Annotated in this window: 44 protein-coding genes and 2 pseudogenes; 18 read left to right on the plus strand and 28 right to left on the minus strand. The window is 71.0% G+C overall.

Annotated features, from left to right (window positions below; genetic code table 11):
* Positions 1-63: 63 nt before the first annotated feature.
* Positions 64-471 carry a hypothetical protein gene (locus ACFWGJ_RS06175; protein ID WP_387321387.1) on the minus strand — a complete coding sequence of 136 codons (408 nt, stop codon included), beginning with the start codon at positions 469-471 and terminating at the stop codon, positions 64-66.
* Positions 472-905: 434 nt separating this feature from the next.
* Between ACFWGJ_RS06175 and ACFWGJ_RS06180 the strand changes: the two are divergent.
* Positions 906-1,235: pseudogene (locus ACFWGJ_RS06180) on the plus strand (ArsR/SmtB family transcription factor); the annotation flags it as partial.
* On the opposite strand, the gene ACFWGJ_RS06185 reads toward ACFWGJ_RS06180, so the two are convergent.
* Genes ACFWGJ_RS06185 through ACFWGJ_RS06195 form a run of 3 tightly spaced genes read right to left on the minus strand, consistent with a single transcriptional unit; the run spans position 1,201 to position 3,961 of the window.
* Complete coding sequence (locus tag ACFWGJ_RS06185) at positions 1,201-1,803, minus strand: hypothetical protein (protein WP_387321388.1); 603 nt, start codon at positions 1,801-1,803, stop codon at positions 1,201-1,203. The pseudogene ACFWGJ_RS06180 and the gene ACFWGJ_RS06185 sit on opposite strands and share 35 nt — an antisense overlap.
* Positions 1,800-3,233 carry an ATP-binding protein gene (locus tag ACFWGJ_RS06190; protein ID WP_387321423.1) on the minus strand — a complete coding sequence of 478 codons (1,434 nt, stop codon included), beginning with the start codon at positions 3,231-3,233 and terminating at the stop codon, positions 1,800-1,802. The genes ACFWGJ_RS06185 and ACFWGJ_RS06190 overlap by 4 nt, the downstream gene beginning before the upstream one ends.
* Positions 3,234-3,265: 32 nt before the next feature.
* Positions 3,266-3,961, minus strand: coding sequence for a response regulator (locus ACFWGJ_RS06195; protein WP_387321389.1), 696 nt, complete (start codon positions 3,959-3,961; stop codon positions 3,266-3,268).
* A 98-nt stretch (positions 3,962-4,059) separates the two neighbouring features.
* On the opposite strand from ACFWGJ_RS06195, the gene ACFWGJ_RS06200 reads away from it, so the two are divergent.
* On the plus strand, positions 4,060-4,920 hold the full coding sequence (locus ACFWGJ_RS06200) for a DUF3152 domain-containing protein (protein ID WP_387321390.1): 861 nt from the start codon (positions 4,060-4,062) through the stop codon (positions 4,918-4,920).
* Between the two features lie 30 nt (positions 4,921-4,950).
* The gene (locus ACFWGJ_RS06205; protein ID WP_387321391.1) at positions 4,951-8,397 is read left to right on the plus strand and encodes a S8 family serine peptidase; all 3,447 of its coding nucleotides are present in this window, start codon (positions 4,951-4,953) and stop codon (positions 8,395-8,397) included.
* 222 nt (positions 8,398-8,619) lie between these two features.
* On the opposite strand, the gene ACFWGJ_RS06210 is transcribed toward ACFWGJ_RS06205, so the two are convergent.
* The 7 genes from ACFWGJ_RS06210 to xylB all read right to left on the minus strand — a co-directional run bounded on the left by ACFWGJ_RS06210 (position 8,620) and on the right by xylB (position 16,247).
* Positions 8,620-8,853, minus strand: coding sequence for a bacteriocin immunity protein (locus tag ACFWGJ_RS06210; RefSeq protein ID WP_381834393.1), 234 nt, complete (start codon positions 8,851-8,853; stop codon positions 8,620-8,622).
* A 6-nt stretch (positions 8,854-8,859) separates the two neighbouring features.
* Entirely contained in the window at positions 8,860-8,973 is a 114-nt protein-coding gene (locus tag ACFWGJ_RS06215; protein WP_381834395.1) for a hypothetical protein, read from the minus strand.
* A 508-nt stretch (positions 8,974-9,481) separates the two neighbouring features.
* Positions 9,482-11,005 carry an aldehyde dehydrogenase family protein gene (locus ACFWGJ_RS06220; protein ID WP_387321392.1) on the minus strand — a complete coding sequence of 508 codons (1,524 nt, stop codon included), beginning with the start codon at positions 11,003-11,005 and terminating at the stop codon, positions 9,482-9,484.
* Positions 11,006-11,121: 116 nt separating this feature from the next.
* Positions 11,122-12,390, minus strand: coding sequence for a GAF domain-containing protein (locus ACFWGJ_RS06225; protein WP_387321393.1), 1,269 nt, complete (start codon positions 12,388-12,390; stop codon positions 11,122-11,124).
* A gap of 142 nt (positions 12,391-12,532) precedes the next feature.
* Positions 12,533-13,144 (minus strand): N-acetylmuramoyl-L-alanine amidase, encoded by a 612-nt coding sequence (locus tag ACFWGJ_RS06230; protein ID WP_387321394.1) that lies wholly within the window; start codon positions 13,142-13,144, stop codon positions 12,533-12,535.
* Between the two features lie 335 nt (positions 13,145-13,479).
* Entirely contained in the window at positions 13,480-14,694 is a 1,215-nt protein-coding gene (locus tag ACFWGJ_RS06235) for an ROK family protein (protein ID WP_387321395.1), read from the minus strand.
* Between the two features lie 107 nt (positions 14,695-14,801).
* Positions 14,802-16,247, minus strand: a complete 1,446-nt coding sequence (gene xylB, locus ACFWGJ_RS06240; protein WP_387321396.1) for a xylulokinase — start codon at positions 16,245-16,247, stop codon at positions 14,802-14,804.
* Between the two features lie 189 nt (positions 16,248-16,436).
* Here xylB and xylA point away from each other — a divergent pair, with 189 nt between their 5' ends.
* Both xylA and ACFWGJ_RS06250 read left to right on the plus strand, forming a co-directional pair.
* Positions 16,437-17,603: a xylose isomerase gene (xylA, locus tag ACFWGJ_RS06245; protein WP_387321397.1), complete on the plus strand. Its 1,167-nt coding sequence runs from the start codon at positions 16,437-16,439 to the stop codon at positions 17,601-17,603.
* 397 nt (positions 17,604-18,000) lie between these two features.
* Positions 18,001-18,585 carry a hypothetical protein gene (locus tag ACFWGJ_RS06250; RefSeq protein WP_387321398.1) on the plus strand — a complete coding sequence of 195 codons (585 nt, stop codon included), beginning with the start codon at positions 18,001-18,003 and terminating at the stop codon, positions 18,583-18,585.
* A gap of 77 nt (positions 18,586-18,662) precedes the next feature.
* Here the strand turns inward: ACFWGJ_RS06250 and ACFWGJ_RS06255 are convergent, their stop codons facing one another.
* From ACFWGJ_RS06255 to ACFWGJ_RS06265, 3 genes are all read right to left on the minus strand, one after another.
* A complete protein-coding gene (locus ACFWGJ_RS06255; protein ID WP_387321399.1) occupies positions 18,663-20,003 on the minus strand; it encodes an esterase-like activity of phytase family protein in 1,341 nt (446 codons plus the stop codon).
* Between the two features lie 233 nt (positions 20,004-20,236).
* Positions 20,237-21,520 carry an SWF or SNF family helicase gene (locus tag ACFWGJ_RS06260; RefSeq protein ID WP_387321400.1) on the minus strand — a complete coding sequence of 428 codons (1,284 nt, stop codon included), beginning with the start codon at positions 21,518-21,520 and terminating at the stop codon, positions 20,237-20,239.
* Positions 21,517-24,444, minus strand: a complete 2,928-nt coding sequence (locus ACFWGJ_RS06265) for a DEAD/DEAH box helicase (protein WP_387321401.1) — start codon at positions 24,442-24,444, stop codon at positions 21,517-21,519. The genes ACFWGJ_RS06260 and ACFWGJ_RS06265 overlap by 4 nt, the downstream gene beginning before the upstream one ends.
* Positions 24,445-24,739: 295 nt before the next feature.
* Between ACFWGJ_RS06265 and ACFWGJ_RS06270 the strand changes: the two genes are divergently transcribed.
* Positions 24,740-24,922, plus strand: a complete 183-nt coding sequence (locus ACFWGJ_RS06270) for a hypothetical protein (RefSeq protein ID WP_189774210.1) — start codon at positions 24,740-24,742, stop codon at positions 24,920-24,922.
* Positions 24,923-25,110: 188 nt separating this feature from the next.
* Here the strand turns inward: ACFWGJ_RS06270 and ACFWGJ_RS06275 are convergent, their stop codons facing one another.
* The 3 genes from ACFWGJ_RS06275 to ACFWGJ_RS06285 all read right to left on the minus strand — a co-directional run bounded on the left by ACFWGJ_RS06275 (position 25,111) and on the right by ACFWGJ_RS06285 (position 27,211).
* The gene (locus ACFWGJ_RS06275) at positions 25,111-25,986 is read right to left on the minus strand and encodes a hypothetical protein (protein WP_387321402.1); all 876 of its coding nucleotides are present in this window, start codon (positions 25,984-25,986) and stop codon (positions 25,111-25,113) included.
* Between the two features lie 150 nt (positions 25,987-26,136).
* Entirely contained in the window at positions 26,137-26,442 is a 306-nt protein-coding gene (locus tag ACFWGJ_RS06280) for a hypothetical protein (RefSeq protein ID WP_387321424.1), read from the minus strand.
* A gap of 169 nt (positions 26,443-26,611) precedes the next feature.
* Positions 26,612-27,211, minus strand: a complete 600-nt coding sequence (locus ACFWGJ_RS06285) for a class I SAM-dependent methyltransferase (protein ID WP_387321403.1) — start codon at positions 27,209-27,211, stop codon at positions 26,612-26,614.
* Between the two features lie 179 nt (positions 27,212-27,390).
* On the opposite strand from ACFWGJ_RS06285, the gene ACFWGJ_RS06290 reads away from it, so the two are divergent.
* The 5 genes from ACFWGJ_RS06290 to ACFWGJ_RS06310 all read left to right on the plus strand — a co-directional run bounded on the left by ACFWGJ_RS06290 (position 27,391) and on the right by ACFWGJ_RS06310 (position 32,457).
* Positions 27,391-28,209 carry an MHYT domain-containing protein gene (locus tag ACFWGJ_RS06290; RefSeq protein WP_387321404.1) on the plus strand — a complete coding sequence of 273 codons (819 nt, stop codon included), beginning with the start codon at positions 27,391-27,393 and terminating at the stop codon, positions 28,207-28,209.
* Between the two features lie 61 nt (positions 28,210-28,270).
* On the plus strand, positions 28,271-30,946 hold the full coding sequence (locus ACFWGJ_RS06295) for a nitrate- and nitrite sensing domain-containing protein (protein WP_387321405.1): 2,676 nt from the start codon (positions 28,271-28,273) through the stop codon (positions 30,944-30,946).
* Positions 30,943-31,380 carry a roadblock/LC7 domain-containing protein gene (locus ACFWGJ_RS06300; RefSeq protein WP_387321406.1) on the plus strand — a complete coding sequence of 146 codons (438 nt, stop codon included), beginning with the start codon at positions 30,943-30,945 and terminating at the stop codon, positions 31,378-31,380. The genes ACFWGJ_RS06295 and ACFWGJ_RS06300 overlap by 4 nt, the downstream gene beginning before the upstream one ends.
* A gap of 16 nt (positions 31,381-31,396) precedes the next feature.
* Positions 31,397-31,813: a DUF742 domain-containing protein gene (locus ACFWGJ_RS06305; RefSeq protein ID WP_387321407.1), complete on the plus strand. Its 417-nt coding sequence runs from the start codon at positions 31,397-31,399 to the stop codon at positions 31,811-31,813.
* Between the two features lie 38 nt (positions 31,814-31,851).
* Positions 31,852-32,457 carry an ATP/GTP-binding protein gene (locus tag ACFWGJ_RS06310; RefSeq protein ID WP_387321408.1) on the plus strand — a complete coding sequence of 202 codons (606 nt, stop codon included), beginning with the start codon at positions 31,852-31,854 and terminating at the stop codon, positions 32,455-32,457.
* A 216-nt stretch (positions 32,458-32,673) separates the two neighbouring features.
* Here ACFWGJ_RS06310 and ACFWGJ_RS06315 read toward each other — a convergent pair whose 3' ends face one another.
* The gene (locus ACFWGJ_RS06315) at positions 32,674-33,102 is read right to left on the minus strand and encodes a PPOX class F420-dependent oxidoreductase (RefSeq protein WP_210891104.1); all 429 of its coding nucleotides are present in this window, start codon (positions 33,100-33,102) and stop codon (positions 32,674-32,676) included.
* A gap of 95 nt (positions 33,103-33,197) precedes the next feature.
* Between ACFWGJ_RS06315 and ACFWGJ_RS06320 the strand changes: the two genes are divergently transcribed.
* Entirely contained in the window at positions 33,198-33,611 is a 414-nt protein-coding gene (locus tag ACFWGJ_RS06320; protein WP_210891102.1) for a roadblock/LC7 domain-containing protein, read from the plus strand.
* 252 nt (positions 33,612-33,863) lie between these two features.
* Positions 33,864-35,063 carry a DUF6397 family protein gene (locus tag ACFWGJ_RS06325; protein WP_387321409.1) on the plus strand — a complete coding sequence of 400 codons (1,200 nt, stop codon included), beginning with the start codon at positions 33,864-33,866 and terminating at the stop codon, positions 35,061-35,063.
* A gap of 27 nt (positions 35,064-35,090) precedes the next feature.
* On the opposite strand, the gene ACFWGJ_RS06330 is transcribed toward ACFWGJ_RS06325, so the two are convergent.
* Positions 35,091-35,963: an acyl-CoA thioesterase gene (locus ACFWGJ_RS06330; RefSeq protein ID WP_387321410.1), complete on the minus strand. Its 873-nt coding sequence runs from the start codon at positions 35,961-35,963 to the stop codon at positions 35,091-35,093.
* A gap of 19 nt (positions 35,964-35,982) precedes the next feature.
* Positions 35,983-38,496 (minus strand): DUF3516 domain-containing protein, encoded by a 2,514-nt coding sequence (locus ACFWGJ_RS06335; RefSeq protein ID WP_387321411.1) that lies wholly within the window; start codon positions 38,494-38,496, stop codon positions 35,983-35,985.
* Positions 38,497-38,641: 145 nt separating this feature from the next.
* Between ACFWGJ_RS06335 and ACFWGJ_RS06340 the strand changes: the two genes are divergently transcribed.
* Positions 38,642-39,436, plus strand: coding sequence for a metal-dependent hydrolase (locus ACFWGJ_RS06340; protein ID WP_387321412.1), 795 nt, complete (start codon positions 38,642-38,644; stop codon positions 39,434-39,436).
* 101 nt (positions 39,437-39,537) lie between these two features.
* On the opposite strand, the gene ACFWGJ_RS06345 is transcribed toward ACFWGJ_RS06340, so the two are convergent.
* The 4 genes from ACFWGJ_RS06345 to ACFWGJ_RS06360 form a co-directional block, all read right to left on the minus strand.
* Complete coding sequence (locus ACFWGJ_RS06345) at positions 39,538-39,813, minus strand: type B 50S ribosomal protein L31 (protein WP_387321413.1); 276 nt, start codon at positions 39,811-39,813, stop codon at positions 39,538-39,540.
* Between the two features lie 55 nt (positions 39,814-39,868).
* A complete protein-coding gene (locus ACFWGJ_RS06350) occupies positions 39,869-40,339 on the minus strand; it encodes a DUF5709 domain-containing protein (RefSeq protein WP_387321414.1) in 471 nt (156 codons plus the stop codon).
* A gap of 338 nt (positions 40,340-40,677) precedes the next feature.
* Complete coding sequence (locus ACFWGJ_RS06355; RefSeq protein ID WP_387321415.1) at positions 40,678-42,468, minus strand: ABC transporter ATP-binding protein; 1,791 nt, start codon at positions 42,466-42,468, stop codon at positions 40,678-40,680.
* Complete coding sequence (locus tag ACFWGJ_RS06360) at positions 42,465-44,264, minus strand: ABC transporter transmembrane domain-containing protein (RefSeq protein ID WP_387321416.1); 1,800 nt, start codon at positions 44,262-44,264, stop codon at positions 42,465-42,467. Before ACFWGJ_RS06360 ends, ACFWGJ_RS06355 begins: the two co-directional genes overlap by 4 nt.
* Before the next feature lie 188 nt (positions 44,265-44,452).
* Here ACFWGJ_RS06360 and ACFWGJ_RS06365 point away from each other — a divergent pair, with 188 nt between their 5' ends.
* Positions 44,453-45,190, plus strand: a complete 738-nt coding sequence (locus tag ACFWGJ_RS06365) for a hypothetical protein (protein ID WP_387321417.1) — start codon at positions 44,453-44,455, stop codon at positions 45,188-45,190.
* Positions 45,191-45,262: 72 nt separating this feature from the next.
* Positions 45,263-46,948: pseudogene (locus ACFWGJ_RS06370) on the plus strand (peptide-N4-asparagine amidase); the annotation flags it as partial.
* 7 nt (positions 46,949-46,955) lie between these two features.
* Here the strand turns inward: ACFWGJ_RS06370 and ACFWGJ_RS06375 are convergent.
* Positions 46,956-48,443 carry a Gfo/Idh/MocA family protein gene (locus ACFWGJ_RS06375; RefSeq protein WP_387321418.1) on the minus strand — a complete coding sequence of 496 codons (1,488 nt, stop codon included), beginning with the start codon at positions 48,441-48,443 and terminating at the stop codon, positions 46,956-46,958.
* 145 nt (positions 48,444-48,588) lie between these two features.
* Positions 48,589-49,074, minus strand: a complete 486-nt coding sequence (locus tag ACFWGJ_RS06380; RefSeq protein WP_387321419.1) for a MarR family winged helix-turn-helix transcriptional regulator — start codon at positions 49,072-49,074, stop codon at positions 48,589-48,591.
* 95 nt (positions 49,075-49,169) lie between these two features.
* Between ACFWGJ_RS06380 and ACFWGJ_RS06385 the strand changes: the two genes are divergently transcribed.
* Entirely contained in the window at positions 49,170-50,969 is a 1,800-nt protein-coding gene (locus ACFWGJ_RS06385; RefSeq protein WP_387321420.1) for an ABC transporter ATP-binding protein, read from the plus strand.
* A 43-nt stretch (positions 50,970-51,012) separates the two neighbouring features.
* Positions 51,013-51,858 (plus strand): endolytic transglycosylase MltG, encoded by an 846-nt coding sequence (gene mltG, locus ACFWGJ_RS06390; RefSeq protein ID WP_387321421.1) that lies wholly within the window; start codon positions 51,013-51,015, stop codon positions 51,856-51,858.
* Positions 51,859-51,989: 131 nt separating this feature from the next.
* On the opposite strand, the gene ACFWGJ_RS06395 is transcribed toward mltG, so the two are convergent.
* Together ACFWGJ_RS06395 and ACFWGJ_RS06400 are read right to left on the minus strand one after the other, a co-directional pair.
* Positions 51,990-53,129 (minus strand): NAD(P)-binding domain-containing protein, encoded by a 1,140-nt coding sequence (locus ACFWGJ_RS06395; RefSeq protein ID WP_387321425.1) that lies wholly within the window; start codon positions 53,127-53,129, stop codon positions 51,990-51,992.
* Between the two features lie 129 nt (positions 53,130-53,258).
* A partial coding sequence (locus ACFWGJ_RS06400; protein WP_387321422.1) for an ATP-binding cassette domain-containing protein occupies positions 53,259-53,686 on the minus strand: 428 nt, incomplete at its 5' end.

The raw sequence follows: 53,686 nt of genomic DNA on the forward strand, positions 1-53,686 counted from the left end.
CCGGCATCCACGGGATGCCGGGGCGCGAGGTCCGGTCCGCCGGTCCGGCTATCACCAGTCCGGCTACCACCAGTCCGTGCACTGCACCGCCTGGCCGCCCCCGCCGCCGCAGGCACGGAACCGGTAGTTCGGGCTGTTGTCCGTCACCTTCGCGGCGCTGGTCAGCTGAAAGCCGTCACGGCCGGCCCTGAACGGTCCGCACTGGACGTGGAGGTTACGGCCGTCCAGCGTCCAGTCCATCCACACGTCGTCCCCGGCACGCGGGACCGTGAGCGCGGCGAATCCGTACACCTTGTCGTCGATGCTGACGGCTCGCAGACTGATGCGCCCGACGAGCCCCTGCGGGTCGGAGGGGCGCAACACCTTGTCCCCCGGGCCGGCCGGGACACCGACCAGACTGTCGGAGATGTCCCGGAAGCCGAAGTTGCCACGCTCGCAATCGGCCGCCGTCGCCAGTGCCGTACTCGGCATGGCGACGGTGACTCCACCAGCCAGCAGTACGCCGGCGGCGACAGAACAGGCTGCTTTGACAATTGCACGTCCGGTCATGACGATGCCTTCCCCTCGGGCGACGAACAGCGAATACAGCGCGGATCCGGCACCACACGTGCCGAACCCGACGCCGCTGCAAGGCAACGACGGGAGACAGGGCCACTGTCCTGACACTTGTCAGGGGTGCGTCCCGGTCCCGGGGAGGGACGCTCGCGCGTCTGCCCTAGAAGAAACCGAGCTTCTGCAGGCTGTATGACGCAAGGGTGTTTTTTGTCTGCCGGTGATACAAGCGTCACACCCTTTTGACCAGCAGGTAGATCCATGACCACCGCATGGACTCCGGTCATCCTCGGTCTGACACCGCTCCCGCAGGAGAATCCTCCAGCTCAGGGGCCCGAACCCGAGTTTTCACGCGGCACAGGGTCCTGGAGCTGCTCCAGGACGGGCCGGTGCCCGTCCGTGACCTGCTCGCCGACATCGCCATCGAGCCGTCCAGCCTCTCCCCGCAGCTGGCCGTCCTCAGGCGGTCCGGCATCGTCGTCTCCATCCGGGAGGGTTCCACGGTGAGTTACGCGTTGGCCGGCGGTGACGTCGCCGAGCTCCTGCGCGCCGCCCGCCGTATCCTCACCGAGCTCTTCGCCGGCCAGAACCAGCTTCTGAGCCAGCTCCAGCAGGCGGACACCGCGGCCGCTCCGGCGGGGAGGCTGTTCATCGACTGGGGCAGCGCGCGTCCGGCGTCCTGACCAGGTGTCCGCCGCCGGTCACCGCCGCGGTCAGCGCCGCGGTGCCGGGACGGGTGAGGCGGTACGCGGCGGTCGCCGTGCACACCAGCTGCCGTACCCCGAGATCGCTCAACCCGGCCATGCCCGCGGGCAGTCGGATCGTCATCACGTTCCCCGCGACCGTCACGGTCGGGATGTCTGACACGCTCCCGGCTGCGCCGGACGGGTCCGACGGCGAGGCCTCCGGTACGTCGACGGCGGCCGACGGCGAGCCCTCCGGTACGGCGACGGCGGCCGACGGCGGTGCCATGGCGGTCGGCAGGAGGGGCAACTCGGTGGTGAGAACGTCGGTGCCCCCCTCGTCGGCCAGCGGACCGACCATCAGCAGCCGCAGCGCGTCCGTGGGGTCGCCGGGCCGGCCGGTGTTGCGCGGCACGGCGGCGAGTCGGCCGTTCTCGACGAAGTAGACCGGCGTGAGCGGCAGGGCCCCGCTCGCGGGACCGCCCGCCTCGACCACCCCGGTCGCGGGGATCCCGCAGGAGGTGACGGCGAGCAGCGCCAGCAGCGGGGCGCGGTGCAGAGCCTTCATGGCCGGTACTCCTCGGTCGGCTCCGCCCGCCGCAGCGGGAGTTCCACGGTGAAGACGGCACCGCCCGCCCGGTGGCCGGCGGCGCGCACGGTACCGTCGTGGAGGCGGACGTTCTCGGCGGTGATGGACAGGCCGAGGCCACTGCCCTCGGAGCGGATCCGGGCTGTGTCGGACTTGTAGAACCGCTCGAAGACGTGTGGCAGGACGTGGGACGGGATGCCGGGGCCGCTGTCCCGGACCTCGATCACGGCCACCGTGTCGTCACCGCTCAGGCGCACCATGACCGGACGGGCGCCGTGCTTGAGGGCGTTGCCGACCAGGTTGGCGACGATCACGTCGACGCGGCGCGGGTCGACTCGTGCGCGTACCGCGTGCGGCGGCGGCAGTTCGGTCTCCACCGTGTCCGTCCAGCCGCGGGAGGCGAGGGTGCGACGGATCGACTCGGCGAGGTCGATCTCGTCCAGGTGGAGCACCGCGGCGCCCGCGTCGAATCGGGATATCTCCATCAAGTCATCGACGAGCCGGGCGAGTTTGACGGTCTCCGTGCTGATCAGCCGGACCGCGGTGGCGGTGTCCGGGTCCAGTCGGGCGGCGTCCTCGTCGAGGATGTCGGTGACCGCCGACATCGCGGCGAGCGGGGTGCGCAGTTCGTGCGAGACGTCGGCGGCGAAGCGGCGGGCACGCGCCTCCATCTCGCGCAGTTCGGCGACCGAGGTCTCCAGCGCGGCAGCCGTCTCGTTGAACGTGTGGGACAACTCGGCGAGTTCGTCGGAGCCGTTGACCGCGAGCCGTGTGTCCAGACGGCCCTCGGCGACCCGGCGGGTGGCGAGGCGCAGCTTCCGCACCGGGACCAGCACTCCGCGCGCGGCGAGGAGGGCGAGCACCACGGCGAGGGCCAGGGCGGCCACCATGGCCCGTTCGGCCGCGGTCACCAGGGCGTCGACATAGGCCTGTTCAGTGGTCTGCGGGACCACCAGGAACACCCGGGCCCCGCTGGGCGTCTCGACGCTGTCCGGGATGCGCTGGGTGCTGAAGAGGATCGACATGCCGACGACGAGGGAGGTGCGGCCGTCGTGGCGGACCCGTTGAAAGACGGTGGCCCGGCTGGACGCGACGGCCTCGCGCAGAGCGGGCGTCACCTCGGTGAAGGGGTCGCCGGAGGCAGAGGAGCCGCTGAGGTCTCCATAGGTCACCAAGACCCGCCAGTTGCCCTGGGACTCGGTGGCCGCCATGTCCTGCGCGAACTTCCGCAGCGCCGACCGCTCGGGAGGAAGGGCGAGTTCGGCCGCGTGCTGGTTGAGCTGGGTGCGCAGTTGTCTGATGGTGGCGTCCTGACTCTGCTGGAGCACTCCGGTGCGGGCCTCCCGGAAGGTCAGGGCACCGGTCGTGACCGCGGAGATCGCGGCGACGAGTCCGAAGGCCACCACCATGCGGAACCGGAGCCCGCGCAGCCGGCGCCTCCTCACGGCGCCGCGAACCGGTAGCCGAAGCCGCGCACGGTGTGGATGTACCGGGGTGCGCGCGGAGGTTCGGACATCTTGGTGCGCAGGCGCTTGACGCAGGCGTCCACCAGACGCGCGTCGCCGTGGTAGTCGTGCTCCCAGACCGCCTCCAGAAGCTGCTGACGGCTGAACACCTGGCCCGGCGAGGCGGTCAGGGTCAGCAGGAGCCGCAGCTCGGAGGGGGCGAGGGCGATCGGCTCGCCGTGCAGCGCGACCGTAAGACCGGCCCGGTCGACGGCCAGTTCGCCGTAGGTGTGGATCTTCGGCAGGCCCTCGGCACCGGGCGCGGCCCCGGCCGCCCGGCGCAGGACGGCACGTATGCGCGCGTCGAGCACGCGGGCCAGGACGGGCTTGACGACGTAGTCGTCGGCGCCGGCCTCCAGGCCGACAACGATGTCCACTTCGTCCCCCCGGGCGGTCGCCATGATGATCGGCAGGGTCTGGTCGAGGGTCCGTACGGTGCGGCACACCTCCAGGCCGGTCATGCCGGGGAGCATCAGATCGAGGACGACGATGTCCGGCCGGAAGGACCGCAGCCGGTCAAGGCCCTCCTCGCCGGTCGCGGCGGCGGCGACGTCATGTCCTTGCCGACGCAGGGCCAGAGCGACGCCCTCCCTGACGGCGGGATCGTCTTCGATCAGCAGTACGCGTGACATGCGCACAGTATCCACACCGGTATGACCACGAGGAGGGTTATCGTTTCGTTACCTTCCGGGCCAGGTCCGATCACATGGCGATCACATCGTGAACGACCGTGACAGCGCACAAACGAAAGCCCGGCGGCGGTCGTCGCCGGAAACGCTCCGCGCGGCGCGTGCAGGGCCGACTGACCGGCGGTCTGGCCGCGTTGGCGGTCTTCGTAGCGGTCGGTGGCGCGGTGATGGCGTGGCTGCCGTCCGACGCGAGACGATCGCCCACGGCGACCGTGCCGTCCGGGATTCCTGTGACGGACTCACCCACGCCCTCCGGAACTCCGGCTCAGCCGCGGGCCGGTGAGCCGCCGGTACCGGACCGGAGCAGCGCGGCGGCCGGCCCTACCACCACCCCCCTGCCCGGGAGCGGCCCGGGGACCTTCGTCACCGCCTCCGGCCAGGGCGAGAAGGTCGGCAGGGGCACGCCCCTGCGGTACCGAGTCGAGGTGGAGAAGGGCCTGACGATCTCCCCCGCGGACGTGGCCGAACAGGTGGAGCGGACCCTGGCCGACCCGCGCGGCTGGACCGCCGACGGCCACTCGGCGTTCCAGCGGGTGTCGAGCGGGCCCACCGACTTCAGAGTGCGCCTCGCCACCCCGGGAACTGTCGACGCGATCTGCGCCGGGGGAGGCCTCGACACCGGCGGCAAGGTCAATTGCAGTGTGCACGACGACGTGATGGTCAACCTCAGACGCTGGGTCCTGGCGACCGAGTTCTACACCGAGGACGTCGTCGGGTACCGCTCCCTGATCATCAACCACGAGGTGGGCCACTTCCTCGGCCACGGCCATGTCACCTGCCCCGGCGAGGGCCGGCCGGCCCCGGCGATGATGCAGCAGATCAAGGGCCTGCACGGCTGTGTCCCCAATGTCTGGCCGTACGACCGTGGCGGCCGCCTGCTCACGGGCCCCACCGCCCCGTGAGTCCTGATCCACCGACCAATGGGAGTTCAGATGCAGTTACGCGTACGCCACAGACACGTGGCCCTGGCCGCGGGGGTGGCCTCCGCGGCCCTGGTCCTCGCCGGGCTGCCGGCCGGGGCGGGAGCCGTCGGCACGGGAACGGTCGGCACAGCAATGGTCGGCACGGGAACGGTGGGCGAGGGAGTCGTCGGCGTCGCCTCGGGCAAGAGCACCCGTACGGCCTCCGCCGTGAGGACGGTCACGCTCGTCACCGGCGACCGGGTTCTGGTGGACGGCACCGGACAGGTCTCCGGGGTGCAGCGGGCCCAGGGCCGCGAGGGTATGCCGTTCTCGGTCCGGGTCGTCGACGGGCACACCCGAGTCGTTCCCGGTGATGCCCAACTTCTGCTCGCGCAGGGCACGTTGGATTCCCGGCTGTTCGACGTCACCCAGCTGGTCGAAGACGGCTACGACGACGCGGGCCGTTCCGACCTCCCGCTGATCGTCACCTTCCACGGCAACAGCGCTCCTTCCACGAGCCCGTTCACCGCGGCCGGGGCACGGCTGGGCCGACAGCTGCCGGTCGTCAACGGCAGGGCGATGCGCTCCGCGAAGAAGCGCGGTGCCGGGTTCTGGAAGGCCGTGACCGACAACTCGGCCGCGGGGACGGCGCGGTTCGCCTCCACGGCCGGCGTGGAGAAGCTGTGGCTCGACGGGAAGCGCCGGGCCTCGCTCGACCGGAGCGTCCCGCAGATCGGCGCGCCGACCGCCTGGGCCGCGGGCTTCGACGGCACCGGCACCAAGGTCGCCGTCCTGGACACCGGCATCGACACCGCCCACCCCGACCTCGCGGGCAAGGTGGTCGCGGAGCAGGACTTCAGCGGCACCGGCAGCACGACCGACAGGTACGGACACGGCACACACGTGGCGTCCACCGTGGCGGGCAGCGGAGCGAAGTCCGGCGGGAAGTACAAGGGCATCGCACCCGGCGCCGGGCTCCTCAACGGCAAGGTCCTGGACGACTGGGGCGAGGGCCACGACTCCGAGATCATCGCGGGCATGGAGTGGGCGGTGGCCCAGGGCGCGGACGTCGTCAACCTGAGCCTCGGCGGCCCGGATCTCCCCGGCATCGATCCGATGGAGGAGACGGTCGATCGGCTCTCCGCCGAGTCCGGCACCCTCTTCGTCATCGCGGCCGGCAACGATGGCGACGGCGAACGGACCGTCGGCTCACCGGGCAGCGCGGCGTCCGCCCTGACCGTCGGCGCGGTCGACAAGTCCGACGCGCTGGCCGCCTTCTCCAGCCGCGGTCCGCGCGTCGGCGACGGCGGTGTCAAACCCGACCTGACCGCGCCGGGGGTCGACATCACCGCCGCGGCCGCGGCCGGCAGTGTCCTGGCGGACCTGTATCCCTCGGACGTCCCCGGCTACCTGACGATCGAGGGCACCTCGATGGCCACCCCGCATGTGGCGGGCGCCGCGGCGATCCTCGCCCAGCGGCACCCCGGCTGGCGCGGTGAGCGGATCAAGGCGGTGCTGACCGGTTCCGCGAAGCCGGGCACGTACAGCTCCTTCCAGCAGGGCACCGGACGGGTCGATCTGGTCCGGGCGCTGGACGAGAGCGTGGTCACCGAGCAGGGCCACCTCGACTTCGGAGTCCAGCAGTGGCCGCACGACGACGACACGGCCCGGACCAAGAACCTCACCTACCGCAACCTCGGCACCGATCCGGTCACGCTCGACCTGTCCGTGGACGCGTACGGAGTGGACCGCAAGCTCGCCGCCGAGGGCATGTTCACCGTCTCCCCGCGGCAGATCACGGTCCCCGCGGGCGGCGAGGCGAGCGCGGAGGTCACCGCGGACACCCGCGCCGGAACCGTGGACGGCAGCTTCGGCGGCTCGGTCACGGCCTCCTCCGCCGACGGGCGGATCCAGGTGCGGTCCGCAGTCGGGGTGGACCGCGAGGTCGAGTCGTACGACCTGACGCTCAGGCACACCGACGAGGACGGCAGGGCGACCGGTGACGCCGTGACCTCCGTCGCGGACCTGAACGGCAGCTTCTACGCCGACTACGCCGACGAGCGGGACGGTGAGCTGACGGTCCGGCTGCCCAAGGCCGATTACCTCCTCAACGGGGTGATCCACCCGTCGACCGGCTCTGCCGAGCGCGCCGTCCTGGTCCAGCCGAGGCTCCGCCTGGATCGGGACACGACCGTGGAGGTCGACGCCCGGCAGGCGAAGCCGGTGGACATCACCGTGCCCGACGCGGGGGCCGTGAACGACGACGCCGCGGTCACCGTCGAGTACGGGCGGGGCGAGGGGCTCGACGACGCCCACTTGGAGTTCCTGATGCCCACCTTCGTGGGCTCCCGGTTCGGGCGGCTCGGCCCGGACGGCTCGGTGACGGGGCTGACCTCCCTGTTCTCCGGCCGCTGGACCGGCAAGGGCAAGGACGGCAGACCGGTCAACTACCACCTGAGCTGGTACCGGGAGGGCAGCCTGGACGGCTTCACCGCGAAGATCGGGCGGGAGCAGTTGGCCAAGGTGAACCTGGAGGTGGGCGAGCCGGTCGACGGTCGGCGCGTCCAGGCCGAGGTGACCCCGCACCTGCCCGACGGCCGTCTGGTGCCCGGCGGGAGCGACATGCGCGGCGACCTGCCGTACCGGAGCACCGAGTATGTCCTCGACAACGGCGTGAAGTGGTCGGTGCGCGCCTGGCAGCGCTTCGGCGACGGCCAGGACGCGGTCTTCGAGGGCTTCCTGATGCGCATGCCGAGGCACTGGATGGCCGGCCGCACCTATGCCGAGCGATTCGGCGTCGGCGTCTTCGGGCCGGTCCTGAACGGTCCCGACGACCTCGGGCCGGGCCGTGGCTACCCGGGTGTCGGCCGCGCCGGGAACACGCTCAGGGTCTTCCTGCCGCTGTTCGGCGACGGCTCCGGGCACTGGGGTCTGAGCGAGCCGGTCTCGGTGACGTCCCGGCTGGAGGCGGACGGCAAGGAGATCGCCGACGATTACGGCATCCAGCCGACCACCGGCCCGACGGAGTACACCCTGCCCGCCGGGGACACCGCGTACCGGCTGACCGTGGACAACTCCCGTGATCCGGCCGTGTATCCGGTCAGCACCCGCGTCCACACCGAGTGGACCTTCCGCTCGGCCAGAACCCCCGAAGGCGACTTCGCCCCGGCGCCGCTGTCCACGGTCCGCTTCAGCCCGAAGCTGACCCTGGCGAGCACCGCGAAGGCGGGCCGGCACTTCGAGGTGCCCTTCACTGTCGAGGGGGCGGCGGCCGGACAGAGCCCGGCCGCGCTCGCCTTCCAGGTGTCGTACGACGAGGGCAGGACCTGGCAGCCCGCCAAGTCCGTCGGCGGTACGCGCCTGTCGCTGAAGCACCCGGCGAGGGCGGGTTCCGTGTCGCTGCGCGCGAAACTGACCGACCGGGCGGGCAACACCGTGACCCAGACGATCGAAAGGGCCTACCTGATCACCGAGTGAGCTGGGGACACGCCTGCGCCCGGGACGGCCGTACCACCGTGCCGGGCACAGGTGTTATCCAATCACCGTGAGGGGACGCCGGTTGAGGGCCAATGATTCGCATGGGGTCGCGGGGCGCCGGTGCAGGATCCGCTTTGGGGAGAGCAATTACTGACCTTGTTGGCGTGATGTCGTCGAGGTGAGGCCGGTTTCGGCGAGGCATCCGTCGATGTACTCTCGCCCTCACAAAGCGAAGGGAGTATAGGCCAACGCGTTGTCCACGACCTCTTCTGCCGTCAAACCGTCCGCAAGGCCTTCGTTGGTGGGGTGGTAAATGAGATTGAGTACGCGAGGATGCGGCACGCTCGCTTCGAGAATCTCAACGAGCCTATCTCCTTCCTCCTCCGTCTCATTTGCTGCCATGATTTTGCGGACAAGCTCGACGAGTTGATCACGAGTCAATTCCTGCACGGCCACGACGCCTCACTCATGATAGTCGGGATCCAGCACCTCAGCGTGATGAGGAGGAGTGACAACTCCCAAGTTGTCCAGCTCGTATACACCGCCGCCGTGCTGAATAGGTTTCACATGATGCAGGACGTATTTATTGTTCTATATCAGGCAGATGCCCACCACGGTACTGGTGTTGTACTGGCGGGCGCGTAGGTCGAGGTTGCCGCTGGTGGTCTCGTACCGCGCGCCGATGTGAGAGGGAGTGCTCGCTGGGGCTCCGCTGCTGGTGGTGTTCAGGACGCGAGTGCCGAACGGGGTCGTCGGCCCAGCGCTGAGGGAAGGTGCCAGTGCTACTGGCGGCATCGACCGGTGAGCCCTGAGTGTCGTGGTGATGGTAGAAGAGCGTCCCCGCCCCAGTCTTCCGCATACACGCAACTCGACGGACCGATCCTGCTCGTCTGGGACACCCTCAACGGCCGCCTCGCTTACGGGATGTGGCAGTTCATCGCTCGGCAGGACATGCTGATCGTCCGTCGCCTGCCTTGCCACGCACTCGACTTCCGTTACTCTGCACTTCACCCCGTGACTCAGATGCAGGCCGGGAAGGGCGCCTGACAGGTGAAGCGCTTGGTCAGGCGCCCTTTTTCGGCGTCTAGAAGAAGCCCAGTTTCTGCGGCGAGTACGACACCAGCAGATTCTTCGTCTGCTGGTAGTGCTCCAGCATCATCTGGTGGTTCTCCCGGCCTATGCCCGACTGCTTGTAGCCGCCGAACGCCGCGTGCGCCGGGTACGCGTGGTAGCAGTTCGTCCACACCCGGCCCGCCTGGATCGAACGCCCCGCGCGGTACGCCGTGTTCATGTCCCTTGTCCACACACCGGCGCCGAGCCCGTACAGCGTGTCGTTGGCGAGCTTGATGGCGTCGTCGAAGTCCGCGAACGACGTGACGGACACGACGGGACCGAAGATCTCCTCCTGGAAGATCCGCATCCTGTTGTCGCCCTGGAAGATCGTCGGCTGTACGTAGTACCCGCCCGCCAACTCGCCGTCGTACTCGATACGGTGGCCGCCCGTGAGTACCTTGGCACCCTCCTGCTGGCCGATGTCCAGGTAGGAGAGGATCTTCTCCAGCTGGTCGTTGGAGGCCTGAGCGCCGATCATCGTCTCGGTGTCGAGCGGATGGCCGGGCTTGATCAGCTCGGTACGGGCGACCGCCGCGTCGAGGAACTCGCTGTAGTGGCCCTGCTGGACGAGCGCCCGGGACGGACAGGTGCACACCTCGCCCTGGTTCAGCGCGAACATCGTGAAACCTTCGAGCGCCTTGTCCCGGAAGTCGTCGTCCTTCGCCCAGACGTCGTCGAAGAAGATGTTCGGCGACTTGCCGCCCAGTTCGAGCGTGACCGGCTTGATGTTCTCCGAGGCGTACTGCATGATCAGCCGCCCCGTCGTCGTCTCGCCGGTGAACGCGACCTTCGCCACCCGCGCGCTGGACGCCAGCGGCTTGCCCGCCTCGACACCGAAGCCGTTGACGATGTTCACGACGCCCGGCGGCAGCAGGTCCGAGATCAGGCTCATCAAGTAGTGGATGGACGCCGGAGTCTGCTCGGCGGGCTTGATGACGACGGCGTTGCCCGCCGCGAGCGCCGGCGCCAGCTTCCACACCGCCATCAGGATCGGGAAGTTCCACGGAATGATCTGCGCCACGACACCCAGCGGCTCATGGAAGTGGTACGCCACCGTGTCGTCGTCGATCTCGCTGAGCGAGCCCTCCTGCGCCCGGGCCGCTCCCGCGAAGTAGCGGAAGTGGTCGATGGCGAGGGGGATGTCGGCGGCCAGCGTCTCCCGGACCGGCTTGCCGTTCTCCCAGCTCTCCGCGACCGCGAGCTTCTCCAGGTTCGCCTCCATCCGGTCGGCGACCTTGAGCAGGATGTCGGCCCGCGCGGTCACCGACGTGCGGCCCCAGGCGGGCGCGGCTGCGTGCGCCGCGTCCAGGGCCCGCTCCACGTCCTCGGCCGTGCCCCGCGCGATCTCCGTGAACGGCTGCCCGTTCACCGGACTCGGGTTCTCGAAGTACTGCCCACGGGCGGGCTCCACGTACTCGCCGCCGATGAAGTGGTCGTACCGCGACTGGTAGGAGACGATCGCGCCTTCGGTGCCGGGCGCTGCGTAACGGGTCATGTGCTCTGCCTCCCGAGGAAGGGCCGCCCGCCGTTGGACGGCTCTCGCGGCGAGCGTAGGGACGGGGAGGTTGCAGATACGTTGCGTGCAGTGCGCGGCGGACCCGGTCGCGCCCGTCAGTGCCGTGCCCGCCACGGGTACGCCGACTGCTCCGCCTCCAGCTCTGCCAGCCGCGTCCGTATCGGAGCCGTCGGGCGTACGGCGGCCAGTGCCCGCCACACGTCGAGGTCGTCCTCACCCCACGACGACTGCGCCCAGCGCACCAGCAGGTCGGGGTCACCCCCGGAGACGAGGGCCGCCCGCAGTCCGTCCGCGAGCCGTCGCCGCAGCCGCGCCACCGCCGGGGCCTGGGAACCGGGCAGCAACGGCCCCGCGTACGCGGCCATAGCCGCCGTGATCGCGCCGGCGGCGAGTCGGCGCTCCACGACCGCGACATCGGACTCGACCGCGACCGCGAGCCGATAGGGCCGTGAACCCAGGACCCCGGCGCCGAGCAGCCGTCGCAGGCGGGCCAGTTCCGCGCGCAGCGTCACCGGGGTCACCGACTCGTCCTCGTACAGCGAGCACAGCAGTTCGTCGCCCGTCAGGCCGTCCGGGTGTCTGGACAGCAGCACCAGGAGCTCGCTGTGCCGGCGGCTCAGGCGCAGTTTTCGGCCGCTTGCCACGAGGAGCGCCTCGTCCCGGCCCAGGGCGGTCAGCTGCAGGGCGTCGGTGTCGGCCGGTATCGGGGTGAGCAGCGCCAGCTGGGACTCGGCCGCGCGTGCCACGGCCTGCACGAACCCCAGGCTGTGCGGATGCGCCAGCCCGTCCCCGCCGGTGATGTCGACGGCGCCGAGCAGCCGTCCCGTACGCGGATCGTGCACCGGAGCCGCCGCGCAGGTCCATGGCTGGACGCGCCGGATGAAGTGCTCCGCCGCGAACACCTGCACCGGCCGGTCGAGCGCGACCGCCGTACCCGGGGCGTTCGTGCCCATGGCGGACTCCGCCCACCGCGCGCCCGGCACGAAGTTCATGCCGTCCGCCTTCTGCCGGGTGGCGGGATGGCCCTCCACCCACAGGAGTCTGCCCTGCGCGTCGCAGACCGCGAGGAGGTGCTCGCCGTCCGATGCGAACGTGCCCATGAGTTCACGGAACAACGGCATCACCGGCGCCAACGGGTGCTCCGACCGGTACGAACCGAGGTCTCCGTCGGTGAGTTCCACACTGGCGGAGCCGTCCGGTCCGACCCCGGCCCGTGCCGAACGCCGCCATGAGTCGGCGACCACGGACCGCACCGGTCTTGAGACCGTCCCCGCCTCGGTGAACGTCTCGTGGGCACGCCGCAGCACGCGAACCCGCTCGACGGGGTCGGCGCCCGGATTCAGGGCCACCCATGGATCGGTCAACCCGGCCTCCCGCGAAGCGATGGGACTGGACGTGATAGCGATGGGACTGGACGTAATGGGGACTGGATGCGATGCGGTGTGGGACATCGTCACTCGGGCGGCGGACGCGGACAAGCGTCCGTGACACTCCGTCCTCGGCCGGTCAGGCGAAGTTGACGAGTCTGATGTAGCGCGTCCAGTCCCAGTTCGGGCCCGGGTCGGTGTGGTCGCTGCCCGGTACTTCGTAGTGGGCGAGGATGTGTGAGCGGTCCTTGGGGATCGCGTACTTGGTGCAGATCGCCGCGGTGAGCTTCGCCGACTCCTCGTACAGGGCGTTGGTGAAGTACTGCGGCTTGTCCACCCAGCCCTCGTGCTCGATGCCGATGCTGCGGGTGTTGTAGTCCCAGTTCCCCGCGTGCCAGGCGATGTCGCGCTCGCGCACCATCTGGGCGATGTGGCCGTCGGCGGATCTGACGACGTAGTGCGCCGACACCTGCTTCTTCGGGTTCTGGAAGATGGCGAGGGTGTCCGCGTACGTCGCCTGGGTCACGTGCACGACGACGAAGTCGACGGGGTGGCTCGTCGGGCGGTTGGCCACCGTGTAGTTGGACGTGTTCGCCGGGGACCATTCGGACGGCGGGTAGTCGAGGCCCCGCGGCGCGGCGCCCGCCCGCACGGTGGGGAGCAGAGCGGTGGACAGCGTGGCGAGGGCCGCGCTCTGGAGCAGGCGCCGCCGGCTGGGCAGGGTGGCTGGCAGGTACTTGGCTCGGTCCACAGGTTTCCTCTCGGCGGATGCGGTTCAGGTCGTGGAGACGGGGGCTCAACGAGTCGGCGTCGCGCCGGTTTCGTGCCTGGACTCGTGGTCGCGCCGTCCTCACGTGAAACACGGTACGGCTCTTGCCGGTTGGGGAGGAGAGGCCTGCCCGGGTCCGTGGACAGCACTGTGACTGTGGACAACTCGGCCACCCGAAAGGGTGATTGCCGCCCCCACGACCCGCCCAGGTGCCCCCACGCAGGCGCCCTCGCTCAGGTCCCAGGTCCCAGGTCTCAGGCCTCAGGCCGCAGGTCCCAGGCCTCAGGCCTCAGGTCTCAGGCCTCAGGTCCCAGGTCTCAGGCCGACGCCCCGCCACCCACCGCCGCCGGATCGTCGAGCACGGCGCGCACGACGGAATGCGCGGCGCCCAGCAGCGGGCCTTCCGGGCCGAGCCGTGAGACCGACACCGCGCAGGCGGGCCCCGCCGTCCTGCGGGCCAGTTCGCGCTCCAGCGAGGGCAGCAACCAGGGCGCCAGCCCGGACAGCGCCCCGCCCAGCACGACGGCCTCCGGATCCAGCAGATTGACCGCGCCCGTCAGCGCGATGCCCAGCGCGGTACCGGCGTCGCGCAACGCCCGCCGTACGTTCTTGTCGCCTTCCGCGGCGTGCTCGGCCAGCAGTCCGACCCGGTCCTCGCCCGGCTCCAGGCCGGCCGCGCGCAGCACGGCCTCCTCACCTGCGTACTGCTCCAGACAACCGCGCCCTCCGCAGGCGCACGCGGGTCCCTCGGGCCGTACCGGCACATGTCCCAACTCGCCCGCGAAACCACGCGTCCCGCGCAGCAGCCGGCCGTCCACGAGCACGGCCCCGCCGATGCCGATCTCCGCGGAGACGTGCAGAAAGTCGCGCGGTGCCTCCTCGTTGAGCCAGAGTTCGGCCAGCCCGCCGAAGTTGGCCTCGTTGTCGACGGTGAGCGGCAGGACGTCGGGCAGCAGGGGAGCGAGGTCGGTGTCGAGCCAGCCGAGGTTCGGGGCGCGCACCACGGTCCGGGCGTCGCGCGCCACCAGACCGGGCACGGCGACGGCGAGACCCGCGGGCCACAGTCCCTCCTGGTCCGCCTCGGCGACGATCCGGCGTACCAGCGCGGTCAGTTCACCGAGCACGGGTTCGGGCGCACGGCCGCGGTTGGTGCCGTGCCGTACGACCCGCGCGCGCACCTTGCCGCGCAGGTCGACCGCGCACACGGCGAGGTGGTCGACGCCGATCTCCGCGCCGATCCCCGCCGGACCGCGTCCGCTCAGGGCCAGCGCCGAACCGGGCCGCCCCACCCGCCCCGGCCGCTCGGGGCCCAGTTCGTCGAGCAGCCCGGAGCGGATCAGCTCGTCCACGAGGGTCGACACGGCCGCCCGCGTCAGGCCGATGCGCGAGGCGACGGCGGCGCGGGACAGCGGCCCCTCGGCGTTCACGGTGTGCAGTACCCGTGCGAGGTTGCGCCGGCGCATGCCCTGTTGTGTGTCGGGCAGTCGTCGGCCGGGGCTGCTGGGGTGGGCCTCGTGGAGCGGTGCGGTCATCTGCCTGAGTCGGTCCTCGTCCGGCCGGTCCCCTGAGGGCTGTCCTGTCCGTGCTGGCGCCTCGGGGGGCCGGCGGCGACCGGCCCCGCTCCCCGGAGGCGAAGCCGTCAGCGCTGATCGGCCTCCCGTTCCAGCAGCGGGGCCGCGTCGGAGATTACCCCGGCGATCCGGGCGAGCGCCGCCTCGTCCCGTTCCCCGGCTTCGAGAACCGGCCCATGCGCCGTGTTCCAGCGCCGGGCCACCGCCGCCGGATCCTCGCCGGTCAGCACTCCCGCGGCCTGCGCTGCGGCGCCGAGCGCGACCAGCTCCTTGGCCTCGGGCACCTGGACGGCACGCCCTGAAAGGCGGCGTACGGTCTCCTGCCAGGCCCTGCCCCGGGCGCCGCCGCCGATGAGCAGGAGCGGCGCCGAACGGTCCGCGTCCTCGTCGAGCACCAGGTCGAGCGCGCCGAGCAGGGAGTGGACCGCGCCGTCGTACGCGGCCTGGAGCAGCTGGCCCTTCGTCGTGTCGTGCCGCAGCCCGTGCAGCAGGCCCGAGGCGTGCGGCAGGGCCGGGGTGCGCTCTCCGTCCAGGTAGGGCAGCAGCGTCACGCTCGTACCGGGCTCGACGGCCTCGCGGTCGATGCCGAGGAGGGCGGCGACGCGGTCCACGGCGAGCGTGCAGTTGAGGGTGCAGGCCAGGGGCAGCCAGTCGCCCCGCGCGTCGGCGAAGCCCGCCACGGTTCCGGTGGGGTCGGCGGGCCGCCGCGTCGACACCGCGTACACCGTGCCGGACGTGCCGAGGCTGAGCACCGCGGTGCCCGGGCGCAGGCCGAGGCCCAGCGCGGCGGCGGCGTTGTCACCGGTGCCCGGAGCGACCAGCGTGCCCTTGGCGAAGGGCAGACCGGCGACGTCGCGGACGGTGCCGACGACCTCTCCGGGCCTGACCACCCGGGGCAGCAGGGCGGGGTCGAGCCCCACGTGACGGAGGACCTCCTCGTCGTACGCCTCCGTTCCGGACGCCCACCAGCCCGTACCGGAGGCGTCGCCCCGGTCGGTCGTGCCCTGCCCGGTGAGGAGTTCGGTGAGGTAGTCGTGGGGCAGCCGTACGGACGTGGTGGCGCGGACGGACTCGGGCTCGTGCTCGGCGAGCCACGCCCATTTGGTGACGGTGATGGACGGGCCCGGCACGCTGCCGGTGCGTTCGGCCCACGCCTTGGGCCCGCCCAGTTCCTCCAGGAGACGGCTGGCCTGCGGCGCCGACCGGACGTCGTTCCACAGGAGCGCGGGACGCACCGGGGCGCCCTGCGCGTCGAGGGTGACGAGCCCGTGCTGCTGACCGGCGACGGACACCGCCGCGGCCTCGCGTGCCGCGTCCCCGCACTGGTGCAGCGCCTCGCGCAGCGCGTCCCACCACTGGCGCGGATCGCTCTCGCGGCCCGCTCCGGAGGACACGGTGTGCGGCGCCTGACCGCTCGCGACCACCTTGCCGGTGGCCACGTCCACCACCAGGGCCTTGGTGGATTGGGTGGACGTGTCCACGCCAACGACGAGCGGACCCTCGGCTGCTGACATCGGGCTCTCCCTCTTCCGCGGCTCCGCGGGGTCTGACCTGGTGTTTTCGGGTTCCGTCCGGGCTGTCGCAGCTCGGATTTCGCCCGCCGTCCCTCTTCCGGGACATCTTCTCCCTTCCCAGGGATGCCTCCGCATACTAATTTGTTAAGCGCCATGACGAAATAGTCGGAGCAAGCAAGGAGCCGCGGCATGAACTACCAGCCCACCCCCGAGGACAGGTTCACCTTCGGCCTGTGGACCGTCGGCTGGCAGGGAAGGGACCCGTTCGGCGACGCCACCCGGGCCGCCCTCGACCCGGTCGAATCGGTGCAGCGCCTTTCGGAACTCGGCGCCCACGGAGTGACCTTCCACGACGACGACCTGATCCCCTTCGGGTCCTCGGAGACCGAGCGCGAGTCGCACATCAAGCGCTTCCGGCAGGCTCTCGACACGACCGGTATGACCGTGCCGATGGCCACCACGAACCTGTTCACGCACCCCGTCTTCAAGGACGGCGCCTTCACCGCCAACGACCGGGACGTGCGCCGCTACGCGCTGCGCAAGACGATCCGCAACATCGACCTGGCGGCCGAACTGGGCGCGCAGATCTATGTGGCGTGGGGCGGCCGTGAGGGCGCCGAGTCCGGCGCAGCCAAGGACGTACGCGTCGCACTCGACCGCATGAAGGAGGCCTTCGACCTCCTCGGTGAGTACGTGACCTCCCAGGGCTACGATCTGCGCTTCGCGATCGAGCCCAAGCCGAACGAGCCCCGCGGCGACATCCTCCTGCCGACGGTCGGCCACGCGCTCGCCTTCATCGAGCGCCTGGAACGCCCGGAGCTGTACGGCGTCAACCCCGAAGTGGGCCACGAGCAGATGGCCGGGCTGAACTTCACGCACGGCATCGCCCAGGCCCTGTGGGCGGGCAAGCTCTTCCACATCGACCTCAACGGCCAGTCCGGCATCAAGTACGACCAGGACCTGCGCTTCGGAGCGGGCGATCTGCGCTCCGCCTTCTGGCTGGTCGATCTCCTGGAGACGGCCGGTTACGCCGGCCCGAGGCACTTCGACTTCAAGCCGCCGCGGACCGAGGACTACGACGGCGTCTGGGCCTCGGCCGCGGGCTGCATGCGCAACTACCTGATCCTGAAGGAGCGGGCCGAGGCCTTCCGGGCCGACCCCGAGGTCCAGGAAGCCCTGCGGGCCTCGCGCCTGGACGAACTGGCGCAGCCCACCGCCGCGGACGGCCTCCAGGCGCTGCTCGCGGACAGCGCCTCCTTCGAGGGCTTCGACGCCGATGCGGCCGCCGCGCGCGGGATGGCGTTCGAGCGCCTCGACCAGCTGGCCATGGACCACCTGCTGGGCGCCCGCGGCTGATCGCGTACAGGGCCGACGAACGATCTCTGCGCGGAAGCGTCCGGAATCATGCGGTCCACGCCATGAATCCGTACCGAGTTCCGTAGCAAGTTCCGCGCAGGGGTCGCTTCATGACCGGTTCGAGGCGACTCTTGATGGTATGGCCACGCCGCCCTTACCGCCCGAGCCTCCTCGGCCGCCGGACAGCACGCCGCCCTACGGAGGCGGCGGGTACGGTCCCCCGCCCGGAGGCTTCGGCCCTCCTCCCGACGGTTACGGCCCACCGCCAGGTGGTGGCGACCCGCCGTGGAACAGCGGGGGAGGGGGCGGCCGGCAGCCGCCTCCACCGTCGTCGCCACCACCAGGACCGCCGGACGGTCCCGGCGGGCGCCGCAGGGCGCTCCTGATCCTGCTGGCCGTGATCCTGGGGATCGGCGCGGTGTCCGCGGTCGCCCTGGTGGTCACCAGCGGTGACGGGTCGTCGGACAAGAAGCCGCCGTCGGAGAGCAGCTCCACCAAGGGGCGGCTGCCGTCACCCTCACTGAGCATTCCGTCGCAGCTCCCGAGCGAGCTGCCGTCGTCCCTGCCCTCCGGGGTGCCGTCCGAACTGCCCAGCGGTGTGGAGTCGCTGCTTCCGTCCTTCGCGAGCGATGAAGTGCCGTACTACATGCTGCGGACCGGTGACTGCTTCGACATCGACGGCAGCCGGCCGGGCCAGGCGGTCAAGCGTCCGTGCGACCGGAAGCACGACGCCGAGGTCGTGACGGTGACCGAACTGGAAGGCGCCTACACGACCGATGCCGCCCTCAAGAAGGCGGCATCGGGCCTGTGCCAGGACCCCCTGGACAGCAAGGCGGCCAAGCAGCCCGCCGACACCGTCCGCGGCACGCTGGTGCAGTACCCCGACCCCGCGGGATTCAAGATCGGCATCGACAACGTCGCGTGCAGCCTGGCCGCCGACGGAGCGGACGGGAACCGCAAGCTCACCAAGCCGCTGAGGTGAACCACGCGCGCGTGGCCGGAAGTTCGGCGTGCTGCACGCGCGCGTGGAGGGCGAAAACGCCGGACGGAGCCGTCCGTTCAGATCCCGCGCGGCAGGCGTACGTACGTCACGGTGGTCTCGATCCCGCTGTCCACCAGGCGTCCCTGGGCGTCGAAGGCCCCGGTCCCGTCCGTCATCCCGAAGTCGTTGTCGTTGATCAGCGCGAGCGTGTCACGGTCCACGCGCGCGACGCCCTCGATCTTCCCAGGCACTCCCTTCACCTTTCCGAGGTCGACGACAAGACGCTTGCGCAGCACGGGGACACCGGACGCGGCGGGGTCCTCCAACTGCTCAAGTGACGGCGACGTCGTGCTGTCGTCCCACTTGTCCCCGAGGATGTCCGCACCGCGGCTCAGCCTCACGACCTGCAACCTGGCGGCCTTGTCGGTGCGCTCCTCCACCAGCAACTCGTCGCGGCCGACGGCCACCACGGACGAGATCTTCAGCTCGGAGGTGTCGTCCTCGCCCGGGTCGACCGTGCCCACCGGGTCGAACCGGTACGCGTACTCGGCGGTGACGGCCCGCTTCTTGGGTGAGAAGCGCAGCAGACGCGCGGTCAGGGACTCCTCGCCCGCATCCGTGTCCGGCAGGGACAGCGGACTCTGTACGGCCAGCACCAAGTCGCCGCCTGGGAGCTGGGCGAGCCCTTCGAAGCCGCGGTTGATCTTCCGGTGCAGCAGGACCGAGGGCAGCGCCTCGACCACCGGATAGCCGGCGCCCTTCAGGTTCAGCCCCTTAGGGACGTACCGGGTGAGTACCTTCCCGCGCGCGGAGACATGGACCAGCGAGGGCCCGTACTCGTCCACGAGCCAGAAACTGCCGTCCTCGGAGCGCACGATCCCTTCGGTGTCCAGACCGTTCGGGTCGTACGAGAGCGCGGTCTTCGCGTCGTAGGAGTACGGGGCTTCGTCGCGTGCCTGCTGGTTGGGCAGGCCGGTGACGGGCTTGCCCGAACCGGTGGTTATCGCCATCGCGTCCAGCACCTTCACCGACCCACCGGACACCCGGATCTTCACGATCGCCGGGTCGAAGCCGGGCACGGGAAACGTACGGCGCTTGACGCCGTCCACCTTGATCTGGCCGTTGGGGCCGCGGTCGGTGACGGTCCAGAACTCTCCCTTGCGGCCCGCGGGGTAGATGTCGCTCCCGATGCCGCCGAGGTCCACATCCCGGTCGTCGGCCACCGTGCCCGGCAGCAGCCCGTTGCTGAACGTGCCGAGAGGGAGGTCGCCGAGCGTCGCGGAGCCCGTGACCCGCGCGTCGCCCGAAGGCGCGCCGACCGCCGGGCCCGCCACCACGAGAGCGGCCAGCACGGCGAGCGGCACGCCCGTGGCGACGGAACGGTGGACACGGCGCCGGCCTGCGGCGTGCGGGGACATGGGGCCTCCTGGTGCACAAGTTCGATGACTGTCGCCAGATTTCGCCCTCACGTCGAACGCCGTGCGGCTGCCGGATGAACACCGGGCGTCCAGCGTTCATCCGGTGAACGCGGGTCATGTCGTGGCCCTCCGGCAATCCTGTGCCCCGCCTGCCCCGCCTGCCCCGCCTGCCCCGCGAACCCGCGCCCCGCCTGCCTCGCGACCCTGTGCCGGCCCCGTCCTTCGGCCAGGCGTCACTCCAGCCCGTCGGCCAGGGCCAGGGCTGTCGCCGGGTCCTGGGAGGCCGGCCCGACGGGAGCCCAGCGGCCTCCCTCCTTGCGGTACGGCCACCAGCGTCCGTCCGCCCCCAGCCGGAGCTGGGTCTGTCCGCCGGCGACGGTCCAGCGGCTGCGGGACGCGCGCAGGTCGGGCCGTTCGTGGTCCTCCCAGGCCGACTCCAGGGCGGCACGCGCGCGTGCGAGCGTTTCCGCCCCGGCCGGCCGGTCCGTCTCCAGTACGTCGAGTGCGGCCGCGCCCCCGTACTCCCAGGAGCGGACCGCGAGCGCCAGGCTCTCGCGGTCGCGCCCCGACCCTTCGGCGAGGCGGGCGGTCACCGGGACCTCGGGCCCGCCCGCGGCCAGCCGTACGGCATCCTGCCCAGGCGTCAGCTCGGCCTCCACGACGCGTTGCTCATGGCCTGCCCTGAGCGCGTCGACAAGCAGCCGGTGAGCCTCACGGGCGGCCTGCGACGCCAGGAACTCCAGGGCGGACGGATCGACCCCGGGCGCGGGATCGGTCTCCGTGTCCAGGGACGGCGGCAGGCCCGGTTCCGCGGGCACGGCAGGCGCCCCGGGCAGCGGCGGCAGGATCTCCCCCGCCGCGTACGCCTCGGCTGCGTCCACGCCCGTGTACGTCTCCTGCCGCGCCGTCTCCTGCCGCAATTCGGCGGTTTCTGCCGCGGAGACGCTGCGCAGCTGCAACGCGTCGAGGAGTTCGCGCTCGCCGCGGCCGCGCAGGAGAAGCAGCACGAAAGGATCCTGGTCGAGCAGTCGCGCCACCTGGTAGCAGAGCGCTGCGGTGTGACCGCAGTGGTCCCACGCGTCGCAGTCGCACTCCGCCTCCAGATCGCCCAGGCCCGGCAGGAGTTCGACACCGGCGGTCGCCGCGTCCTCGACCAGGTGCGGCGGCATCTCGCGGTCGAGCAGTGCCGCGATGTGCCCCGCTCGCTCGACCGCCATGTCCAGGAACCGGTCCCAGTGCTCCTCGGACAGCTCCGGGAGCAGGACGTCTGCACGATGAGCGGTGTGGTCACGGTCGTTGACCACGGCGGTGACCCGCCCGGGTCGGACCGACACGGCGCCCACGGCTCCCGCGCGCGCGAGCCGGCGCCCCGTCTTCAGCTGCTTCGGGTCCAGCGTGGCGTCCTCCAGCGCCTTGACCCAGGCCTGCCCCCACCAGCTCTGGGCGAAGCCCCGGCCCTGCGTGGGCGGCAGGGCGGCGAAAACGCGCTCCGGAGTGTTCTCGTACGGATCGCTCATCGGGCGCCCCCTCGCAGTTCCACCAGGTCGGCCAGTTGCGCGTCGGTGAGTTCGGTCAGGGCCGATTCCCCGGATCCGAGCACCGCGTCCGCCAACTCCCTTTTGCGCAGCAGCATGTCCGCGATGCGGTCCTCGATCGTCCCCTCGGCGATCAGCCGGTGCACCTGCACCGGCCGCGTCTGGCCGATGCGGTACGCGCGGTCGGTGGCCTGGGCCTCGACGGCCGGGTTCCACCAGCGGTCGTAGTGCACGACGTGCTCGGCCCGCGTCAGGTTCAGACCCGTGCCCGCGGCCTTCAACGACAACAGGAAGACGGGCACTTCGCCCTCCTGGAAGCGCTCGACCATGGCCTCGCGCTCATGGACGGGCGTGCCTCCGTGCAGGAACTGCGAGTGCACACCGCGCGCGTGCAGATGGCGCTCGATCAGACGGGCCATGCGCACGTACTGCGTGAAGACCAGAACGCATGCCCCCTCGGAGAGGATGGTGTCCAGCAGCTCGTCCAGCAGCTCCAGCTTTCCGGAACGCCCGGCGATCTTCGGCCGGTCCTCCTTGAGGTACTGAGCCGGGTGATTGCAGATCTGCTTCAGCCCCGTGAGCAGCTTCACGATCAGTCCGCGGCGCGCCATGCTGTCGGCGCCCGCGATCTCCGCGAGCGTCTCGCGGACCACGGCCTCGTACAGACCCGCCTGTTCCTTGGAAAGGGACACCGCGCGGTCGGTCTCCGTCTTCGGCGGGAGTTCCGGTGCGATGCCGGGATCGGATTTGCGGCGCCGCAGGAGGAACGGCCGCACGAGCCGGGCGAGCCGGTCCGCCGCCCCCGGATCCTGTCCTCCCTCGACGGCCTTCGCGTACTGGTTGCGGAACGTGCCGAGCCTGCCCAGCAGACCCGGTGTCGTCCAGTCGAGGATCGCCCACAGCTCGGAGAGGTTGTTCTCCACCGGCGTGCCGGTGAGCGCCACACGCGCGCGTGCGTCGATCTTCCGCAACTGCCGGGCCGTGTCCGAGTACGGGTTCTTCACGTGCTGTGCCTCGTCCGCGACGACCATGCCCCAGGAAGCGTCCGCCAGACGTGCCGTGTCGAGGCGCATGGTGCCGTAGGTCGTGAGGACGAACTCACCGTCGGCCAGGTCCTCCAGACTCCGCCGGGTCCCGTGGAAGCGGCGGACGGGAGTGCCGGGAGCGAACCTCTCGATCTCGCGCTGCCAGTTGCCCATGAGAGACGTCGGACAGACGACGAGTGTGGGTCCCGCCGCGGACTCGTCGGTCTGCCGGTGCAGATGCAGCGCGATGAGTGTGATCGTCTTGCCGAGGCCCATGTCGTCCGCGAGACAGCCGCCCAGTCCCAGGGACGTCATCCTGGCCAGCCAGTTGAGGCCGCGCAGCTGGTAGTCGCGCAGGGTCGCGGCCAGCGCCGACGGCTGCCCGACCGGCTCCTGCCCCTCCGGGTCCGACAGATGGTCCCGCAGCGTGGCCAGCCATCCCGTGGGCCGTACGTCGACCCGGCGGCCGTCGACCTCCGTGGAGCCCGTCAGAACGGCACTCAGCGCGTCGACGGGCGTCAGCTTGTGATCCTGCTGGGTACGGGCGCGCCGTACCTCCTGCGGATCGACGAGGACCCACTGGTCGCGCAGCCGCACCATCGGACGGTTCGCCTCGGCGAGCCGGTCCAGTTCCTGGCGCGTCAACTGCTGGTCGCCCAGTGCGAACCACCAGGAGAACGTCAGCAGTGCGTCGGCCGAAAGGAAGGAGGGCGTGTCCGAGGCCGGTCCGGTACCTGCCTGTTCGTCGTCCGGGGGGCCGATGACCGCGCGTGCCGTCAGCTTGTGTGCCAGTTCCCTGGGCCAGTGCACCTCCACACCGGCGGCCGTGAGTGATCGCGCCCCCTCGCCCAGGAGTTCGGTGACCTCCTCGTCGGCGAGTTCGATCGAGTCGGGCACGCTCGCCGACAGCAGCGGCGTGAGCGGTGCCCAGGCCCGGGCCGCGCGGCGCAGCGCGAGCAGGGCGTCCATCCGCGCGCGCGGGCCGAAAGCCGGAGCCGACCCGCTCCACACCTCGGCCGCGTCCGCCAGCAGGGCCGGGTCGCTGACACTGTGCAGTTGCAGCACCGCACGGAACGGCAGTCGGTTCTCGTCCGACACGGCCGACGCGAGCCCCGGCACCTCGACGCGCAGCGAGATCCGTACGCCGGCGTCGTGGCCCGCCGCGACATCGGCCGCCCACGCGCGATGCTCGGGCACCTGCTGCGGTTCCCGGGCGGCGAAGGCCGGGCCGCCCGCGGCGAGTGCCGCCGCGGGGGAGCGGGGGAGGGTGTCGGCGACTGCGTCGAGGAAGGCGCGCAGCAGCCACTCCGGATCGGGCAGCCGCAGTGGTTCGGCCGTGTCGACGGGGACCGCGTGGGCGTGCGGCGGCATGGCGGCGGCCAGCTCACGGATCCGCTCCAGGTCCCGCGCGCCCAGAGGTCCCGCGCGCCACGCGTCGTGGTCGCCGGAGCTCAGGCCGGGCAGCAGCAGTCCGCGCGCGGCGAACTGCAGCGCCAGTACGGCCGCGGCACCCCAAAAGGCGGTCGAACCGTGGGTCCGCGCGGCGGCACGCGCGCGCGTGAGGACCGGGAGCGCCGTCCGCACCGGCAGGACGACGGCCGACACCGTCACCAACTCGACCCCGTCCTCGCACGGGAGGACGACGGACAGCTCCTCCACGGAGCCGTGACCGAAGTCGGAACCTGACTCGGAAGCCGAGTCGGAGTCGGGATCGGAGTCGGCTCCGGGACCAGAGCCGGGACCGACGGCCGGGGGCTCCTCGCCGTCGGGCAGCCAGAACGCGACACTGCCCGTGCGGGCCGGGTCGGCAGGGAGGAAGACGGCGCAGCAGCGCGCCAGTTCGGAGATCTCGGAGGGAGTGGGGGCAGGAATCCTCTGCACAGGGATGAGCGTGTTCCTCAATTTTGACTACCGGGGGTGGAGGTCGCCGAGGGTACAGCGCCGCGCAGGATGAACCAAGTGTCCGGCTTGTGATGCCAGTCACTTCTCGCTCAAGGTGGGTGCCAAGTCCACCTCCCCGTCCGGCTTTGCCCCGACCGGGCCCGGGTGGGGCGCCTCTCAGGGTCGGGTAAGGGTGCACCTCAGGGTCGTATCAGGGGCGTGGTCCGGAACCGTCGGGAGCGCGGGTCCGTTCTCAGAACAGAGAGCGGCAGTGGCCGCTAAGGAGGCTACGCACATGTCAAGGAACGCGAAGATAGCCGCAGGCGGTGTCGCGGTCGGCATCGTCCTGCTCTTCTGGCTGCCCTGGTGGGCCGCCCTGCTGATCGTCCTGGGGGTTCCCGCGGCGGCGTATCTGACGCTGGACCCCTCGCAGCGGCGCAGGCTGCGCCGCGTCGGCCGCAAGGAACTCGGCCGCTGACACATCAACCGTTCACTCAGTTCCTCTACCGGCACACCCTCTTCGAATACATCCTCTTCGGACGCTCCCTCTTGCGCAGTTTCTCTGCAGCGCACAGGAGCTGACCTCGTCGCCGCTCGTGGGCCGGCCGATGGTGTGGCCCACGAGCGGCGTCGGCACCGCCTGCGCACCACCGCGGCCCGCCGGGTTCAGTTCGGGCGTACGGCCATCTTGTCCAGAGCCTCCAGGAGACCGGGCAGTTCGGGTCCGCGGCCTACCGGAAGGATCTCGCCGGGCTTCTCGTCGAGCAGCACGAAGGCGATGTCGTCGGTCCGCGCCACCAGCGACCAGCCGGGACCGTCGGCGCGCAGCGTCCGCGCGTCCCCCGGGGCGAAGGACGAGCGCACGCGGCCGAGCGGCGGAGGAGTGTCCACGTAGGAGTGCGCTTCGGAGAGTACGCGCTGGACGCCGGTGAGCGGTGCCCGCCCGCCGTCCCCGTCGCCACCGTCTTCGTCCGCCCGGTCGCCGGTCGGTGCGGTCCCGTCAGCAGGAGCGGGCTCCTCGTCCGCCGAGGCCGCGAATTCGCTCTCGTCGATCTGTTCGCGCCAGACGGCCCACTGCAGCGCGATCTCGTCCGCGCCGAGGCGCCGCTGCGCCGCACCCCAGGCGGACGCGTCCGGCGGACACAGCGGCGCCTGTTCCGCGATGTCGGGGTGGGGATCGTGAGGGGCGGGCACACCGGGCGCCGCGACCGCCACGGCCAGCGGCCATCCGGGCAGCGCGGCCACCATCGAGCGTTCGTCCGGCGACAGGTCGTACTCCATGCCGCAGTCCCAGGAAGCGATGGCGACCGCCACCAGCGAGACGTCGTCGATGACGACGGTCCACCGCGCGCCGTCGCCGTCCTGCCCCAGCACCAGCCCGTACCCGTCGGCGAGGGGCGCGAGACCGAGGGCGGCGCAGGCCTCCGGATAGTCGTCGCCCAGCACGCTGGGGAACTGCGCCGGCGTCAACAGCACCGCCGTCAGCACATACAGTGCGTCGTCGTCCTCAACGGCGACGGCCTCATCGTCCGTCACGGCCATCCCAGCCTCCCCTCGCTACATCCGTCGGCGCACCCTAATGCCCGCCGGGGCCGTTGTCACGGGGCCGGAACACGCGGGGACCTGCCCTCATGCTCCGGAACACGGTCGAAACGACCACCTGCGGTCGCGCTGATTCCGCTTCCGCTCCCGTCAGGCGACGGGCAGGCCGAGGAGCGTTCGGGCCACCGCGGTGGGCGACTCGTCGCGTTCTCGTGCGAGCGCGATGACGGCCCGGCACGCCAGCTCGTTCACACCGAACGAAAGAGCTTCCGGTGACACCCAGGCCGCGGCCTCCTCGACCCCGTCCTGGTCGTCATCGACGCCGGCCGCCACGTAGGCCGCGGCTGCTTCGAACAAGTTGTGCGTCTGCTTCCTGGGGCGGGGCCCCGCCGATGGCGCAGGGTGTTCGGACCCAGCCGGCCGTGGATGTGAAAAGAGCTTCCGTAGTCGAGCCATCGTGCCGGACATTCGGGCCACCTTCCCCCGCGTACCGCTTCTTCGGTCATCGCCCATCTGTCTTAGTTCAACGTAGAGTTGAAAGTTCGACACCAGAAGGGGGCGGTGTCGTGAACCCTCGCCGCACGCCCTCGTCGGCCCGGTGAACAGGGCGGTTCCGGGTGGCGTTTCAGGGGCGGCGCACGGCCAGGGCGAGGAAGCGGGCGTCCTCGTCCACGTACGACGTCATGCGCCAGCCGGAGGCGGACAGGAGCGGGCCGAGGCTGGCCTCCGCCCGCAGGTCGTCCGGGGTGATCCGCCGTCCCTGGCGCGCGGCGAGAGCGGCCCTGCCGATCGGGTGGAAGAGCGCCAGGACCCCGCCCGGCCGCACGACCCGCGCCAATTCCCGCAGATTCTCGGCGGGGTCCGGAAGATGCGCGATGAGCCCGGCCGCGAAGACGGCATGGAGCGACTTCGCACGCAGGGGCAGGCGGGACACGTCGGCGAGGAGCAGTTGCCCCGCCCGGTCGCGCCCTGCCCGTACCGCCGCCTCCAGCATCGCCGGCGTCAGGTCCGCGCCGAGGACCGCCCCGGAGGGCCCCACGGCGTCCCTGAGGGCCGGCAGAGCCCGTCCTGTGCCGCAGCCCGCGTCGAGCACGTGATCGCCCTCCCGCAGCCCCAGCTCGGAGACGGCTGCCGCGTAAGCGGGGCCGTCGTCGGGGAACCGGTCGTCCCAGCCGGCCGCGCGGGCCGAGAAGAATTCCTGGACATGCGTGTGGTCGTCGCTCATGCACCGCATGATCCCGCATCGCACGGTGAGCGACCCGATCGAACGGCGACGCGAAACGCGAGGCGGCGCACACGTTCGACCGTGACGCGATCGTTCCCCCGCACCTCTCCGCCATATTCCAGCAGCTTTCGAAACGCGCCCCCTGTGCGCGCCCCGGGCCCCACTAGCGTCCCGGGGCCATGGGACACCTGGACCACGCCACCTTCGGCTGGCTGACCCCCGTGCTGTCGTACGCCATGGCGTGCATCGGCGCGGCGCTCGGGCTGCGCTGCACGGTCCGCGCGCTCGGCGCTTATGGCCGGTCGCGCCGCAACTGGCTGCTCACCGCGGCTTCCGCGATCGGTACGGGGATCTGGACCATGCACTTCGTGGCGATGCTCGGCTTCGGCGTCAGGGGCACCGACATCCGCTACGACGTGCCGCTCACCGTGCTCAGCCTGCTCGTCGCGATCGTCGTCGTCGGCGCGGGCGTCTTCGCCGTGGGCTACGGCCGGGACCGCGGTCGCGCGCTCGTCCTCGGCGGCCTGACCACCGGACTGGGCGTGGCGAGCATGCACTACCTGGGCATGGCCGCTCTGCGACTGCACGGAGAGGTGAGTTACGAACCGCTGCTCGTCGGGGTCTCCGTGGCCATCGCCGTGGTCGCGGCGACCGCCGCACTGTGGGCGGCGCTCAACATCAGCTCGCCCGCCGCGGTCGCCGTCGCCTCGCTCGTCATGGGCGGGGCGGTCAGCAGCATGCACTACACCGGGATGACGGCGGTCGGCGTTCACGTCACACCCTCCGGACAGGCCCTGCCCGGGGCCACGGCGATGCAGTTCGTCTTCCCCCTCGCCGTCGGCCTCGGGTCCTATCTCTTCCTGACGTCGGCGTTCGTCGCGCTCTCCCCGACAGCGGACGAGCGCGAGGCCTCCGCGTCGGCCCAGCGGCCCGGCGAAAACGACCTCTCCTCGACACCGTCCACGAGTCCGACGCCACCCACGAGTGCCGTCCCCTGACGGCGGATCCGGACCGACGACCCGACAAGGCGCGCCCCGAACCACTCCGAGCGAGAAGGCCATGCGTACATCCCGAAGGACCCCGACAGACGGCGCAGAGCCGTCGACGGCCCGGACACGGGGCCGCCGCGCGCATGCCGGACCGCCGGCCGACGAAGACTCCGGCCCCGAGGGGACCGACGACACGGAACCGGTCGACACGCCCCCGCGCGCGACGAACTGGAGTCTGCGGCCCCGTACCGTGCGAGCGAAGATCGTCTGCCTGCTCATGGTCCCGGTCGTCTCCCTGCTGGCCCTGTGGGCACACGCCACCGTCACCACGGCCCAGGACGTCACACGACTGCGGCAGTTGCAGCGCGTGGACTCCGAAGTGCGCGCCCCGGTCGCAGCAACCGTCATCGCGCTCCAGGACGAACGCGTGGCAGCCGTCCGCTACGCCACGCGCCCCTCGGCCGACCGGGAGCGCGCCCTCAAGAAGCTGGCGGCGCGCACCGACCGGACCGTGTCGGAACTCCGCCTCGGAGAGGGCAGCACCGTCGCCGACAGCGAGGAGCTTCCCGCCGAAGTGGCCACACGTCTCGACACCTTCGTGACCGGCGCGGAGCGGCTGCGTGCCCTGCGGACCGCCGTACTCGACGGCACCACAGGGTGGGACGAGACGTACAGGCGGTACACCGGGACCATCGCCGCGGCCTTCGGCGTGGGCGGTGCGCTCACCGGCATCCAGGACGCGGAGATCGGCTCCGACGCGCGCGTACTGCTTGAGTTCTCCCGCGCGGGCGAGGCCCTGGCACAGGAGGACACGGTGCTGGCCGGTGCCCGCCTCGAAGGGGCCCTCGACGGACAGCGACTGCGGCTGTTCACCGGTGCCGTGGACACGCGCAGGCTGCTCACCGACTCCGCTGTCGTCGATCTCCGCGGACCTGAACGAGCCGCCTGGCAGGCCCTCACGGAGGCTGCCGCGTACGCCGACCTGACGGTCGTCGAAAACAGGATGCTCACCGCCCCGCCCGGCGCCGCGGCGATCCAGGCCTCGCCGGGGGAGACCTGGAACGCCGCCCACGCGCGCGTGCGGGACGACATGCGGGTCATCGAATCGGACGGCGGCCGTGACGTCGCGAACCGGGCCGATCCCCTCCGGCGCGGACTGCTGTCGCCCGCGGGTGCCGCGGTACTCCTGGGGCTCGCAGCCGTGGCCGCCTCACTGGTCATCTCCGTACGCATCGGACGCGGCCTCGTCGTCGAACTGGTGACCCTGCGCAACAGCGCCCTGGAGATCGCGCGGCGCAAACTGCCGAACGCCATGCGGAGACTGCGGGCCGGAGAGGAGATCGACGTCCGTGCCGAGGCTCCGCCGGGGCCGCCCGCCGAGGACGAGGCGGGGCAGGTCGCGGAAGCGCTGACCACGGTGCACCGCGCCGCACTGCACGCGGCCGTCGAACGAGCGGAACTCGCCGGCGGAATCTCCGGTGTCTTCGTCAATCTCGCCCGCCGCAGCCAGGTTCTCGTTCACCGTCAACTCAGGCTGCTGGACAGCATGGAGCGACGCTCCGAGGACCCGAACGAGCTGAGCGACCTCTTCCGGCTCGACCACCTCACCACACGGATGCGACGCCACGCGGAGAGCCTGATCATCCTCTCGGGAGCAGCCCCCGGCCGGGCGTGGCGCATGCCGGTCTCCCTGACGAACGTGGTGCGCGCCGCCGTCTCCGAAGTCGAGGACTACGCGCGCGTGGAGGTACGACAGCTCTCGGAGACCCTGGTCGTCGGAGCCGCGATCGCCGACCTCACGCATCTGCTGGCCGAGATCGTCGAGAACGCCGCCCAGTTCTCCCCGCCTCACACCAGGGTGCGGGTCACCGGCGAACCGGTCGGCAACGGATACGCCGTGGAGGTCGAGGACCGGGGTCTTGGCATGGGCAAGGAGACCCTCGACGAAGCCAATCGCCGTATCGAGCAGTCCCAGGCACTCGACCTGTTCGACAGCGACCGGCTCGGCCTCTTCGTGGTGAGCAGGCTCGCCGCCCGCCACGGCATCAAGGTGCACCTGCGGACCTCGCCCTACGGAGGCACCACCGCGGTCATCCTCCTGCCCACCGCGTTGTTGCACACGAGTACGGAGGAACGTTCCGATACTCGTCGCGGCAAGGCCGGGCGACCTGCTGGACCGCCTCCCCGGCGAACTGCCGGACGGCCACTGGAACAGCCGGTCGAACGAGCTCCCGGACAAGCTGCCGGACGCCGGTACGCGCGCGTGCCCGGTCCCGTTCCCCGACAGGAACCTGTGGGGCCGGCTCCCCGACAGGACTCCGTGGACCCCGCCCCACGACAGGACTCCGTGGAGGCCCACATCGAACGACCCGCACTCGTCCCGCCCGTGGCCGCCCCGGCGGAGGCCTCGGCGGACGGCTCGCACGACGGACCCCCGCCCGAGGTGATCACCCTGCGCCTGCACCGTTCCTCCGCCGACGAGGCCGAGCCGTCCGACGCGTCCGACGGACTCCCGCGGCGCGTACGTCAGGCCAGCCTCGCTCCGCAACTGCGGGCAGAGCGCGCCGAGGAACCCGCGTACCCGGCACGTCACCGGGAGGACGCCGAGCGCACTCCCGAAGCGGTACGGGACCGGATGACGGCGTACCGCGCGGGGTGGGTCCGCGGCGGCGGACCTTCCCCCGGTCCCCGAGCCGGGTTCGGCCCCGCAGAGGGCAGAGACAGCAGCGAAGGAGACCTCACATGATCCAGGATCCGGATCCGGGGACCGCGGCACGGTCCGGCGAACTCGACTGGCTGCTGGACGACCTGGTGCTGCGGGTCGCCGAGGTGAGGCATGCTGTCGTGCTCTCCAACGACGGGCTCGCGATGGGCGCGTCCACCGGCCTCGGACGCGAGGACGCGGAACACCTCGCTGCGGTCTCCTCCGGTTTCCACAGCCTGGCCAAGGGTGCGGGCCGCCACTTCGGAGCCGGCGGAGTACGCCAGACCATGGTGGAGATGGACGACGGCTTCCTGTTCGTGGTGGCCGCCGGAGACGGGTCCTGCTTCGCCGTCCTGAGCGGTGTGACGGCCGACATCGGCCTGATCGCCTACGAGATGGCACGCCTGGTCAGACAGGTGGGCGAGCACCTTCACTCGGCTCCCCGTGCGGGCGCCCGTCCGCCCGCGGCCCGGTGAGCGGGAGCCGGAGTTCATGGCCGAGGACCGGGCAGCCGCCCCCGAGCAGCCGGGCAGCCAGTGGTACGACAGCGAGGCCGGGCCTCTCGTCCGCCCGTACGCCATGACGGGTGGACGCACCGAGCCGGGACCCGCCGGGGTGCGATTCGACCTGATAGCACTCGTCGCACTCGACACCGCGGCGCCCGCGACCGGTGCGGACACCGCCGCCCTCGGGCCGGAGCACCGGGCCCTCGTCGAACTCTGCCGGGCCGAGACCCAGTCCGTCGCCGAACTGGCCGCGGACACCGATCTGCCCGTGGGTGTGGTGCGCGTACTCCTGGGCGACCTGCTGGAGCTGGGCCGCGTGACGGTCAGCCGCCCGGTGCCGCCCGCGCACCTGCCCGACGAGCGCATCCTGCGCGAGGTCATCGACGGACTGAGGGCCCTGTAGACGTCGACCGACACCGGCGAACCCGAAAGAAGTGAGCGATGGTCCCTGAACACTCCGATGGCACCAGCGGTGAGACGGCCGCCCTGGCGTTGAAGATCCTCGTCGCCGGCGGCTTCGGCGTCGGCAAGACCACCCTGGTGGGCGCGGTCAGCGAGATCAGACCGCTGCGCACCGAGGAACTGCTCAGTGAGGCCGGCCGGTCGGTGGACGACACCGGCGGCGTGGACCGGAAGGCGACGACGACCGTCGCCATGGACTTCGGGCGCATCACCATCAGGTCCGGCCTGTCGCTCTACCTGTTCGGAACGCCGGGCCAGGACAGGTTCTGGTTCCTGTGGGACGAGCTGTCACAAGGAGCCCTCGGCGCCGTCGTCCTTGCGGACACCCGCCGGCTTGAGGACTGCTTCCCGGCGGTGGACTACTTCGAACACCGGCGCATCCCCTTCGTGGTGGCGGTCAACTGCTTCACGGACGCACGCACGTACGGCGCCCACGAAGTCTCACGGGCCCTCGACCTCGACCGGGGCACCCCCGTGGTGCTCTGCGACGCCCGTGACCGCGACTCGGGAAAGGAGGTGCTGGTACGTCTCGTCGAGTACGCCGGACGGATGCACACCGCCCGGCTCCTCGACTCGGTCGGCTGACGGACCGCACCGAGGAGCCCGCCAGCTGACCGAGCCGACCGGCTGACGGACCCGGTCGGCTTGGGGATCCGGTCGGCTGACGGACCCGCTCCGCTCGGGGATCCGGTCGGCTGGCGGACCCGGTCGGCTCGGCTGGAGGACTTGGTCGGCCGACCGCGGCCGACCGAGTGCTCAGCCTGTACCGCTCAGCCGGTGCGGCCCAACCCGTCCCGGAGGTCAGTCGGAGACCGATCCCTCCGCGAGAACCTTCTCGATCCGCACGCGTACGACGAGTTCACCGGGTACGCCGTTGCGGGCCGCGAACTCCTCGGCGCGTTCCTCACCCATGTACCGGCCGCCGATCCTGCCCGCCCAGAGCCGGACGTCGTCGAGGTCCTCCGAGATGCGGGCCTGCCCCTGGACGACGACGTACGCGAACGGAGGCCGGTCGTCGTCCACGCACAGGGCCACCCGGCCGTCCCGAGCCAGATTCCGCCCCTTGACGGTGTCCTTTCCCGTGTTGAAGACCAGGTCGTCGCCGTCGAGCACGAACCAGATCGGTGCCACATGCGGGCGCCCGTCGGCCCGGACGGTCGACAACTTGCCCGTGCGGGTTCCGTGCGAGACGAACGCCCGCCATTCCTCATCGGTCATCTTGTGTGCCATGCCCCTATCCTCCTTGCCCGGACGGCGACGGTGGTGAAGGCTGGTCGATCGGATCCTCCGGCCCGGGGGAGCCACACATCACGGGGAGACGGATCATGGCGGAGAACCGGGGACTTGACTGGCTGCTCGACGACCTGACCCAGCGTGTCGAGCACATACGCCACGCACTCGTGCTGTCCAACGACGGTCTGGTGACCGGTGCGAGCACAGGTCTGCGGCGGGAGGACGCCGAACATCTCGCCGCCGTCTCATCCGGCCTGCACAGCCTGGCCAAGGGCTCGGGCCGGCACTTCGGCGCGGGCCGGGTCCGTCAGACCATGATCGAGTTCGATGACGCGGTGCTCTTCGTCACGGCGGCCGGCACCGGCAGCTGTCTGTGCGTGCTCAGCGCGGCCGAAGCCGACATCGGCCAGGTCGCGTACGAGATGACCCTGCTCGTCAATCGCGTCGGCGAGCACCTGCATGTCGATGCCCGACATCCGGAACACTCGCCCACCATAGACATCTGACCTGCACAGACGTCATCGCGATCGAAGTTATCCACAGGCTCGGCGCGAGACGCGGCGAACCGGCTACGGTTTTTCCCGAAGCAAGCGCACGCAACGCACATCGCTGCACGGGGGAGAACCATCATGTCCGGCAACACCATCACGCAGTCAGCCACGCCGACCGTCGCACAGTCCGTCGTGCAGACCGCCGCACAGTCCGTTGTGCCGACCATCCCACAGTCCGTCATGCCTGGTCCGAATGGGGCTGACGGTGTGACTTCGGCACAGGCCTCGACACTCGCGCAGAGCCGCGCCGCGCGGGAGCTGGGGCTCAAGCGGGGCGAGTTCGACCTCGCCGTACGGCTGGGGCGCATCCGCACCGTGCCTGACGAGGGCGGCGGAGGCCATCGCGTCACCCGCGAGGAAATCGACAGGGTGCAGGCCGAGGACGGCTTCCCCGAGACCCTGCGGGAACGGGTCAAAGCAGTCGGCACCTCGGAGGGCGCGGCCCTCATGGGCGTCACGACCGCCCGGTTCACCCGCTTTGCCCGCCTGGGCCTGGTCGTGCCCGTAAAGTTCTACTTGAACCGGTATCGCGCCGTGGTGTGGCTGTATCTGGCAGAGGAGCTGCGGCAGTTCGCCGACGACAAGAAGCATGCGCCCCTGCTGAATGGCCGTGTGCCCGAGACCCTGCGCGCCCAGCTGGAGACGGGGCTCGACCTGCGGGCCCGGAACTGGCGGGGTCGGCACCTCGGATTTTTGCTTCGGCAGAACGAGGACCCGTGGGCGCGTGCCGCGGTCGTGGCGTCGCTGCTCGACCCCGTTCAGGTCGCCGAGATCGTCCCCGATCCCTATGAGCGGGCCTACATGGACCGTTACCGGCCCGAACAGACCACCCACGGTGCGCCCGACTCGCCCGCCGCCCTCATCACGGCCCGGATCATGACAGCGACGGATCCGGACGAGATCAGCTGGCTCCGGGCCGACCTGGCGAACGGCCTGGAGGAGGCACGCGACCGCCGGGCCGCCCCGCGACCGACGGCGGAGACCGGGACCCCGGAAGCGGGGCACGACCGGCCGACGCCTCCCGGGGAACACCGCACGCGGGTCGACCACCGGCAGCCCGCCGACCTGCGTGAAGCCGCCGAGCTGCGGCACCCGGCCGCGGTGCGACGTCCGGCCGGGCAGCGACGTCCGGGAGAACAGCGGCGCCCCGCGGAAGTACGGCACCGTCCGGGCGGACGGCATCCGTCCGAGGGACGGCACTCTGCCGGCGCAGTGCATCCTGCCGGAGCAGTACATTCAGCCGGTGCAGTGCATGCTGCCGGAGCAACGCGTCCGGCTGCAGCGCCGCATTCGGCCGCCGCGCCACACCCGGCCGTAGTACGACGGCCGGCCGAGGTACGACCCGCGATCGACGAACCGGGACGCCCCGGGCGGCTCCTCGGCTGGCTGCGGCGCAGAAACCTCTGAACCGGGGGCCCGGCGCCCGGCGCCCGGTCAGTCCTCCAGCTTGCGGAACAGTCCTTCCTGGACGACGGAAACGAGCAGGCGTCCCTCCTGGTCGTAGATCCGCCCCCGGGCCAGCCCTCGGCCACCCGTCGCGATCGGGGACTCCTGGTCGTACAGGAACCACTCGTCGGCGCGGAACGGCCGGTGGAACCACATGGCGTGGTCCAGGGAGGCCATGTCGAAACCGCGTCTGCCCCACAGCGGTTCCACCGGGATACGGACGGCGTCCAGGAGAGTCATGTCGCTCGCGTAGGTGAGCGCGCAGGTGTGGACCAGCGGGTCGTCGCCCAGCGGCCCGACCGCGCGCATCCATACGGCGCTGCGCGGCTCCGCGTTCTCGATCTCCTCCGGTGTCCAGCGCAACCGGTCCGCGTAGCGGATGTCGAAGGGCTGGCGCCGGGCCATGCGCTCCAGCGTCTCGGGGAGCGCGCCCAGATGTTCCTTGATCTCCTGAGTGACGCTCGGGAGCGACTCCGGATCCGGGACCTCACGAGCCGGCGGCAGCTGGTGCTCGAAGCTCCCTTCCTCAGGCTTGTGAAAGGAGGCGGTCAGATTGAAGATCGTGCGGCCCTGCTGCACGGCGGTGACGCGGCGCGTGGTGAACGACCGTCCGTCCCGTACGCGTTCGACCTGGTACACGATGGGCACGCCCGGCCGGCCCGGACGCAGGAAGTACGCGTGCAGGGAGTGCACGGGCCGTTCCGGTTCCGTGGTGCGGCCGGCGGCGACCAGGGCCTGGCCGGCGACCTGTCCGCCGAAGACCCGTTGCAGGGATTCCTGCGGGCTGCGGCCACGGAAGATGTTGACCTCGATCTGCTCCAGGTCGAGCAGATCGACGAGTCGTTCCGCTGGGTTCGTCATGTGTCGCGTTCTCCTGTGCTCACAGCTGGCCGACGGCGGTGACCTTGACGATGGCACGCCCCTCGGCATCGGAGGCCACGAGGTCGATCTCCGCGCTGATGCCCCAGTCGTGGTCGCCGTTCGGGTCGGCGAAGGTCTGCCGGACCCGCCACAGACCGTTCTCCGGCTGCTCGTCGATGAGCAGGAGCTTGGGACCGCGCGCGTCGGGGCCGGTGCCGAGGTCGTCGTACTCGTCCCAGTAGTCGTCCATGGCCTCGCCCCACGCGTCGGCGTCCCAGCCCGCGTCGGAGTCGAGCTCTCCGAGTTCGGCGACGTTGTCGAGGGCGGCGAGTTCGACGCGCCGGAACATGGCGTTGCGGACGAGGACCCGGAAGGCGCGCCCGTTGGCCGTGACCGGCTTCACCTGGTCGGCCTTCTCCTGGGCCTCCTCGGCCGTCATCACCTCGGGGTTGGCGAGCTGCTCCCACTCGTCGAGGAGGCTGGAGTCGACCTGCCGCACCATCTCGCCGAGCCAGGCGATCAGGTCCTCCAGGTCCTCCGACTTCAGGTCGTCCGGGACGGTGTGGTCAAGGGCCTTGTAGGCGCTCGCCAGGTAGCGCAGCACGATGCCCTCGGTGCGGGCGAGTTCGTAGTGGGTCACGAACTCGGTGAAGGTCATGGCCCGTTCGTACATGTCGCGGATGACGGACTTCGGGGAGAGCGGGTGGTCGCCCACCCACGGGTGGCTCTTGCGGTAGGTGTCGTATGCGTGGAAGAGCAGCTCTTCGAGCGGCTTGGGGTACGACACGTCCTGGAGCCGCTCCATGCGCTCCTCGTACTCGATGCCTTCCGCCTTCATCGCTCCCACGGCCTCGCCGCGGGCCTTGTTCTGCTGGGCGGCGAGAATCTGCCGCGGGTCGTCCAGCGTGGACTCCACGACGGACACCATGTCCAGGGCGTACGAAGGCGATTCCGGGTCCAGGAGGTCGAAGGCGGCAAGGGCGAAGGTCGACAGCGGCTGGTTGAGGGCGAAGTTCTGCTGCAGGTCGACGGTGAGGCGCACGATGCGCCCTTCCGCGTCGGGTGTGTCGAGCTTCTCCACGACTCCGCCGTCGAGGAGCGAGCGGTAGATGGCGATCGCCCGCCTGATGTGCCGCAGTTGCTGCTTGCGCGGCTCGTGGTTGTCCTCCAGCAGATGACGCATCGCGGCGAAGGCGTTGCCGGGCCGCGCGATCACGGACAGAAGCATCGTGTGAGTGACCCGGAAACGCGAGGTCAGCGGCTCCGGATCGGACGAGATCAGCTTCTCGAACGTGCCTTCCGTCCAGCCCACAAAGCCTTCCGGGGCCTTCTTGCGCACCACCTTGCGACGCTTCTTCGGGTCGTCGCCGGCCTTGGCAAGGGCCTTCTCGTTCTCCACGACGTGCTCGGGAGCCTGCGCCACGACGAAACCCGCCGTGTCGAAACCGGCCCGGCCGGCCCGGCCCGCGATCTGATGGAACTCCCGCGCGCGCAGGGTCCGCACACGCGTGCCGTCGTACTTCGCCAGAGCGGTGAACAGCACGGTACGGATGGGCACGTTGACGCCGACACCGAGGGTGTCGGTGCCGCAGATGACCTTCAGGAGACCGGCCTGCGCCAGCTTCTCGACCAGGCGGCGGTACTTGGGCAGCATGCCGGCGTGGTGCACACCGATGCCGTGCCGTACGTAGCGCGAGAGGTTGCGGCCGAACTTGGTGGTGAAGCGGAAGTTGCCGATCAGCGTGGCGATCTGGTCCTTCTCCTCGCGCGTGCACATGTTGATGCTCATCAGCGCCTGCGCCCGCTCCACGGCCTGCGCCTGGGTGAAGTGCACGATGTAGACGGGCGCCTGCCGCGTCTCCAGGAGCTCGGTGAGTGTCTCGGTGAGCGGAGTCAGCTTGTACTCGTAGGAGAGAGGGACGGGACGGGTCGCCGAGCGGACCACCGAGGTGGGACGGCCGGTGCGCCGGGTCAGATCCTCCTCGAACATGGAGACGTCGCCGAGCGTCGCCGACATCAGGATGAATTGGGCCTGCGGCAGTTCGAGGATCGGGATCTGCCAGGCCCAGCCGCGGTCGCCCTCGGCGTAGAAGTGGAACTCGTCCATCACGACCTGGCCGACGTCGGCCTGCTTGCCGTCGCGCAGCGCGATCGAGGCAAGGACCTCGGCGGTGCAGCAGATGACCGGGGCGTCCGCGTTCACGGACGCGTCGCCGGTCAGCATGCCGACGTTCTCGGTGCCGAACATCTTGCACAGCTCGAAGAACTTCTCCGAGACGAGCGCCTTGATCGGCGCGGTGTAGAAGGTGACCTCGTCCCGGGCGAGCGCCGCGAAGTGCGCACCCGCGGCGATCATGCTCTTGCCGGACCCGGTGGGGGTCGACACGATCACGTTCGCACCCGAGACCACCTCGATCAGCGCCTCCTCCTGGTGCGGATAGAGCGTGAGACCGCGTTCCCCGGCCCACGACTCGAAGGCTTCGTAGAGGGCGTCGGGATCTGCGGTCTGCGGCAGCTGATCGATAAGGGTCACACACCCATCTTGCCTGTCATCGCACCCGATGAGGGAATCGGATGCGAGGCCGAAGATCACGAACGCTACGCTGTGTCGCCGACCAGGTGTCAGCTCACTGCGACAACTGGCAGTCAGTACAAGAAGAATGGGGCGGGGCACGGCCATGATGGGACCAGCACACTCACTGTCCGGGGCGGCGGCCTGGCTGGGCGTCGGAGCGGCGGCGGCCGCCTCCGGCCACACGATGCCGTGGCCGGTGCTTCTGGCCGGGGCGCTGATCTGCGCGGGCGCCGCCCTCGCCCCGGATCTGGACCACAAGGCCGCCACCATCTCGCGGGCCTTCGGACCGGTCTCACGCGGCCTGTGCGAGATCGTCGACAAGCTCTCGTACGCCGTCTACAGGGGGACGAGGAAGCCCGGCGACCCGCGGCGCTCGGGCGGGCACCGCACACTGACGCACACCTGGCTGTGGGCCGTGCTGATCGGGGCCGGAGCCTCGGTCGCCGCGATCACCGGAGGCCGCTGGGCGGTTCTGGGACTTCTGTTCGTGCACATGGTGCTCGCCATCGAAGGGCTGCTCTGGCGGGCGACGCGTGGTTCAAGCGCCGACGTCCTGGTCTGGCTGCTGGCCGCGACGAGTGCGTGGATCATCGCGGGAGTGCTGGACAAGCCGGGCAACGGAGCCGACTGGCTCTTCACCGCGCCGGGCCAGGAGTACCTGTGGCTCGGACTGCCGATCGTCCTGGGCGCGCTGGTGCACGACATCGGGGACGCGCTGACGGTGTCGGGCTGCCCGATCCTGTGGCCGATCCCGGTCGGCCGCAAGCGCTGGTACCCGATCGGACCGCCCAAGGCGCTGCGGTTCAGGGCGGGCAGCTGGGTGGAGCTGAAGGTGCTGATGCCGGCGTTCATGGTGCTGGGCGGAGTGGGCGGCGCGGCCGCGCTCAACTTCATCTGAGGCCGAGGCGCCCGGGCGACCGCGCGACCGGGAGCAGGGGCGCGGCCGGCGGGCACGGCGCAGCTGTCACCCGCCGCCGGGCAGCACCCCTTCCGGACGGGTCAGGACGCGTCGCCCGACGCCTTGTCCTGGCCTCCGCCGCCGTACCGCTTCTCGAAGCGGGCGACCCGTCCCTCGGTGTCCACGGTCCTGGCCGTGCCCGTGTAGAAGGGGTGGCTCTCCGAGGAGATCTCCACGTCCACGACGGGGTACGTCCGGCCGTCGTCCCACTCGATGGTCTGGTCGCTGGCGGCGGTGGACCGGGTCAGGAACGCGTACCCGGCGGCTCGGTCACGGAAGACGACGGAGTGGTAGTCGGGGTGCTTGTCCTGCTGCATGAGTGCTCCTTGCGTGGGGGAGGGGTGCTCGGACAGGGCAGCGGGCAGGACGCGGTCAGCCGGACAGGGAGTCCTCGTCCACAATGTGCATGGCGGCCTCCTCCGCCGAGGCGGCGGCTCCGTCGATGCCCACGTCGGTGGCGACCAGCCCGCTCTCCCCGTCCTCGTGCGCTCCTTCTCCGGGGGCCACGAGGCGCCCGGAGCGGAGGGTGCCCACTTCGTTGTCCAGGGGTTCGCCGTCCGAGTCGGGGCAGTCTCCGATGCCGTCGCCGTCGGGTGCCGCTATGTCCGGGAGTTCTTCGGCGAGACGTTCGTCGAGGGTTTCGCCGCGATGGCGCTCGGCCGCTGTCACGTCGTTGCGTTCCACCGCCCATGGGCGTTCCGGAGGGGACCAGCCGCGGTCCAGAGGGTCGCTCACACCGTCCGTTTCGAGTGTGTCCTCGGCGTCGAGCAGTCCGGCGTCGTCCTGAACCTCGGATCCGTCGGGCTGGTAGACATCGTCTCCCCAACCGTCGGCACTGTCCACGGGTACCTCCAGGTGGTGCGGGCCGGCCTGCTGTCACCGCGTACGGCGGCGGGTACGCGGACCGCTCGGCCCAGGCCTCGCCCGTACGGAACACGTGGAACCGGGCGGTTCCCGGGCGCTCCCCGAGCCGGTGCCGACCTCCACACTTCCACCCACCTGCGACACCGCGCAACGTCACGGAGCCCGGCCGGGCGCGTCGGCCCGCTCGGACGAGCGTGGGGGAGGGCCGGCCGCCGGGCGCGGCGCCACGACGGACCGGCCCGGTCACCGGCGGGCGTCCCGGGGCGTCCGAGCCCAGCGGCCGGAGCGCCGCCGGGCCGGCCCGCCCACGTCCCCGTTCACCCGTGCCAGGACCGCCACAGCGCCGCGTACGCGCCGTCCGCGGCGACCAGCTGGTCGTGGCTGCCGAGCTCGCTGATGCGGCCGTTCTCGACGACGGCGATGACGTCCGCGTCGTGCGCGGTGTGCAGCCGGTGGGCGATGGCGACCACGGTGCGGCCGTCGAGCACCCGGGCCAGGGAACGCTCCAGGTGCCGGGCCGCCCGCGGGTCGAGGAGCGAGGTGGCCTCGTCCAGGACCAGCGTGTGCGGGTCCGCGAGCACCAGCCGTGCGAGCGCGATCTGCTGGGCCTGGGCGGGCGTGAGCGCGACACCGCCCGAGCCGACCTCTGTGTCGAGTCCGTCGTCCAGCGCCCGCGCCCACCCGGCGGCGTCGACCGCGCCGAGGGCGGCCCACAGCTCGGCGTCGCCCGCGCCCGTGCGGGCGAGGAGCAGGTTGTCGCGCAGGGCGCCCACGAACACGTGGTGCTCCTGGTTGACCAGGGCCACGTGGGAGCGGACCCGTTCCGCGGACATCCGGGACAGTTCGGCGCCGCCCAGGGTGACCTGGCCCGTGCGGGGCGCGTAGATCCCGGCGAGCAGCCTGCCGAGCGTGGACTTGCCCGCGCCGGACGGGCCGACCAGGGCCAGCCGGGTGCCGGGCGCGACTTCCAGGGAGACCTTGCGCAGCACATCGACGCCCGCCCGGTAGCCGAAGTGCACCTCGTCGGCGTGCACGTCACGCCCCTCGGGGGCCAGGGCCCCGTCCCCCGCGTCCGGCTCGATCTCGCGGACGCCCACCAGCCGTGCCAGCGAGACATGGGCCACCTGCAGCTCGTCGTACCAGCGCAGGATCAGGCCCACCGGGTCGACGAGCATCTGCGCGATCAGGGCGCCCGTCGTCAGCTGGCCCACGTCGATCCAGCCCTGGAGGACGAAGTATCCGCCGATCATGAGGACCGAGCCGAGGACCGTGGTGTGGGTGGCGTTGACGACCGGGAAGAGCACCGACCGCAGCCAGAGGGTGTACCGCTCCCAGGCAGTCCACTCCTTGACCCGCTGGTCCGACAGAGCGATGCGGCGCTCGCCCAGGCGGTGGGCCTCGACGGTGCGCCCGGCGTCCACGGTCTCGGCGAGCACGGCGGCCACGGCCGCGTAACCGGCCGCCTCGGAGCGGTAGCCGGACGCGGCGCGCTTGAAGTACCAGCGGCAGCCGATCAGCAGGATCGGGAGGGCGACCAGTACGGCCGGCGCGAGTGGCGGCGCGGTCACGACGAGTCCGCCGAGCAGCAGCGCCACCCACACCACGGCGATGGCGAGCTGCGGCACGGCCTCGCGCATGGCGTTGGCGAGGCGGTCGATGTCCGTGGTGATCCGGGAGAGCAGATCGCCCGTGCCGGCCCGCTCCAGGACGCCGGGCGGCAGTCCCACGGCCCGTACGAGGAAGTCCTCGCGCAGGTCGGCCAGCATCCGCTCGCCGAGCATGGCCCCGCGCAGTTGCACCTGGTGCACGAACACGGCCTGGACGACCAGGGCGAGGGCGAACAGCGCGACGGTGCGCTCCAGGTGCAGTTCGCGCGCGGCGGTCGTGCCTTCGGAGACGTGCTGGACCAGGGAGCCCAGCAGATAGGGGCCCACCATCGAGGAGACGACGGCGACCGTGTTGACGGTGACGAGCACCAGGAAGGTCCGGCGATGCCGCCGGAACAGTTCGGCCACGTAGGCGCGTACGGTCGCGGTGGCGCCGACGGGCAGGGTCTCTGCCGTCGTCGGGGCCGCCGGATCGTAGGCCGGTGGCGCTACGCCGATCATGCCGTCTCCTCGATCTCTTCCAGTTCCCGCAGCTGTGTCAGTTCCTGTTCGGCGGCCTCGTCGTCGGTCTCACGGGTCACCACGGCGCGGTACCGCGCTTCGCTGTGCAGCAGTTCGCGGTGCACACCGACCGCCGCCACCTCGCCCTCGTGGACGAGCACGACCCGGTCCGCGCGGTCCAGGAGCAACGGCGACGAGGTGAGGACCACCGTCGTGCGCCCCTGCCGCAGGGCGCGGATCCCGTCGGCGATCCGCGCCTCGGTGTGCGAGTCGACCGCGGACGTCGGTTCGTCCAGGACCAGTACGCCCGGGGCGGTGACCAGCGACCGGGCCAGGGCGAGACGCTGGCGCTGGCCGCCGGACAGGGACCGGCCGCGTTCGGTGATCCGGGCGTCCATCGGGTCGTCGGCGTCCAGCGAACCCTGGGCCAGCGCGTCCAGGACGTCGCCGCACTGGGCCGCGGACAGCGCCTCCTCGGGACTGACGTCTCCGGAGGAGGGCACGTCGAGCAGTTCGCGCAGTGTGCCGGAGAGCAGGACCGGATCCTTGTCCTGGACGAGGACGGCACTGCGCGCGGAGCGCAGGGGCAGTTCGTCGAGCGGTACGCCTCCGACCAGCGCGGACGGCAGCTCAGAGGACTCCGCCGTATGACCGCCGAGGCGTTCGGCCAGTTCGCCCGCGGCGTCCGGGTCGCCGCACACCACGGCGGTCAGCCGTCCCGCGGGCGCGAGCAGACCGGTCGCGGGGTCGTACAGGTCACCGGTCGGCACGACGGCCTCGCGCGATCCCTCGCCGTCCGTGGCCCGTTCGAGCGACAGCACCCGCGCCGCGCGCCTGGCGGACGGCCGGGAGAAGGAGTACGCCATCGCGATCTCGGTGAAGTGCCGCAGAGGGTAGGTGAGGATCATGACCGCGCTGTAGACGGTGACCATCTCGCCGACGGTGATCCGGCCCTCGCGGGCCAGGTTCACGCCGTGCCAGACGACCACGATCAGCAGCAGACCGGGGAGGAAGACCTGGATCGCGTGGATCAGCGCCCACATGCGGGCGCTGCGCACGGCGGCGTGCCGGACCTCCTGCGAGGCGCGGCGGTAGCGGTCGAGGAACAGTTCCTCGCCGCCGATCCCGCGCAGCACGCGCAGGCCCGCGACGGTGTCCGAAGCCAGCTCGGTGGCGCGTCCCGCCCTCTCGCGCTGGAAGTCGGCGCGGCGGGTGGCCCGGGGCAGCAGCGGCAGCACCGACAGCGCCAGGACGGGCAGGCCCACGGCGACGACGACGCCGAGCGCCGGCTGGTAGACGACGAGGGCGACACAGACGAGCACGACGGTCACCGCGGCCGCGGTGAACCGCGACACGGCTTCCACGAACCAACCGATCTTCTCGACGTCGCCCGTGGAGACCGCCACGATCTCACCGGCCGCGACGCGTCGGGTCAGCGCAGAGCCCAGCAGGGCGGTCCTGCGTGCCAGCAGTTGCTGCACGCGCGCGGCCGCGGTGATCCAGTTGGTGACCGCGGCCCGGTGCAGCATGGTGTCGCCCAGGGCGATACCGAAGCCGCACAGGGCGAGCAGCCCGCCCGCGAGGGCCAGTCGTGCTCCGGAGCGGTCCACGACGGCCTGGACGGCGAAGCCGACGCAGAAGGGCAGTGCGGACACGGACAGGAAGTGCAGCAGCCCCCAGACCAGGGCCTTCAGCTGTCCGCCGAGCTGATTCCGGCCGAGCCACACCAGGAATCGGGGCCCCGAGCGTGCGTCCGGCACACCCGGGTCGGGATACGGAAGGTCTTGAATCTGCATGACGTCCCAAAGGGCTCGTAGTACGGAGGTGCGGAGGCAACAAACCGTGCAAGGTTCGCGTCGCAGCGTGGTCGCAGGCAAACGCTTTTCCGTCGTGGGGCAAAGATTCGGCCCGGACCGCCCGGATATGACCGCCAGGCCGAGGGGGTGGGCCCGATCGGCCGCGTCGTGGTGCGACGATGGACGGTATGCACATAAACGGAGGGATGCGCACGACGGCCCTGGCCGCGGTCCTGGGCGCCCTGGTCCTGCCACTGGCGGCCTGCGGCGGTTCGGACGACGGCGGCGGGAAGAAGAGCAACGGGCAGGCGGGGGACGGTTCCCGGCAGGCGCGCACGGTCGACCTCAAGCGCATCCCCGACGTGGGGGACAAGCTGCAGAAGCAGATCCCCGCGAACTCCCGGCAGGTCGTGGCGGTCTACGGACAGGGCAAGGACTCGGCGAAGTCGACGATCGTCCTCTACACCAAGTCCGGCTCCACCTGGGACAAGACCCGCAGCTGGGAAGGGCACAACGGCAAGAAGGGCTGGACGACCGACCACAACGAGGGCGACAAGCGCAGCCCCGTCGGGGTGTTCACGCTCAGCGACTCGGGCGGTGTCCTCGCCGACCCCGGCGCCGGGCTCCCGTACACGCAGTCCTCGGGTTTCCAGGCCCCGCACTACTGGGCCAAGTCGCACTGGCACGACTTCGACTACGTCATCGCCATCGACTACAACCGCGTCAAGGGCACCTCGCCCAACGACCCGACCCGTCCCCAGGGCCAGTCCAAGGGCGGCAGCATCTGGCTGCACATGGACCACGGCAGCGGTACGTCGGCCTGCGTGAGCCTGTCCAAGTCGGGCATGCAGTACCTGCTGCGCACCCTCGACCCGGACCGGCACCCGCTCGTGGTGATGGGCGACAAGGCGAACCTCAAAGCCTGACGGCCCCTCACCACCGGGCTCCGGTCCCACGGGGCATTGCGGGCCGGGCCGACTCCCCGTAGAACACCGCTCATGAGTAGACGGATCATCATGTCCATGCTCGCCGGAGCGACCCTCGTGGCGAGCACCCTCCTCGGAGCGGGTCCGGCCCAGGCCGCCCGGCCGACGCAAGTCCCGCCGTCGCAGGCCCCGCCGGCGCAATCCCCGACGGCCGCCCGGCTCGCCGACCCGCCCGCCGAGTTCGGTAGCGACTGGCGCGACCCGCTGACCGCCGCCCCGCCGGTCAGCAGGCCCGCCGGGGCGTCCTGCGAAGTGACCGTCGCGGAGGCGCAGTTCCGGGACTTCACGCCGTACAAGGGCACGTACGCGCCCCCGCGCGGCTGCGGCGACCGCTGGAGCAAGATCGTGCTGCGCCTCGACGGCAAGGTCAAGGGGCGGCAGTACGACCGGCTCGGGTATCTGCACGTCGGCGGTGTCGAGGTGTTCCGTACGTCCACTCCGCAGCCCTCGCCCGACGGCATCGAGTGGTCGGTGGAGAAGGACGTCACGCGCTACAGCGACACGTTCCGCGGCGCACGCGACGTCGAGATGCTGATCGGGAACGTCGTCGACGACACCTACACCGGAATCATCGACGTCAAGGTGACTCTGACCTTCTATCCGGCAGACCCGGCACACCCGGCGCACCCCGCCGAGAAGCCTGCCGCGGCCAAGGCCGCCGCGGCCCCCGACCGCGTCCTCACCCTCCAGGACGGCACCCTCACCACGCCCCGCAACAGCGAACGCATCGTCGCCGAGGTGTACGCCACGGGGTCGGGCGGCGGCTGCGAGGAGTACTGGTACCTGACCGTGCCCGACGCCGCTCCGTACTCCTGCAAGGCGGACGCCGGCCCCTACCGCGAGGTGCAGACAGCGGTCGACGGCAAACTGGCGGGCATCGCCGCGCCGTTCCCCACCGTGTGGACCGGCGGCTGGTCCAACCCCTTCCTCTGGTACGTGATCCCGGGCCCGCGCGCCTTCGACATCAAGCCCGTCGAATACGACCTGACCCCGTTCGCGGGGCTGCTCAACGACGGCCGTCCGCACCGGATCGACGTCTCCGTAGTGGGCGTTCCCGAGGGGCAGAGCGGCTGGAGCACCCCGGTGAACGTCCTCGTCTGGCAGGACGCGAAGAGCACGCACGTCACCGGGAAGCTCACCACCCACAAGGCGGGCGACCTCGCGAACTCGTCGACGTACACGCCCGGTTCCGAGCACCGGCTCGACACGGTCGCCGGGCACCGGCTGACCGTGTCCGGGTACGTCGACACCTCGCACGGCCGTGTCGCGACCACGATCGACCGTGAGCTGGCGAGCACCTCCGCGCACCGCTGGACCGACGGCGAGAACACGGACGCGCTCGACGGGACCTGGACCGACGACGAGAAGGTCACCGTGGACGGGCGCGGGCCCGCCGTGACGACCCGTACGGACCGCACGTACACCATGGACGGCACCACGACGCTCGGCGCGGGCGACCGGCTGCGGACCGTGCTCACCCTGGGCGACCGGGCGGCTGTCTTCGAGACCCGCGGTGGCCGGCGCACCGCGTGGTCCCGGCTCGACGACGGCTACACGGGCGACGCGACCTACACGGCGAACGTGCCGCGCGATCAGCGGCACGCCGTCGCCACGACGAGCGAGCGCTACCGGCTGTACGGCTCGGACGGGTGCTACGACCGGCGCCTGACGACCGTGCAGGGCGTGCTCACCAGCAACGCAGAGCTCACCCGTCCTGTCGAAGGTCGTCCTGCGGCTTCGGCGAGTCCATGCCGGGCCGCTCCTTCCTCCACAGACCGCGGGTGAAGTCCGGGATCGCCTGCGGTGCCCCGTTCGCCTTGATGGAGGCGTGGCTCAGCGGCACCGGAGCGGTCCAGGTGGCGGCGTCGTAGACGTCGAAGTCCGGTACCAGCCCGAGCCGGATGGACTGCATCAGCCGGAACAGCATGATGTAGTCCATCCCGCCGTGGCCGCCGGGCGGGTCGGAGTGCTCCTTCCACAGCCAGTGGTCCCACTCCGCGTACGCCGAGAAGTCGCCCCAGGCGTCGTCCGTGTGGTCCGGCTCTATATAGATCCGCTCCGGGTAGTCCTCGAACACACCCTTCGTACCGCCGAGGCTGTTGATCCGCGAGTACGGGTGGGGCGTCGACACATCGTGTTCGAGCCGGATCACCCGCCCCTTGGCGGTCTGTACGAGGCTGATGGTCCGGTCGCTCTCGATGTACGTCTCCTTCCAGCTCGGGTCGCCCGGCGGCATGTGCTCCGCGCGGTACTCGGCGAGGCCCAGCGAGGGGGTGCCGAAGCTGGAGATGTGGGTGACGCGGTCACCGCGGTTGACGTCCATGTAGTTGGCGACCGGACCGAAGCCGTGGTTCGGGTAGAGGTCGCCGCGCAGCCGGGTGTGCCACAGCCGCCGCCAGGGGCCTTCGTAGTAGTCCGGGTCGAACATCAGGCCGCGCAGATCGTGGTTGTAGGCCCCGGCGCCGTGCAGCAGCCGGCCGAACTTCCCCGCGTGCGCCATGCGCAGGACCCGCATCTCGTTGCGGCCGTAGCAACAGTTCTCCAGCTGCATGCAGTGTCTGCGGGTGCGTTCGGAGAGGTCGACCAGCTCCCAGAGCTGGTCGAGCCGCATGGCGACCGGACACTCCACGCCGACGTGCTTGCCGCTGAGCATCGCCGTACGCGCCATCTCGAAATGCAGGTCCCAGGGCGTCGCCACGTACACGAAGTCGAGGTCACCGCGTGCGCAGAGCTCGACGAAGTCGTGCTCGCCCTTCGTGTACGTCGCCGGGGCCGGCTGTCCCGCGGCCACCACCTTGGCCGCGGCTGTCGCGGTCTTGTCCTTGACCGGATCGCACAGCGCGACCACGCGGACGCCGTCGAGGGCCAGGAACAGGTCGATCATGCCGCCGCCGCGGTTGCCGAGCCCGATGATCCCGACCCGGACGGTCCCGCGCCGTTCGAACGGCACGCCGATCATGGTTCTGCCCCGCGCGGGGGGAGCGGCCGGTTCGCCGTCCGCGGCGGTCTCCGCAGGCGCCGCGGCTCCGGCGGCGTGCGCCGCGCCGCCGCCGGCGAACGAACCGAGGCCCAGTCCCAGGCCCAGTCCTGTTCCGGTGACGCCTGCCGTGCGCAGTACCGAGCGCCGGGAGCGGCCTTGAGGATTCTCGTCGGGTTCGGCTCCGGATTCCGGTGTCGCGTGATCGTCGTGCATCGGACCTCCTCGGTGGGGGAGCGCGGGGTCGCCGCGCTGTCACCCTCCTAGGGGGCCGACCGGGGAACAAGGGACGGAAGTGGCCAGGGGTTGGACTTTCCGCAGCAGGCAGTCAGCAGGCAGTCAGCAGGCCATCGGTGGACGGTCAGCAGGCGCGTCCCGCACCCCGGCCGGCATCGACTCCGTCACCGGGGGCAGAAGCGCCGTCGACCAGCGTGTCCAGCAGCCCGCCCAGCACCGCGCGCTGTTCGTCGGTGAGCGGCGCGAGGATGTCCTCCGCGGCCTCCCGGCGTGCGCCGTGCAGTTCCCGCAGCACCCGTCCCCCGTCCTCCGTCAGCTCGATGCGGATGACCCGGCGGTTGGTGGGGTCGGGTACGCGTCGTACCCTGCCGCTCGCCTCCAGTCCGTCGACCAGGGTCGTCACGGCCCGTGGCACCACCTCAAGCCGCTCGGCCAGGTCGGCCATGCGCGGTGGCGAGCCGTAGTGGGCGAGGGTGCGCAGCAGCCGGGACTGGGCCGGGGTGATGCCGAGCCCGCGCGACTGGAGATGGTGCTTCTGGATGCGGTGCACACGGCGGGTCAACCGCAGCAGCTGCTCGGCGAGCAGGCCGTCGGCGTCGGGAGTGTCCATGCCGGGAACAATATCAGGACCTAGTTCATTGTGAGTATAGGTAACAATGAGCTATGCTCCATGAATCCTCTTCCTCTCGCATCCGTAGGAGCCCATTGCCCCGCGACGACATCAACTGGACGCCGCCACCCGTCGAGGCAGGACAGCCCCGGCAGGTGCGCCGCATCCTCGCGCTCTTCCGTCCCTACCGTGGCCGGCTGGCCGTCGTCGGCCTGCTGGTCGGCGCCGCGTCCCTGGTCTCGGTCGCCACCCCCTTCCTGCTCAAGGAGATCCTGGACACCGCGATCCCGCAGGGCCGCACCGGCCTGCTGAGCCTGCTCGCGCTGGGCATGATCCTCAGCGCCGTGCTCGGCGGTGTCTTCGGGGTCCTGCAGACCCTGATCTCCACCACGGTCGGCCAGCGCGTCATGCACGACCTGCGCACGGCCGTCTACGACCGGCTGCAGCGCATGTCGCTCGCCTTCTTCACCAGGACGCGTACCGGCGAGGTCCAGTCGCGCATCGCGAACGACATCGGCGGGATGCAGGCGACGGTCACCTCGACCGCCACCTCCCTGGTCTCCAACCTCACCAGCGTCGTCGCCACGATCGTCGCGATGGTCGCCCTCGACTGGCGGCTGACCGTCGTCTCGCTGCTCCTGCTGCCGGTGTTCGTGTGGATCAGCCGCCGCGTCGGCAACGAACGCAAGAAGATCACCACCCAGCGCCAGAAGCAGATGGCGGTCATGGCCGCCACGGTCACCGAGTCGCTCTCCGTGAGCGGCATCGTGCTCGGCCGCACGATGGGCCGCTCCGACTCCCTCACCCGCTCCTTCGCGGAGGAGTCCGAGAGCCTCGTCGACCTGGAGGTCCGGTCGAACATGGCGGGACGCTGGCGGATGGCCGTCATCGGCATCGTCATGTCCGCCATGCCGGCCGTCATCTACTGGGCCGCGGGAATGGCCCTCCAGCTCGGCGGCCCCGCGGTCTCCATCGGCACCCTGGTGGCGTTCGTCTCGCTCCAGCAGGGTCTGTTCCGCCCGGCTGTCAGCCTGCTGTCCACCGGCGTCCAGATCCAGGCCTCGCTCGCCCTGTTCCAGCGCATCTTCGAATACCTCGATCTGCCCGTCGACATCACGGAGCCCGAGCGGCCGGTCCACCTCGACCAGGTCAAGGGCGAAGTGCGCTTCGAGGGCGTCGAATTCCGGTACGACGACAAGAGCGGCCCGATCCTCGACGGCATCGACGTCACCGTGCCCGCCGGCAGCAGTCTCGCCGTCGTCGGCCAGACCGGCGCCGGCAAATCCACCCTCAGCCACCTCGTCCCGCGGCTGTACGACGTCACGGGCGGCCGTGTCACCCTCGACGGGGTGGACGTGCGCGACCTGGACTTCGACACCCTCGCGCGCGGGATAGGCGTCGTCTCGCAGGAGACGTACCTCTTCCACGCCACGGTCGCCGACAACCTGCGGTTCGCCAAGCCGGACGCCACCGACGACGAACTGCGCGCCGCCGCGAAGGCCGCGCAGATCGACGATCACATCACGTCCCTGCCCGACGGGTACGACACGGTGGTGGGGGAGCGCGGACACCGGTTCTCCGGCGGGGAGAAGCAGCGACTCGCCATCGCCCGGACCATCCTGCGGGACCCGCCGGTCCTGATCCTAGACGAGGCGACCAGCGCCCTGGACACCCGCACCGAGCGAGCTGTCCAGGAGGCCATCGACGCGCTGTCGGCCAACCGGACGACCATCACCATCGCGCACCGGCTGTCCACCATTAGGGGCGCCGACCAGATCGTGGTCCTCGACCGCGGGCGCACCGCGGAACGGGGCACGCACGAGGAGCTGTTGGAACGGGACGGCCGTTACGCCGCACTGGTCCGCAGGGACGCCCAACTGGAGCCAACAAGATGAAGATATGTCGAGTTTAGGACGATATGCGGGTTAACGTGCCCGCATGCAGAACTACACTCCGCCCACTCCGCCACGGAGAACGATCCGACTGACGCGCCGGGGCCGGACCGCCCTCATCGCGACCGGCGCCGTCGTGGCGGTCACCGCCGTGGCGGTGCCGCTGCTGAGCACGGACGACAAGAAGGAACCCCAGGCCCTGGTGATCCCGGAGGGCTGGCGCACCGGCCAGGTCTACGCGGCCATGGACAAGGCCCTCGCCCTGCCCGCGGGCTCCAGCAAGAAGTCCCTGGGGAAGGCGCGCCTCAAGCTGCCGAACGACGCGAGCGGCAACCCCGAGGGCTATCTCTTCCCCGCGACCTATCCCATCGACAAGAAGTCGACCCCCGTCTCCCTGCTCTCGTACATGGTCGACACGGCGAACAAGAAGTTCGGCGGGGGTACGGTCACGGCCGGCGCCGAGCGCAACGCGATGAACGTCTACCAGACCGTCACCGTCGCGAGCATCGTGCAGGCGGAGGCGGCCACCAAGGCGGACATGGGCAGGGTGGCCCGGGTGATCTACAACCGGCTCGACCGGGGCATGCCGCTGCAGATGGACTCCACCATCAATTACGCGCTCAACCGCAGCACCCTGCGGACCAGCGAGAACGACACGCAGCTGGAAAGCCCGTACAACACGTACGCGCGGATGGGGCTGCCGCCGACGCCGATCGCCAATCCCGGTGAGGAGGCCATGCGTGCCGCGGTCGCGCCGACCCAGGGCGACTGGCTGTACTTCGTCACGGTCAAGCCGGGTGACACGCGCTTCACGGCCGACTACGAGGAGCACAAGAGGAACGTCGCCGAGTTCAACCGCCATCACCAGGGCGCCTCGGCGTCGTCGGGCTGAGCCGGGCCGCGACCACGGCGTGGTAGGTGCTCACGGGGCCCGCCGCGCCCCTCCGGGGGCGCGGGAAGTCGTCACGGAGACCGCTCACGTCGTCGCACGGACCTGGCCGACACGCGTACGTGTCCCGCAGGTCAGCCGGCGGCCTCCACCGCGACCGGGTCGCCCGCAACGGCCGGGGTGACCGGGTTGACCGGAGTGTCCGTCAGGAGCCGTCTGATGTCCCGGACCGCCGCCCGCCCGGCACGGTTCGCGCCGATGGTGCTGGCCGACGGACCGTACCCGACCAGATGGATCCGTGGATCGACCGCCGCCCGGGTCCCCTCGATACGGATGCCTCCGCCGGGCTCGCGCAGCCGCAGCGGGGCCAGATGATCGACCGCCGCGCGGAAACCGGTCGCCCACACAATGACGTCCGCGGCCACGCGCCGCCCGTCGTCCCACTCCACGCCGTCCGGAGTGATCCGGTCGAACATCGGCAGCCGGTCCAGGACCCCGTCCGCGATCCCCTGCCGGATCGCGTCGTTGAGCGGCAGCCCGGTCACCGACACGACACTCCTCGGGGGCAGCCCCTGACGGACCCGCTCCTCCACCAGAGCGACCGCCTCCCGGCCCACGTCCTCGCTGAACGGCCCCTCCCGGAAGACCGGCGGTCGCCGCGTCACCCAGGTGGTCCCGGCCGCGTACGGGGCGATCTCCAGCAGATGCTGTGTCCCGGACGCGCCCCCGCCCACCACAACCACGCGCTGTCCGGCGAAGTCCTGCGGGCCGGCGTACTGGGCGGTGTGCAGCTGACGCCCCCGGAAGGTCTCCTGGCCGGGATAGCGCGGCCAGAACGGCCGGTCCCAGGTGCCCGTCGCGTTGATCAGCGCCCGCGTGGACCACGTACCGTCCGACGTCTCGACGAGGAGCCGGCCCGCGTCGCCCTCGCGTACGGCCTTCACGTCGACCGGGCGCCGTACGCGCAGGTCGAAGGCGTGTTCATAGGCGTCGAAGTACTCGGCGACGACCTCGGAGGACGGCCGGTCCGGATCCGCGTCCGTCAGCTCCATACCCGGCAGCGCGTGCATGCCGTGCACCTTGCCGTACGTCAGGGACGGCCACCGGAACTGCCAGGCGCCGCCGGGCCGCGGCGCGTGGTCCAGGACCACGAAGTCCCGCTCCGGCTCGAAGCCGGTGCGCCGCAGGTGGTAGGCGCTGGACAGACCGGCCTGGCCGGCGCCCACGACGACGACGTCGACTTCCCGTACCTGGTCCTGAACCTGGTCCTGCACCAGTTCCCGTGCCTGGTCCTGCACCAGTTCCCGTACCTGGTCCTGCACCTGTTCCCGTGCCTGCGCTCCGGTGTTGTTCACGCTTCTACCAACTGTGCGGGCGGCACGGATCTTCCCGGGCGGGCGGGTTCACGCGGCCGGTTCGGTGCCCGGACGGTCCCGCAGCCCGGCGCACAGCTCCGCGAAGCGCGGGTCGGTGCGGTCGCGCGGCCGGTCCAGCCCGACCGCGGTCTCGTACGCGATGGCGCCCCCGTCCAGCACCAGGACACGGTCGGCGAGCAGCACGGCCTCCTCCACGTCGGACGTGGCCAGGAGTACGGCGCAGCCGTGGCGCCGCCACAGTTCGCCGAGGAGCCGCTGTGCCGCGGCCCGGCCCGGCGCGTCCAGGGCGCCGAACGGCTCGTCGAGCAGCAGGAGATCGGGCTCGCGCGCCAGCGCGCGCTGCAACGGCACCCGTTGGACCTCGTCGCCGGAGAGCGCTCCGGGTCGGGAACCGGCAGGGCTGAGGAGGCCGACCTCGGTCGGCCGCTGTTCGGCGGCGGCACGGCGGAATCCGC

Source organism: Streptomyces sp. NPDC060205 (genome assembly GCF_042728395.1).
In the GTDB taxonomy this organism is placed as follows: Bacteria; Actinomycetota; Actinomycetes; order Streptomycetales; family Streptomycetaceae; genus Streptomyces.

Bases quoted from the DNA above. Each gene is read 5' to 3' on its own strand.
- ACFWGJ_RS06310 (WP_387321408.1), top strand. From the start codon at position 31,852: ATGGTCCCTGAACACTCCGATGGCACCAGCGGTGAGACGGCCGCCCTG.
- ACFWGJ_RS06330 (WP_387321410.1), bottom strand. From the start codon at position 35,963: ATGACGAACCCAGCGGAACGACTCGTCGATCTGCTCGACCTGGAGCAG.
- ACFWGJ_RS06360 (WP_387321416.1), bottom strand. From the start codon at position 44,264: ATGCAGATTCAAGACCTTCCGTATCCCGACCCGGGTGTGCCGGACGCA.
- ACFWGJ_RS06345 (WP_387321413.1), bottom strand. From the start codon at position 39,813: ATGCAGCAGGACAAGCACCCCGACTACCACTCCGTCGTCTTCCGTGAC.
- xylB (WP_387321396.1), bottom strand. From the start codon at position 16,247: ATGTCAGCAGCCGAGGGTCCGCTCGTCGTTGGCGTGGACACGTCCACC.
- ACFWGJ_RS06300 (WP_387321406.1), top strand. From the start codon at position 30,943: ATGATCCAGGATCCGGATCCGGGGACCGCGGCACGGTCCGGCGAACTC.
- ACFWGJ_RS06220 (WP_387321392.1), bottom strand. From the start codon at position 11,005: ATGACCCGTTACGCAGCGCCCGGCACCGAAGGCGCGATCGTCTCCTAC.
- ACFWGJ_RS06175 (WP_387321387.1), bottom strand. From the start codon at position 471: ATGCCGAGTACGGCACTGGCGACGGCGGCCGATTGCGAGCGTGGCAAC.
- ACFWGJ_RS06205 (WP_387321391.1), top strand. From the start codon at position 4,951: ATGCAGTTACGCGTACGCCACAGACACGTGGCCCTGGCCGCGGGGGTG.
- ACFWGJ_RS06375 (WP_387321418.1), bottom strand. From the start codon at position 48,443: ATGCACGACGATCACGCGACACCGGAATCCGGAGCCGAACCCGACGAG.
- ACFWGJ_RS06190 (WP_387321423.1), bottom strand. From the start codon at position 3,233: ATGGTGGTGGCCTTCGGACTCGTCGCCGCGATCTCCGCGGTCACGACC.
- ACFWGJ_RS06195 (WP_387321389.1), bottom strand. From the start codon at position 3,961: ATGTCACGCGTACTGCTGATCGAAGACGATCCCGCCGTCAGGGAGGGC.
- ACFWGJ_RS06290 (WP_387321404.1), top strand. From the start codon at position 27,391: ATGGGACACCTGGACCACGCCACCTTCGGCTGGCTGACCCCCGTGCTG.
- ACFWGJ_RS06340 (WP_387321412.1), top strand. From the start codon at position 38,642: ATGATGGGACCAGCACACTCACTGTCCGGGGCGGCGGCCTGGCTGGGC.
- ACFWGJ_RS06380 (WP_387321419.1), bottom strand. From the start codon at position 49,074: ATGGACACTCCCGACGCCGACGGCCTGCTCGCCGAGCAGCTGCTGCGG.
- ACFWGJ_RS06185 (WP_387321388.1), bottom strand. From the start codon at position 1,803: ATGAAGGCTCTGCACCGCGCCCCGCTGCTGGCGCTGCTCGCCGTCACC.
- xylA (WP_387321397.1), top strand. From the start codon at position 16,437: ATGAACTACCAGCCCACCCCCGAGGACAGGTTCACCTTCGGCCTGTGG.
- ACFWGJ_RS06285 (WP_387321403.1), bottom strand. From the start codon at position 27,211: ATGAGCGACGACCACACGCATGTCCAGGAATTCTTCTCGGCCCGCGCG.
- ACFWGJ_RS06255 (WP_387321399.1), bottom strand. From the start codon at position 20,003: ATGTCCCCGCACGCCGCAGGCCGGCGCCGTGTCCACCGTTCCGTCGCC.
- ACFWGJ_RS06280 (WP_387321424.1), bottom strand. From the start codon at position 26,442: ATGGCTCGACTACGGAAGCTCTTTTCACATCCACGGCCGGCTGGGTCC.
- ACFWGJ_RS06275 (WP_387321402.1), bottom strand. From the start codon at position 25,986: ATGGCCGTGACGGACGATGAGGCCGTCGCCGTTGAGGACGACGACGCA.
- mltG (WP_387321421.1), top strand. From the start codon at position 51,013: ATGCAGAACTACACTCCGCCCACTCCGCCACGGAGAACGATCCGACTG.
- ACFWGJ_RS06235 (WP_387321395.1), bottom strand. From the start codon at position 14,694: ATGACCGCACCGCTCCACGAGGCCCACCCCAGCAGCCCCGGCCGACGA.
- ACFWGJ_RS06315 (WP_210891104.1), bottom strand. From the start codon at position 33,102: ATGGCACACAAGATGACCGATGAGGAATGGCGGGCGTTCGTCTCGCAC.
- ACFWGJ_RS06305 (WP_387321407.1), top strand. From the start codon at position 31,397: ATGGCCGAGGACCGGGCAGCCGCCCCCGAGCAGCCGGGCAGCCAGTGG.
- ACFWGJ_RS06260 (WP_387321400.1), bottom strand. From the start codon at position 21,520: ATGAGCGATCCGTACGAGAACACTCCGGAGCGCGTTTTCGCCGCCCTG.
- ACFWGJ_RS06295 (WP_387321405.1), top strand. From the start codon at position 28,271: ATGCGTACATCCCGAAGGACCCCGACAGACGGCGCAGAGCCGTCGACG.
- ACFWGJ_RS06355 (WP_387321415.1), bottom strand. From the start codon at position 42,468: ATGATCGGCGTAGCGCCACCGGCCTACGATCCGGCGGCCCCGACGACG.
- ACFWGJ_RS06365 (WP_387321417.1), top strand. From the start codon at position 44,453: ATGCACATAAACGGAGGGATGCGCACGACGGCCCTGGCCGCGGTCCTG.
- ACFWGJ_RS06320 (WP_210891102.1), top strand. From the start codon at position 33,198: ATGGCGGAGAACCGGGGACTTGACTGGCTGCTCGACGACCTGACCCAG.
- ACFWGJ_RS06270 (WP_189774210.1), top strand. From the start codon at position 24,740: ATGTCAAGGAACGCGAAGATAGCCGCAGGCGGTGTCGCGGTCGGCATC.